55 protein-coding genes and 1 pseudogene (1 of these 56 running past the window's edge) are annotated in these 55,742 nt (G+C 67.7%); 26 read left to right on the top strand and 30 right to left on the bottom strand.

Annotated features, from left to right (window positions below; translation table 11 throughout):
• The 3 genes in view from RT97_RS15640 to RT97_RS15630 are tightly spaced (at most 13 nt apart) and all read right to left on the bottom strand, a layout consistent with a single transcriptional unit that may run on beyond the window.
• Nucleotides 1-562 carry the 5' portion of an amino acid ABC transporter permease gene (locus RT97_RS15640; RefSeq protein ID WP_042579806.1) on the bottom strand. Its footprint begins 182 nt before the window's first position, so 562 of the gene's 744 nt are visible here — the first part of the coding sequence; it begins with the start codon at nt 560-562; its stop codon lies beyond the left edge, outside the window.
• Nucleotides 559-1,272 (bottom strand): amino acid ABC transporter permease, encoded by a 714-nt coding sequence (locus tag RT97_RS15635; RefSeq protein ID WP_253278238.1) that lies wholly within the window; start codon nt 1,270-1,272, stop codon nt 559-561. The genes RT97_RS15640 and RT97_RS15635 overlap by 4 nt, the downstream gene beginning before the upstream one ends.
• Nucleotides 1,273-1,285: 13 nt before the next feature.
• Nucleotides 1,286-2,119, bottom strand: coding sequence for an ABC transporter substrate-binding protein (locus tag RT97_RS15630; protein ID WP_080898313.1), 834 nt, complete (start codon nt 2,117-2,119; stop codon nt 1,286-1,288).
• Between the two features lie 197 nt (nt 2,120-2,316).
• Here RT97_RS15630 and RT97_RS15625 point away from each other — a divergent pair, with 197 nt between their 5' ends.
• The 4 genes from RT97_RS15625 (at nt 2,317) to RT97_RS15610 (ending at nt 6,255) form a co-directional block, all read left to right on the top strand.
• Nucleotides 2,317-3,300 carry an aliphatic sulfonate ABC transporter substrate-binding protein gene (locus RT97_RS15625; RefSeq protein ID WP_042579803.1) on the top strand — a complete coding sequence of 328 codons (984 nt, stop codon included), beginning with the start codon at nt 2,317-2,319 and terminating at the stop codon, nt 3,298-3,300.
• Between the two features lie 13 nt (nt 3,301-3,313).
• Complete coding sequence (gene solA, locus RT97_RS15620; protein WP_042579707.1) at nt 3,314-4,534, top strand: N-methyl-L-tryptophan oxidase; 1,221 nt, start codon at nt 3,314-3,316, stop codon at nt 4,532-4,534.
• 63 nt (nt 4,535-4,597) lie between these two features.
• Complete coding sequence (gene panE, locus RT97_RS15615; protein ID WP_042579706.1) at nt 4,598-5,539, top strand: 2-dehydropantoate 2-reductase; 942 nt, start codon at nt 4,598-4,600, stop codon at nt 5,537-5,539.
• 5 nt (nt 5,540-5,544) lie between these two features.
• Nucleotides 5,545-6,255, top strand: coding sequence for a hypothetical protein (locus RT97_RS15610; protein WP_042579705.1), 711 nt, complete (start codon nt 5,545-5,547; stop codon nt 6,253-6,255).
• 7 nt (nt 6,256-6,262) lie between these two features.
• On the opposite strand, the gene RT97_RS15605 is transcribed toward RT97_RS15610, so the two are convergent.
• From RT97_RS15605 to RT97_RS15580, 6 genes are all read right to left on the bottom strand, one after another.
• Nucleotides 6,263-7,621, bottom strand: a complete 1,359-nt coding sequence (locus RT97_RS15605; RefSeq protein ID WP_042579704.1) for an NAD(P)/FAD-dependent oxidoreductase — start codon at nt 7,619-7,621, stop codon at nt 6,263-6,265.
• Between the two features lie 112 nt (nt 7,622-7,733).
• Nucleotides 7,734-9,632, bottom strand: a complete 1,899-nt coding sequence (locus RT97_RS15600) for a family 2A encapsulin nanocompartment cargo protein cysteine desulfurase (protein WP_253278241.1) — start codon at nt 9,630-9,632, stop codon at nt 7,734-7,736.
• Between the two features lie 63 nt (nt 9,633-9,695).
• Entirely contained in the window at nt 9,696-10,628 is a 933-nt protein-coding gene (locus RT97_RS15595) for a family 2A encapsulin nanocompartment shell protein (protein ID WP_042579703.1), read from the bottom strand.
• A gap of 100 nt (nt 10,629-10,728) precedes the next feature.
• Nucleotides 10,729-10,998, bottom strand: coding sequence for a helix-turn-helix domain-containing protein (locus RT97_RS15590; RefSeq protein ID WP_013541111.1), 270 nt, complete (start codon nt 10,996-10,998; stop codon nt 10,729-10,731).
• Complete coding sequence (gene epsC, locus RT97_RS15585) at nt 10,995-11,909, bottom strand: serine O-acetyltransferase EpsC (RefSeq protein WP_042579702.1); 915 nt, start codon at nt 11,907-11,909, stop codon at nt 10,995-10,997. Before epsC ends, RT97_RS15590 begins: the two co-directional genes overlap by 4 nt.
• A 51-nt stretch (nt 11,910-11,960) precedes the next feature.
• On the bottom strand, nt 11,961-12,440 hold the full coding sequence (locus tag RT97_RS15580; RefSeq protein WP_042579701.1) for a rhodanese-like domain-containing protein: 480 nt from the start codon (nt 12,438-12,440) through the stop codon (nt 11,961-11,963).
• Between the two features lie 191 nt (nt 12,441-12,631).
• Between RT97_RS15580 and RT97_RS15575 the strand changes: the two genes are divergently transcribed.
• Nucleotides 12,632-13,078, top strand: coding sequence for a hypothetical protein (locus RT97_RS15575; RefSeq protein WP_042579700.1), 447 nt, complete (start codon nt 12,632-12,634; stop codon nt 13,076-13,078).
• 58 nt (nt 13,079-13,136) lie between these two features.
• Here RT97_RS15575 and RT97_RS15570 read toward each other — a convergent pair whose 3' ends face one another.
• From RT97_RS15570 to RT97_RS15520, 11 genes are all read right to left on the bottom strand, one after another.
• The gene (locus tag RT97_RS15570) at nt 13,137-13,352 is read right to left on the bottom strand and encodes a TOBE domain-containing protein (protein WP_042579699.1); all 216 of its coding nucleotides are present in this window, start codon (nt 13,350-13,352) and stop codon (nt 13,137-13,139) included.
• Nucleotides 13,353-13,403: 51 nt separating this feature from the next.
• On the bottom strand, nt 13,404-14,000 hold the full coding sequence (locus RT97_RS15565; RefSeq protein WP_042579698.1) for a malonic semialdehyde reductase: 597 nt from the start codon (nt 13,998-14,000) through the stop codon (nt 13,404-13,406).
• A 115-nt stretch (nt 14,001-14,115) separates the two neighbouring features.
• Complete coding sequence (locus RT97_RS15560) at nt 14,116-15,402, bottom strand: O-acetylhomoserine aminocarboxypropyltransferase/cysteine synthase family protein (RefSeq protein ID WP_042579697.1); 1,287 nt, start codon at nt 15,400-15,402, stop codon at nt 14,116-14,118.
• Nucleotides 15,403-15,516: 114 nt separating this feature from the next.
• Nucleotides 15,517-16,335, bottom strand: coding sequence for an ATP-binding cassette domain-containing protein (locus RT97_RS15555; protein ID WP_042579696.1), 819 nt, complete (start codon nt 16,333-16,335; stop codon nt 15,517-15,519).
• Nucleotides 16,336-16,461: 126 nt separating this feature from the next.
• Nucleotides 16,462-17,427, bottom strand: a complete 966-nt coding sequence (locus tag RT97_RS15550) for an aliphatic sulfonate ABC transporter substrate-binding protein (RefSeq protein ID WP_042579695.1) — start codon at nt 17,425-17,427, stop codon at nt 16,462-16,464.
• 11 nt (nt 17,428-17,438) lie between these two features.
• Nucleotides 17,439-18,290 (bottom strand): aliphatic sulfonate ABC transporter permease SsuC, encoded by an 852-nt coding sequence (gene ssuC, locus RT97_RS15545; protein WP_042579694.1) that lies wholly within the window; start codon nt 18,288-18,290, stop codon nt 17,439-17,441.
• 13 nt (nt 18,291-18,303) lie between these two features.
• The gene (gene ssuD / locus RT97_RS15540; protein WP_042579693.1) at nt 18,304-19,473 is read right to left on the bottom strand and encodes an FMNH2-dependent alkanesulfonate monooxygenase; all 1,170 of its coding nucleotides are present in this window, start codon (nt 19,471-19,473) and stop codon (nt 18,304-18,306) included.
• On the bottom strand, nt 19,473-20,432 hold the full coding sequence (locus RT97_RS15535) for a sulfonate ABC transporter substrate-binding protein (RefSeq protein WP_042579801.1): 960 nt from the start codon (nt 20,430-20,432) through the stop codon (nt 19,473-19,475). Before RT97_RS15535 ends, ssuD begins: the two co-directional genes overlap by 1 nt.
• Before the next feature lie 21 nt (nt 20,433-20,453).
• Complete coding sequence (locus tag RT97_RS15530; RefSeq protein WP_080898312.1) at nt 20,454-21,488, bottom strand: sulfonate ABC transporter substrate-binding protein; 1,035 nt, start codon at nt 21,486-21,488, stop codon at nt 20,454-20,456.
• 120 nt (nt 21,489-21,608) lie between these two features.
• Nucleotides 21,609-22,193, bottom strand: coding sequence for an NADPH-dependent FMN reductase (gene ssuE, locus RT97_RS15525; RefSeq protein ID WP_042579692.1), 585 nt, complete (start codon nt 22,191-22,193; stop codon nt 21,609-21,611).
• Nucleotides 22,194-22,320: 127 nt separating this feature from the next.
• The gene (locus RT97_RS15520; RefSeq protein ID WP_042579691.1) at nt 22,321-23,370 is read right to left on the bottom strand and encodes a sulfate ABC transporter substrate-binding protein; all 1,050 of its coding nucleotides are present in this window, start codon (nt 23,368-23,370) and stop codon (nt 22,321-22,323) included.
• A gap of 139 nt (nt 23,371-23,509) precedes the next feature.
• Here RT97_RS15520 and RT97_RS15515 point away from each other — a divergent pair, with 139 nt between their 5' ends.
• From RT97_RS15515 to RT97_RS15500, 4 genes are all read left to right on the top strand, one after another.
• Nucleotides 23,510-23,785: an oxidative damage protection protein gene (locus RT97_RS15515; RefSeq protein ID WP_013541095.1), complete on the top strand. Its 276-nt coding sequence runs from the start codon at nt 23,510-23,512 to the stop codon at nt 23,783-23,785.
• Between the two features lie 15 nt (nt 23,786-23,800).
• A complete protein-coding gene (gene mnmC, locus RT97_RS15510; RefSeq protein WP_042579690.1) occupies nt 23,801-25,633 on the top strand; it encodes an FAD-dependent 5-carboxymethylaminomethyl-2-thiouridine(34) oxidoreductase MnmC in 1,833 nt (610 codons plus the stop codon).
• 195 nt (nt 25,634-25,828) lie between these two features.
• Complete coding sequence (locus RT97_RS15505) at nt 25,829-26,728, top strand: transglutaminase family protein (RefSeq protein ID WP_042579689.1); 900 nt, start codon at nt 25,829-25,831, stop codon at nt 26,726-26,728.
• Between the two features lie 197 nt (nt 26,729-26,925).
• On the top strand, nt 26,926-28,437 hold the full coding sequence (locus tag RT97_RS15500) for an alpha/beta hydrolase (RefSeq protein ID WP_155403823.1): 1,512 nt from the start codon (nt 26,926-26,928) through the stop codon (nt 28,435-28,437).
• A gap of 24 nt (nt 28,438-28,461) precedes the next feature.
• On the opposite strand, the gene RT97_RS15495 is transcribed toward RT97_RS15500, so the two are convergent.
• The 3 genes from RT97_RS15495 to RT97_RS15485 all read right to left on the bottom strand — a co-directional run bounded on the left by RT97_RS15495 (nt 28,462) and on the right by RT97_RS15485 (nt 31,726).
• Nucleotides 28,462-29,406: a crotonase/enoyl-CoA hydratase family protein gene (locus tag RT97_RS15495; protein WP_042579688.1), complete on the bottom strand. Its 945-nt coding sequence runs from the start codon at nt 29,404-29,406 to the stop codon at nt 28,462-28,464.
• Nucleotides 29,407-29,495: 89 nt separating this feature from the next.
• Entirely contained in the window at nt 29,496-30,959 is a 1,464-nt protein-coding gene (locus tag RT97_RS15490; RefSeq protein ID WP_042579798.1) for a sensor histidine kinase, read from the bottom strand.
• Nucleotides 30,960-30,991: 32 nt separating this feature from the next.
• A complete protein-coding gene (locus RT97_RS15485; protein ID WP_042579687.1) occupies nt 30,992-31,726 on the bottom strand; it encodes a response regulator transcription factor in 735 nt (244 codons plus the stop codon).
• A gap of 97 nt (nt 31,727-31,823) precedes the next feature.
• Between RT97_RS15485 and RT97_RS15480 the strand changes: the two are divergent.
• The 4 genes and pseudogenes from RT97_RS15480 to msrA form a co-directional block, all read left to right on the top strand.
• A pseudogene (locus tag RT97_RS15480) lies at nt 31,824-32,453 on the top strand (cytochrome b/b6 domain-containing protein); the annotation flags it as partial.
• 142 nt (nt 32,454-32,595) lie between these two features.
• Complete coding sequence (locus tag RT97_RS15475; RefSeq protein WP_042579686.1) at nt 32,596-33,387, top strand: molybdopterin-binding protein; 792 nt, start codon at nt 32,596-32,598, stop codon at nt 33,385-33,387.
• A gap of 76 nt (nt 33,388-33,463) precedes the next feature.
• On the top strand, nt 33,464-33,700 hold the full coding sequence (locus RT97_RS15470; protein WP_042579685.1) for a pentapeptide MXKDX repeat protein: 237 nt from the start codon (nt 33,464-33,466) through the stop codon (nt 33,698-33,700).
• Nucleotides 33,701-33,793: 93 nt separating this feature from the next.
• Nucleotides 33,794-34,495 carry a peptide-methionine (S)-S-oxide reductase MsrA gene (gene msrA / locus RT97_RS15465; RefSeq protein WP_042579684.1) on the top strand — a complete coding sequence of 234 codons (702 nt, stop codon included), beginning with the start codon at nt 33,794-33,796 and terminating at the stop codon, nt 34,493-34,495.
• Nucleotides 34,496-34,504: 9 nt separating this feature from the next.
• Here the strand turns inward: msrA and RT97_RS15460 are convergent, their stop codons facing one another.
• From RT97_RS15460 to RT97_RS15440, 5 genes are read right to left on the bottom strand one after another with little or no spacing between them, the layout of a single operon-like run.
• Complete coding sequence (locus tag RT97_RS15460) at nt 34,505-35,800, bottom strand: acetyl-CoA hydrolase/transferase family protein (RefSeq protein ID WP_042579683.1); 1,296 nt, start codon at nt 35,798-35,800, stop codon at nt 34,505-34,507.
• A gap of 9 nt (nt 35,801-35,809) precedes the next feature.
• Nucleotides 35,810-36,835, bottom strand: a complete 1,026-nt coding sequence (locus RT97_RS15455; protein ID WP_042579682.1) for a class I fructose-bisphosphate aldolase — start codon at nt 36,833-36,835, stop codon at nt 35,810-35,812.
• Between the two features lie 47 nt (nt 36,836-36,882).
• The gene (locus RT97_RS15450; protein ID WP_042579681.1) at nt 36,883-38,055 is read right to left on the bottom strand and encodes an NAD(P)/FAD-dependent oxidoreductase; all 1,173 of its coding nucleotides are present in this window, start codon (nt 38,053-38,055) and stop codon (nt 36,883-36,885) included.
• A gap of 19 nt (nt 38,056-38,074) precedes the next feature.
• The gene (locus RT97_RS15445) at nt 38,075-38,980 is read right to left on the bottom strand and encodes a delta(1)-pyrroline-2-carboxylate reductase family protein (protein WP_042579680.1); all 906 of its coding nucleotides are present in this window, start codon (nt 38,978-38,980) and stop codon (nt 38,075-38,077) included.
• Between the two features lie 11 nt (nt 38,981-38,991).
• Nucleotides 38,992-40,140: a branched-chain amino acid ABC transporter substrate-binding protein gene (locus RT97_RS15440; RefSeq protein ID WP_437184101.1), complete on the bottom strand. Its 1,149-nt coding sequence runs from the start codon at nt 40,138-40,140 to the stop codon at nt 38,992-38,994.
• Between the two features lie 185 nt (nt 40,141-40,325).
• Between RT97_RS15440 and RT97_RS15435 the strand changes: the two genes are divergently transcribed.
• A complete protein-coding gene (locus RT97_RS15435) occupies nt 40,326-41,219 on the top strand; it encodes a LysR substrate-binding domain-containing protein (RefSeq protein WP_042579678.1) in 894 nt (297 codons plus the stop codon).
• Nucleotides 41,220-41,225: 6 nt separating this feature from the next.
• Here the strand turns inward: RT97_RS15435 and RT97_RS15430 are convergent, their stop codons facing one another.
• A complete protein-coding gene (locus RT97_RS15430) occupies nt 41,226-42,254 on the bottom strand; it encodes an aldo/keto reductase (RefSeq protein ID WP_042579677.1) in 1,029 nt (342 codons plus the stop codon).
• 123 nt (nt 42,255-42,377) lie between these two features.
• Between RT97_RS15430 and RT97_RS15425 the strand changes: the two genes are divergently transcribed.
• The 4 genes from RT97_RS15425 to RT97_RS15410 all read left to right on the top strand — a co-directional run bounded on the left by RT97_RS15425 (nt 42,378) and on the right by RT97_RS15410 (nt 45,081).
• Entirely contained in the window at nt 42,378-42,830 is a 453-nt protein-coding gene (locus tag RT97_RS15425; RefSeq protein ID WP_042579676.1) for a GNAT family N-acetyltransferase, read from the top strand.
• Nucleotides 42,831-42,844: 14 nt separating this feature from the next.
• Complete coding sequence (locus tag RT97_RS15420; protein ID WP_042579796.1) at nt 42,845-43,270, top strand: PaaI family thioesterase; 426 nt, start codon at nt 42,845-42,847, stop codon at nt 43,268-43,270.
• 427 nt (nt 43,271-43,697) lie between these two features.
• The gene (locus RT97_RS32130; RefSeq protein WP_172672211.1) at nt 43,698-44,321 is read left to right on the top strand and encodes a HAMP domain-containing histidine kinase; all 624 of its coding nucleotides are present in this window, start codon (nt 43,698-43,700) and stop codon (nt 44,319-44,321) included.
• 25 nt (nt 44,322-44,346) lie between these two features.
• A complete protein-coding gene (locus RT97_RS15410; RefSeq protein WP_052810675.1) occupies nt 44,347-45,081 on the top strand; it encodes an extensin-like domain-containing protein in 735 nt (244 codons plus the stop codon).
• Between the two features lie 9 nt (nt 45,082-45,090).
• Here the strand turns inward: RT97_RS15410 and RT97_RS33825 are convergent, their stop codons facing one another.
• Nucleotides 45,091-45,441 carry a hypothetical protein gene (locus RT97_RS33825; protein WP_042579675.1) on the bottom strand — a complete coding sequence of 117 codons (351 nt, stop codon included), beginning with the start codon at nt 45,439-45,441 and terminating at the stop codon, nt 45,091-45,093.
• Between the two features lie 573 nt (nt 45,442-46,014).
• Here RT97_RS33825 and RT97_RS15400 point away from each other — a divergent pair.
• From RT97_RS15400 to RT97_RS15365, 8 genes are all read left to right on the top strand, one after another.
• The gene (locus tag RT97_RS15400; RefSeq protein WP_042579674.1) at nt 46,015-47,001 is read left to right on the top strand and encodes a MurR/RpiR family transcriptional regulator; all 987 of its coding nucleotides are present in this window, start codon (nt 46,015-46,017) and stop codon (nt 46,999-47,001) included.
• Complete coding sequence (locus tag RT97_RS15395; protein WP_042579673.1) at nt 46,998-47,954, top strand: isoaspartyl peptidase/L-asparaginase family protein; 957 nt, start codon at nt 46,998-47,000, stop codon at nt 47,952-47,954. Before RT97_RS15400 ends, RT97_RS15395 begins: the two co-directional genes overlap by 4 nt.
• A gap of 29 nt (nt 47,955-47,983) precedes the next feature.
• Complete coding sequence (locus RT97_RS15390; RefSeq protein ID WP_042579672.1) at nt 47,984-49,861, top strand: dipeptide ABC transporter ATP-binding protein; 1,878 nt, start codon at nt 47,984-47,986, stop codon at nt 49,859-49,861.
• 56 nt (nt 49,862-49,917) lie between these two features.
• On the top strand, nt 49,918-51,471 hold the full coding sequence (gene gsiB, locus RT97_RS15385; RefSeq protein WP_042579671.1) for a glutathione ABC transporter substrate-binding protein GsiB: 1,554 nt from the start codon (nt 49,918-49,920) through the stop codon (nt 51,469-51,471).
• Between the two features lie 80 nt (nt 51,472-51,551).
• Nucleotides 51,552-52,472: a glutathione ABC transporter permease GsiC gene (gsiC, locus tag RT97_RS15380; protein WP_042579670.1), complete on the top strand. Its 921-nt coding sequence runs from the start codon at nt 51,552-51,554 to the stop codon at nt 52,470-52,472.
• Between the two features lie 10 nt (nt 52,473-52,482).
• Nucleotides 52,483-53,409 carry a glutathione ABC transporter permease GsiD gene (gsiD, locus tag RT97_RS15375; RefSeq protein ID WP_042579669.1) on the top strand — a complete coding sequence of 309 codons (927 nt, stop codon included), beginning with the start codon at nt 52,483-52,485 and terminating at the stop codon, nt 53,407-53,409.
• A gap of 10 nt (nt 53,410-53,419) precedes the next feature.
• Nucleotides 53,420-54,502, top strand: coding sequence for a DmpA family aminopeptidase (locus RT97_RS15370; RefSeq protein WP_042579668.1), 1,083 nt, complete (start codon nt 53,420-53,422; stop codon nt 54,500-54,502).
• Complete coding sequence (locus tag RT97_RS15365) at nt 54,499-55,320, top strand: M55 family metallopeptidase (RefSeq protein ID WP_042579667.1); 822 nt, start codon at nt 54,499-54,501, stop codon at nt 55,318-55,320. Before RT97_RS15370 ends, RT97_RS15365 begins: the two co-directional genes overlap by 4 nt.
• Nucleotides 55,321-55,742: the final 422 nt, after the last annotated feature.

Genomic DNA, 55,742 nt, shown 5'->3' with positions numbered 1-55,742 from the left:
TCACCTGCGAGGCCACGAACGACAGCTCACCCACGCCGACGATGTAGGCGAGCGAGCTGTCCTTCACCAGCGTGACCCACTGGTTGACGAACGACGGCAGCATCATCCGCAGCGCCTGCGGCAGCACCACGTGCCGCAGCGTGCCCCAGCGCGTGAGGCCCAGCGACAGGCCCGCGGCCCACTGCCCCGCACCGATGCCGCGGATGCCCGCGTGCACCGCATGCGCAAGGTACGCGCCGCCCACGAGCGACAGCGCGCACATCACCGACAGCACGCCCGGCACGTTCACGCGGAGCGCGAACGGCAGCAGGAAGTAGGTCCAGAAGATCAGCATCAGCACCGGGATCGCGCGAAAGAACCCGAGGACCAGCGCGAGCGCCGTCTTGAACGCGCCCGTGGCCGTGGCAAGCCCTATGCCCCACGCCAGGCCGAGCACCGCCGAGGCGATGCCCGAGCCCGCGCTCAGCAGGAGCGTGAGCGCGGCGCCGCCGAGCGGGCCTTGCGGAAACGCGCCCCACAGCAGGTACGGAAGGCTCTCCCACAGCGTCTGGATCATCGTCATGTGGCGCGCGCCGGCGACAACGCCTGCCGCCGCGCCGCCCACGCGGCCAGCACCTCGATCGCGCCGATGGTCACGATGTAGAGCGCCGTCGCCAGGCCGAAGGCCTGGAAGGTCTTGAAGGTCTCGGCCTCCACCTGCCGCGAGGCGTACGAGAGCTCGACCAGACCCACCGCCATCGCGAGCGAGGTGTTCTTCACGATGTTCATGTATTGCCCGAGGAGCGGCGGCAACGCGATGCGCAGCGCCTGCGGCAGGACGACCTGCGCCAGCACCTGCACGCGCGTGAAGCCGAGCGCCGACGCGGCGAGCGTCTGGCCGACGGGCACGCCCCGGATGCCCGAGCGGATGTCCTCGCCCACATAGGCCGCGGCGTAGAGCGTGAGCCCGACCAGGGCCGACAGAAATTCGAACGAGAGCACGTGCCCCGCGTACAGCCACTCGCGCGCCGCCTCGGGCAGCACGCTGGGCGCACCGAAGTACCAGAAGAAAAGCTGCACCAGGAGCGGCGTGTTGCGAAACAGCGAGACATACGCGCTCGACAGGCGCAGCAGCGCGGGCCGGCTCGCCGAGCGGCCCGCGGCAATGACCAGGCCCAGCACGGTGGCGCCCGCCGCCACCAGCAGCGAGGCCCACAGGGTCGTGAGCCAGCCGTCGATCAGCCAGCCGATGTAGCGAGGCGCGAGCAACTGCGCCTGCAAGGTGTCGATCAAGGCGGCATCGACCTCAATTGGCCGCCACGCGCTGGTCGCCGATCTTCAGGAGGCGCGGCAGCGGCGCCTTGCTGTTCGGGCCGAACCATGCGTCGTAGATCGCGAGCGCGCGGCCGTTCTTCTCGCTCTCGGCCAGCCAGGTGTTGAGCGCCTCCAGCAGGCGAGTCTCGCCCTTGGGCACCGCGGCGCCCAGGTACTCTTTGGACACGGTGATCGCCGGGATCTCGTATTTTTCCTTGTCGGGAATCGCATTCCACTGGGCGGTGAGCTTCACGCCATCGTTGGTGATGGCCTGCACGTTGCCGCTGCGCAGCGCGGCCAGCGCGAAGGGCGAATCGTCATACAGCACGACCTTCGCGTCGGGGTAGTTCTTGCGAAGGTTGGCCTCCATCGTCGTGCCCTTCTCGGTGCCGATGCGGATGTCCTTGATCTGCGCGGCGTCCTTCAGCACGCCCTTCTTGGCCAGGAACTGCTGGCCGACCAGGAAGTAAGGCGTCGTGAAGTCCACCGCCTTGGCGCGCTCGTCGGTGATGGTGAAGCTCGCGAACACCACGTCCACCTTGCCCGAGGTCAGGAGCGGAATGCGGTTGGCCGGGTTGGTCGGCACCAGCTCGATCTTCACGCCCAGGCTCCTGGCGAAGTCGGTGGCCAGGTCGATGTCGTGGCCCACCTGTTTCTTGCTGGCCGGATCGATGTAGCCGAAAGGCGGATTGCCGTCGAAGGCGGCCACGCGCAACACGCCGGCCTTCTTGACGTCGTCCAGCTTGTCGGCCCAGGCCGAGCTGCCGAATGCGAAAAAGCCGGCGGCCAGCGCCAAGCTCGAAACGATGAATTTGCTGCGGGTCATGCCTGCTCTTCGGAAATGGAAAGGCGCGACTCTAGGCAGCACGCTCGCCCGCGCCAACGAAGCAGATTCCGCTTGCATATGCCCTCGTGACTTGGGCATGAACTAATGAAAAAAGCTTCGTGGCGCGGCATGCGGCCGGCCTCTACAGTCGCCGGCCTTCCGCCAACTTCTTTTGCCGCGCACCGCGCGCCAACGCCATGCATCCCAACCCACTGTCATCGTCCGCCGTGTCGCGGCGCCTCCTTCTTCGTGCCGGCGCCGGTGCCGCGGCCATCGCGACCTGCGCACCGCTGTTCGCCCAGTCGCGCGCCAAGCTCCTGCGCATCGGCTACCAGAAGTTCAACACGCTCAACATCCTCAAGGGCACCGGCCAACTGGAGAAGGCGCTCGCCCCCAGCGGCGTGAAGGTCGAGTGGGCCGAGTTCCTGGGCGGCAGCCAGTTGTCAGAAGCACTGGCTGCGGGCGCCATCGATTTCGGCCATGCCTCCGATGGCATCGGCGTGTTCCAGCAGGCCAGCGGCAAAGGCCTTGCCTACCTGGCGGCGGAAAGCCCCTACCCCCGCGGCGTCGGCTTCCTGGTGCCGCGCGAATCGCCGATCCGCAGCGTGCGCGACCTGCGCGGCAAGAAGGTGGTCACCGGCCGGGGCTACAACACGCAGTACGTGCTGATCCGTGCGCTGGAGGCCGCGGGGCTGCGCTACGAAGACATCGATCCGGTCTACATCGTCACCGCCTCCGACACGGTGGCCGCCTACCAGTCGGGCAGCGTCGCGGCCATCGGCCTGTGGGACCCGTTCCTTGCGGGCGCGCAGGTGGCGACCGACTCGCGCCTGCTGTTCGACGGCACGGGCCTCAGCGGCAACCGCACCTACCACTTCGCGCAGCCCGGCTTCGCACGCGCCAACCAGGAACTGCTGCGCACCGTGTTCACCGAACTGCGCAAGGCCAACGAGTGGGCGCAGGCGCATCCCGCCGACGTGGTCGCCACGCTGGCGCCGCAGCTGAAGGTGGAGCCCAAGGTACTGGCGCTCGCGACCGAACGACGCCAATATGGCGCGGTCGCGCTCACGCCGGCCATCGCCCAGGAGCAACAGGGGCTGGCCGACGTGTTCGCGCAGCTCAAGCTCATACCCAAACCGATCGAGGTGAAGGAAGCCTTCCTGGACCTGGACCTCGTCTGACGCACCCGCCACCGTGACCCAGAACTCTCACTACGACGTCATCGTCGTCGGCCTCGGCGCCCTCGGCGCGGCCACGCTCTACCAACTCTCGCAGCGCGGGGCCCGCGTGCTGGGCATCGACCAGTTCGCGCCGCCGCACGACCAGGGCTCCTCGCACGGCGACTCGCGCATCACGCGCCTGGCGGTCGGCGAAGGCGACGAGTACGTGCCCTTCGTGCAGCGCTCGCACGCGATCTGGCGCGAGCTCGAAGCCCGCACCGGCAAGGCGCTCATGACCACCACGGGCGGCCTCATCCTCGCGCCGCGCGACCGCGTGGCCGAGCACCACGGCAAATCCGACTTCGTGCGGCGGACCATCGCCTCCGCCGAGCGCTTCGGCATCGCGCACGAAGTGCTCGACGCAGCCGGCATCCGCGCGCGCTTTCCGCAGTTCAACCTGCAGGGCGACGAGATCGGCTACCACGAGCGCGATGCCGGCTTCGTGCGGCCCGAAGACGCCATCGGCGCGCAGCTCGCGGTGGCCCGCGCCTCGGGGGCGCAGACGCGCACCGGCGAACGCGTGCAGTCCGTCGAGCCGGTCGGCAACGGCGACACGGTCCGCGTGCGCACCGATGCTGCCAGCTTCACGGCCGACCGCGTCGTGATCGCCGCGGGCGCCTGGCTGCCGGAATTCCTCGGACGGCAGGCCCGCGCCGACTGGCAAGCGAACTTTTCAGTACACCGGCAGGTGATGCACTGGTTCGACACCGGCGGCGCCGCCGCCGACTTCTCGCCCGGCCGCTTCCCGATCTTCATCTGGATGTTCGGCGACGGGCAGGAAGACTACATGTACGGCTTTCCGTCTTCGGACACGGCGCAACCGGCGCTCAAGGTCGCAACGGAGCAATACGTGGCCGCCACCACGCCCGACACGATCGACCGCAGCGTGAGCCCCGAGGAAAGCGCCGCGATGTACCGCGAACGAGTCGCCGGCCGCTTCCCGCAGATCGACGGCCGCGCGCTCAAGGCCCGCGCCTGCATGTACACCGTGACGCCCGACCGCCGCTTCGTGATCGATGCGCTCGACGGCTTGCCGAACGTGCTGATCGCCTCGGCGTGCTCCGGCCACGGCTTCAAGCATTCGGCGGGCCTGGGCGAAGCCATTGCCGACCGGGTATTGGGCCGCGGTATTTCCCACGGCCTCGACCTGCGCCCCTTTGCCCGACAGCGCCTGCTGGAGAAGGAAACTGCCTAGAGCGAGCCGGCGCGAACGCGGGCATCATCGCTCCGATCTTCTTGATTTCCGGAGTGATGCGCGATGAGATTCCTGGTGGTGGGTGCCGGTGCACTCGGTGGTTATTTCGGCGGCCGTCTGCTGGAGGCGGGGCGCGATGTGACCTTTCTTCTTCGTCCGCGCCGCGCGGCGCAGCTCGCGAAAACCGGGCTGGTGGTTCAGAGCCCCTTCGGCAACCTCGAACTTCCCGCACCGAAGCACGTGCTGGCCGAGAACATCGACGGCCCCTATGACGTGGTCGTCGTCGGCAGCAAGGCCTACGACCTCGAATCGACGATGGATTCGTTCGCGCCCGCGGTCGGCCCGGACACCGTGATCCTCCCGCTCCTCAATGGCATGAAGCACATCGACCAGCTGGCCGAACGCTTCGGCAACGAGCGCGTGCTCGGCGGCCTCTGCATGATCTCGGCCACGCTGGACGACGACGGCCGCGTGCTGCACCTGAACGACATGCACGGCCTGAGCTACGGCGAGCGCGCCGGCGGGCGTTCGGCGCGCGTGGATGCGATCGCAGCCCAGTTCGCGGGCGCGAAGTTCGACGCCACCGCCAGCGAGACCATCGGGCAGGACATGTGGGAGAAGTGGGTCTTCATCGCCTCAGCGGCGGGCCTCACGAGCCTGATGCGCGCCTCCATCGGCGACATCGTCGCGGCCGGCGGGCAGGACGTGGCGCTCTCGATCTTCGACGAGTGCTGCGCCATCGCCGCGCACAACGGCTTCGCGCCGCGCCCCGCCGCCATCCAGCGCGGCCGTGCCGTGGTGACGACGGCCGGCTCGCCGATGACCGCATCGATGTACAAGGACATCGTGCGCGGCGCGGCGGTCGAGGCCGATCACATCGTCGGCGACCTCCTCGGCCGCGCGCCCAAAAGCAATTCAGGCGATTCGCCGGTGCCCTCGGTGCTGCGCACCGCCTACGTCCACCTCAAGGCCTACGAGGCCAAGCGCGCCCGCGAGGCCAGCTGAGATCCATGGCCGACGCGCTCGCCTTCCTCCACACGGCGCAGCCGCATGTGCAGACCTTCGGGCGGCTGGTGCGCGACGTTGCGCCCGATCTCGAGGTGCGCCACCTGGTGATGGAGGAATTACTGGACGACGCGCGCGTCGTGGGCATCGCCAACGCGGCGCTGGTCGGGCGCGTGCACGATGCCATGCGCGAGGCGGCAGCGGACGGCGCCGCGGTGGTCGTGTGCACCTGCTCCACCATCGGCGGCATCGCCGAGAAGACCCCCACCGGCGGCGCCTTCTCGGCCCTGCGCATCGACCGCGCCATGGCCGACCGCGCGGTGCGCACCGGCCCGCGCGTGCTGATCGTCGCGGCCGTCGAAAGCACGCTGGAGCCGACGACGGCATTGATTGTCTCGGCGGCGACGCAGGCCGGCGTCGGCACCCGGCCGAGCGCGCTGCTCGTGGACGAGGCATGGGCGCATTTCCAGGCCGGAGACACCGGGCGCTATGTGGAGACGCTGGCCGCGGCGATCCGCGGCGCGGTCGGCAAGGCCGATGTGGTGGTGCTCGCGCAGGCCTCGATGGCGCCGGTGACGCCGCTGCTTGCCGACCTCGGCGTCGATGTTCTCAGCAGCCCGGGGCTGGGCGTGGCGCATGCGGTGGCGACGCTGCGGGCATCGGGCAACGCATGGAATGCCAGCGGCATGGGCATGCTGTCGGGCCCGCAGGCCTGAGCCGTCGCTACTCCGACTTGAGGATCGTCTCGCCCTTCAGCGCGCCCATGTCACGCGTGTTGAAGCGGTGCCGCTTCCACCCGGCCCAGGTGCGGCGGAAGTTCGCGAGCGAGATGCCGTAGTACAGCACCTTGAACATGCGCAGCGCGCCCCACATCGGCGTGCCCTTGTAGATGTCGCCGGCCAGCAGCGACATCAGCGCCTCCTTCACCCGGAACGGATTGCCCGGGTGCATGAACATGTCGCGGATGGTCGGGTTGGTCACGCGGTAGATGAACCACGAGTATTCGCGCGGGCCCTTGCGCATCATGGCCTCGAAGCCCTGCCGGGCGGTGGCCAGTTCGGCCGGCCGGTCGAGCGCGGTGGCCACGAGCTCGGCGCCGTCGAAGGCGCTGTGCATTGCCAGGTAAACGCCCGAGGAGAACATCGGATCGATGAAGGTGAAGGCATCGCCCAGCAGCAGGTAGCGGTCGCCCGTCGCGTGCGTGCTCGAGTACGAGAAGTTGCCGGTGGCATGCACCGCGTCGTCGACCAGCGTGGCGTTCTTCAGGCGCTCCACCAGCACCGGGCAGGTGGCGATGGTGTCGTAGAAGAAATCCTTCAGCGGCTTGTCGCGCGTCTTGAGGTAATACGGCCAGCAGACCGCACCCACGCTGGTGGTGCCGTCGGCCAGCGGAATGAACCAGAACCAGCCATGCGGAAACCAGCAGATGCTGATGTTGCCTTCCTTCTTGCCCTCCAGCCGCTCGGCGTTGGTGAAGTGGCCGAAGACGGCGGTGCTGTTGTGGTCGGGGTTCTTTTCCTTGCAGCGGAATTTGTTGGCCAGGAGCGTGTCGCGGCCGGTCGCATCGACCACGAATCGGGCGCGCCAGTTGCGCCTGGCGCCGTCGTCCATCTCGGCCTGGACGGTCGCGCCGTCGGCATCGAACGCCACGTCGCGCACCTTGCAGCCTTCGATCGCCTGGGCGCCGCGCGTGGCGGCGTTGCGGAACAGCAGTTCGTCCAGCTCCGAGCGGCGCACCTGCCATGCGGAGTCGAGCGACTTGTCCCAGCCCTCGGCGAAGTCCACGTAGCTGCGGTGCTCATGGTCGGGCGAGACGAACTCGATGCCGAATTTCGGCATGCCGATCTTCTCGACCTGGTCGCGCACGCCGAGCCTGTCGAACAACTCGACGTTGGCAGGCAGCAGCGATTCGCCGATGTGAAAGCGTGGGTGGTGCGCCTTCTCCAGCAGCACCACATGGCGGCCCTGTTGCGCCAGCAGCGCCGCCACGGTCGACCCGGCGGGGCCGCCGCCGATCACGATCACGTCGCAGGATTCGTTCGTGGCCGGGCTGGGTTCGATGGCTTCAGTCGGGAGGGACATTCAGGCTGTACAACATTGTTTAACAATGTTGCGCAGCATAACGCCCTCGGCGGATGGCCGCCCTGCCGTTCGGCGGCAGGCGCCGACGCCGTGCCGCCGGACGTAGAAGGTCTCAGCCCGAGCGCCGCTGGCCGGCCAACCGACGCACCACCGTCACCAGGCGGTCCACCTCGTCGAAGGTGTTGTAGAACGCGAGCGACGGCCGCACCGTCGTCTCGACGCCGAAGCGCCGCAGGATCGGCTGCGCGCAGTGGTGCCCCGTGCGCACCGCGATGCCTTCGTCGTTCAGCGCATGGCCCACCTCTTCGGTGGTGTAGCCGTCGAGCACGAAGGACATCACGCTGGCCTTGTCGGCCGCCGTGCCGATCAGCCGCACGCCCGGAATGGCACCGAGTTGCGCCATGCCGTACACCAGGAGGTCGTGCTCGTAGCGCGCGATGTTCTCGATGCCGACCTTGTTGACGTAGTCGATCGCCGCGCCCAGGCCCACCGCGTCGGCGATGTTGCCGGTGCCGGCCTCGAACTTGTTGGGGATCGGCTGGAACACGGTCTTCTCGAAGGTCACGTCGGCAATCATGTTGCCGCCGCCCTGCCAGGGCGGCATGTCTTCCAGCACCTCGCGCTTGCCCCAGACCACGCCGATGCCGGTCGGGCCGAACACCTTGTGGCCGGAGAACACGAAGAAGTCGGCGCCCAGGTCCTGCACGTCCACGCGCATGTGCGAGACCGATTGCGCGCCGTCGACCAATGCCTTGGCGCCCGCACGATGCGCGAGCTCGACGATCTCCTTCACCGGCACCACGGTGCCGAGCGCGTTGGAGACCTGCGTGACCGCGACGATCTTCGTGCGGTCGTTCAGCAGCTTGCGGTATTCGTCGAGCAGCACCTGGCCCGAGTCGTCCACCGGAATCACGCGCAGCTTCGCGCCCTTGGCGGCGGCCAGCTGCTGCCACGGCACGATGTTGGCGTGATGCTCCAGGTTGGAGACGATGATCTCGTCGCCCTCGCCCACGTGCTGGCCGCCCCAGCTCTTGGCCACGAGGTTGATCGCCTCGGTGGTGCCGCGCACGAAGATCACCTCTTCGACTTCGGCTGCGTTGATGAACTTGCGCACGCGCTCACGTGCGCCTTCGTACGCATCTGTGGCGCGCGCTGCGAGCTCGTGCGCCGCGCGATGGATGTTCGAGTTCTCGTGCGCGTAGAAGTACGCGATGCGGTCGATGACCGATTGCGGCTTGTGCGTGGTGGCCGCGTTGTCGAACCACACGAGCTGCTTGCCGTTGACGCGCTCCTGCAGGATCGGGAAGTCGCGGCGCACGGCGTTGACGTCGAACGGCGGATGCTGGCCGCTGCCGGCGAGCGGCACCGCGTCGGGGCCGCGCGGGTCGGGCTTGGCCGGCGTGACGAAGCCGTTGGGCAGGCGCACCGCATCGACGAAGTAGAACTGCGCATCGCGGCCGGCCGGCGCCGAAGGCGGGCTCGGTGGCAACGCGGGTTGGGCGGTGGGCGCCGCCAGACCTGCGAAGGGATCGTGAATCGCGAAGCCATCGCTGGCACCGGCCGCCGGATGGCCGTAGCTGTTGTTCAGGAAGTAGAAAGGCGACGCGGCCGCTTGCGGCGCGGAAGGCGAACCAGGCGAAACAGGCGCACCGACCTGCTGCGGCACGCCCAGCACCGTGCCGCCCGAACGCGGTTCGAAGGCCGGGGCCACCGACAACACGTTGTCCGGCACGCCATTGCCCGCCACCGCATGCGGCAGCAAGGCCGGCGCGCGGTTGGCCAGCGAAGGCAGCTGCGTCGGCGATGCCGGCAGCACATTGGCGCCCGGAATCTGCCCCTGCGGAATCGGCGTGCCCGGAACGCTCGGCCCGAAGCCGGCGGGACTCACGAGCGGCGAGCCCGGCGGCGCGATGTTGGCGGGGAACTGCGCGCCCGGCACCAGCCCGCTCGCTGCACCGGGCAACGAGGTCGGCGGCGTGCCCGGCAGCGCGGAAAACATGGCGCTCGCCATGCGCGCGAGGATCGCCGGATCGAACGGCGCCTCGCCCGGAGTCGTGGGGGTGCTCACCGCGGCTTACTTGTAGGTGTCGGGATAGTCGTGGTACTTGCCGATCTCGACGTCGTCGAGCACCGCCAGCGCGTCGGTGGTCAGCACCGCGAGGGAGCAGTACAGCGAGATCAGGTAAGACGCGATCGCGTGGTTGTTGATGCCCATGAAGCGCACCGACAGCCCCGGGCTCTGCTCGCCCGAGAGACCCGGCTGGAACAGGCCCACCACGCCCTGGCGCTTGTCGCCCACGCGCAGCAGCAGGATCTTGCTCTTGCCGTCGGCGACCGGCACCTTGTTCGAAGGAATCAGCGGAATGCCGCGCCAGGTGATGAACTGCGAGCCGAAGAGGCTCACGGTCGGCGGCGGCGTGCCGCGGCGCGTGGCCTCGCGGCCGAAGGCGGCAATGGCCAGCGGGTGCGTGAGGAAGAACGCGGGCTCCTTCCACACCTTGGTGAGCAGCTCGTCCAGGTCGTCGGGCGTGGGCGCACCGGTCAGCGGGAAGATGCGCTGCTCTTCGCTCACCTGGGCCAGGAGGCCGTAGTCGGGGTTGTTGATGAGCTCGCTCTCCTGGTTCTCCTTGATCGTCTCGATCGTCAGGCGCAGCTGCTCCTTGATCTGGTCGTGCGGGCTGCTGTAGAGGTCGGAGATGCGGGTGTGCACGTCCAGCACGGTGCTCACGGCATTGAGGTAGTGCTCGCGCGGGTTCTCTTCGTAGTCGACGAAGGTGCGCGGCAGCTGGTTCTCTTCTTCGCGCGAGGTGCAGGTGACCTTGATCGACTCGGGGTTCTTGACCTTGTTGACGCGGTAGATGCCCGCCTCCACCGGCACCCATTGCAGGAGGTGCGTCAGCCAGCGCGGGCTGATGGTCTCCAGCTGGGGGACTGTCTTGGTGGCATTGGCTAGCTGGCGTGCGGCGTTGTCGCCAAGGGCGGTGGTACCACCGACTGTTGCGCTCATGGATCAAGGCTCCGGGGTTGGAAGGAAAACTGGGATATCGACACGGCGATGCAGCGACGTGCATCGGCGCACCGAGTGTCCGGTGACCCCGGGTTTTCCCTCAACAGGCTATAGCCGCCAAGTTGATCCGCCTTGCAAGGCGCGACTGCTCCAGTTGCTCGCAGCGCGCGAGCAGGTTCACGATGTTGATGCCCAGCGCCGTCGCGAGCTTCTGCGCGGTGACGATCGAGGGGATCACGCGGCCGCGTTCGACCTCGCCCACGTACGAGCGATTGAGGTCCGAGCGCTCGGCCAGCTGCTCCTGCGACCAGCCATTCGCCTCGCGCAACTGGCGCACGGTCACGCCGAAATCTTCGACAAAGGCTTTCATGGTGCGCTCGCTTTCGGTGCGTTCTGCAAACTGGCCTGGGTCACGCTCGCGCCCGGCTTCACGTCCTCGGTGATCCACACGTTGCCGCCGATCACCGCGCCCTTGCCCAGCGTCACGCGCCCCAGGATGGTCGCGCCCGCATAGATGACCACGTCGTCTTCGACCACCGGATGGCGCGGCAGGCCCTTCTGCAGGTTGCCCTCGGTGTCGGTGGGAAAGCGCTTGGCCCCGAGCGTCACGGCCTGGTACAGCCGCACGCGCTTGCCGATGACGGCGGTCTCGCCGATCACGACGCCCGTGCCGTGGTCGATGAAGAAACCCGCGTCGATCTGCGCACCGGGATGGATGTCGATGCCGGTCTGCCCGTGCGCGAGTTCGGCGACGATGCGCGCGAGCAGCGGCAGGTCGAGCCGGTAGAGCGTGTGCGCCAGGCGGTGATGGATCATCGCGAGCACGCCGGGGTAGCACAGCAGCACCTCGTCCACGCTGCGCGCGGCCGGGTCGCCCTGGTAGGCGGCAAGCACGTCGCTGTCGAGCAGCCGGCGCAGGCCCGGCAGTGCGTTCGCGAACTCGCGCACGGCCTCGGCGGCCGCATCGTCGATCTCGCTCGGGGGCCGCGGCGCGAGGCGCGCATTGAAATTGAGTTCCAGCCGGGCCTGCACCAGCAGCGCTTGCAAGGCCGCGTCGAGCGTGTGGCCGACGTAGAAGTCTTCGCTTTCATGGCGCAGGTCCGGCGGTCCGAGCCGCATCGGAAAGAGCGCGCCCTTGAGCGATTCGACGATCTGCGCGAGCGCATCGCGCGACGGAAACTCGCGCGCACCGGGCTCCCGGGAGCGCCGCTGCGAATCGCGCCACTCGTCGCGCACGCCATGCAGCGCGCGCACGATGTCGCTCACCTCGAAATGGGCCATGTGTTCTTCTCCCTTGTTGGACGTGGTGGGTGTGAGGCGTCAGCCAGCCGATCAGTCCTGCACCCAGGGCAGTTGGTGGAAGCGCCAGCCGTCCGCGCCGCCGCGGTGCTGCTGCGCATCGATCTCGCCCTCGAAGCCTTCGAGCACGTTGAAGACGTTCGTGAAGCCGGCCTTTGCAGCCGCTTCGGCTGCCAGTGCGGAGCGCTTGCCGCTGCGGCACAGGAGCAGCGCCACGGCGTCCTTGCCCCCGTCTTTCGCGAGCTTGGCCTCGAGTTCCCGAACGAAGCGTGGGTTGCGGGTGAGCGCTGTGCCCGTGGCCCAGGCCACATGGAGGCTCTCGGGCACGTGGCCGACGAACTTGCGTTCCTCGCCCGAGCGCACATCGACCAGCACGGCCTGGCCCTTCTGCACGAGTTCCCAGGCCACCGCCGGCGTGACGCCACCGGCATAGGGCCAGTTGTTTTCGGCGGCCTTGACGCGCGCCTGTTCAAGTGCTTCGGGCAAGACGAGGTCTTCAACTTCTACAGACATGCGATGCGGCTCCTGTTGTGCGTTGGTATGCGCCCTGTGATGGCGATAACCACCACTGTAGGAGCGCGGTCCTGAAGTCACAACGACTGAAAAGTCGATTTCTAACAACTTCACGTTGTATAGGCTTCGCCGGTCTGGATACGCCATGTTGGATATGGCCGAGCGCACCGGACCGGGGCACAGTCGCCCGCATGGATCACAAAGTCATCACCCTCATCAAGTGGCTCTTCCTGGCCGTCGGGCTGGCGCTCCTGGTCGGCGCCATCTTCGTGGAGCCCGAGGCCAAGCTGGCCTTGACGATCATGGGCGTGATCTTCGCGGGCGTCGGCGGCGGCATCATCGCCTTCGGCCGCTGGAGCGCGCAGAAGGAAGCCGACCTGCGCCAGAACGGCCAGCTCATCGAGGCCGAGTTCCAGGAGGTCGAGCAGAACGGCACCATCGAGGTCAACGGCGAGCACCCCTACCGCATCGTCGCCAGGTGGCACGACACCACGAACAACCGGCTGCACGTGTTCCGCAGCGCCAACCTCTGGTTCGACCCGACGGACTACGTGCAGGAATGGATCCCGGTCTACATCGACCGGAACAACCCCAAGCGCTACCACATGGAAACCTCGTTCCTGCCCAAGCTGCAGTGACGCAAAAAAACCCGGCACCACGAGGGCGCCGGGTTGTTCGCAATCGCCCGAGGGTCCGTCAGAGCTTCGCGATCGAAACTTCGGTCGACTTCACGAGCGCGACCACGTCGGAGCCGACCTTCAGTTGCAGCTCGTCGATCGAGCGCGTGGTGATGACCGAGGTCACGATGCCCCAGGCGGTTTCGACATCGACTTCGGAGACGACGTCGCCGCGGATGATTTCGCGGACCTTGCCCTTGAACTGGTTGCGCACGTTGATGGCTTGGATGGACATGATGGTTTCTCTTTCAGGTTGAAGAAATAGATAAGGGAGGGAATGGCGAGATCAGACGATCTGCGCCACGTCGTCGAACGCGAGTCGGGGCCCGCGCTCGAAAGTGCCGGCGTGATCGGCCACACCGAGATTCACGAGAAAGTTGGCGCGGTAGCGGCCGTCGGGAAAGAACGCCTTGTCGACCAGCTCCGCGTTGAAGCCCGATTGCGGTCCCACGTCCAGCCCCAGCGAGCGGGCCGCCAGGATCAGGTAGGCGCCCTGCAGGCTGCTGTTGCGAAAGGCCGTGGCCTGCGCGGCCTCGGCGCTCTTCTCGAAGAACGGCTTGGCGTCGTAGGCGGGAAACTGCGTGGGCAGGTGCTCGTAGAAGCGCGTGTCGTGCGCGACGATCACCGTCACGCCGGCCGCCAGCGTCTGCGCCGTGTTGCCCGACGAGACCGCGGGCTTGAGCCTCGCCTTGGCCTCTTCGCTGCGCACGAACACATAGCGCGCGGGCTGCGCGTTGTAGGCGGTCGGGCCCCACTTCACGAGGTCGTAGAGCTTGTGGATGACCTCGTCGGTCACCGGCACCGGCTTGAATGCATGCACGGTGCGCGCCTTGCGGAACAGCTGGTCGAGCGCCGCTTCGGGGATGGCTTGCAAGATCGTCATAGAGTTCTTTCTCTTTCAGGGAACACCGCGGATCCGGCTTTGCCGGGCCGCAGGTGTTGCCCCCGGAAGGGGGTTGGCGAAGCGACACGCAGTGCGCGTAGCCTGGGGGAGAGCTTCATGCTGCGGCCAGCGCCACGTCGAGGTCGGCGATCAAATCGTCGATGTGCTCGATGCCGACCGACAGGCGCACGGTGTCTTCCGTCACGCCGGCCTTAGCCAGTTCTTCGGGCGAGAGCTGCCGGTGCGTGGTCGAGGCCGGGTGCGTGGCCAGCGAGCGCACGTCGCCGATGTTCACCAGGCGCGTGAAGAGCTTGAGCGCATCGAGGAATTTCGCCCCACCCTCGCGGCCGCTGCCGATGCCGAAGGTCAGCACGCCGCTCGATTTGCCGCCGAAATACTTCTGCGCCAGCGCGTGGTCCGGATGGTCTTCCAGTGCCGCGTAGTTGACCCAGTTCACCGCCTTGTGCGTCTTCAGGTGCTGCGCCACCCGGAGCGCGTTGCTGCTGATGCGGTCCATGCGCAGCGCCAGCGTCTCGATGCCCTGCAGGATCAGGAAGGCGTTGAACGGCGAGATGGCCGCGCCGGTGTTGCGCAGCGGCACCACGCGCGCGCGGCCGATGTAGGCGGCCGGGCCCAGCGCCTCGGTGTAGACCACGCCGTGGTAGCTCACGTCGGGCTCGTTCAGGCGCTTGAAGCGCGCCTTGTGCTCGGCCCACGGGAACTTGCCCGAATCGACGATGGCGCCGCCGATGCTCGTGCCGTGGCCGCCCAGGTACTTGGTGAGCGAGTGCACCACGATGTCGGCGCCGTGCTCGATGGGCCGGCTCAGGTACGGCGAAGGCACGGTGTTGTCCACGATCAGCGGCACGCCGTGGCGGTGGGCGATCTCGGCGATGGCCGCGATGTCGGTCACGTTGCCGGCCGGATTGCCCAGCGACTCGACGAACACCGCCTTGGTCTTGTCGTCGAAGAGCTTCTCGAAACTCTTCGGATCGCGGTGGTCGGCAAAGCGTGTGGTGATGCCGAACTGCGGCAGCGTGTGCGCAAAGAGGTTGTAGGTGCCGCCGTAGAGCGCCGTGCTGCTCACGATGTTGTCGCCGGCTTCGGCAATCGTCTGGATCGCGTAGGTCACGGCCGCCTGGCCCGAGGCCAGCGCGAGTGCTGCGATGCCGCCTTCGAGCGCGGCCACGCGCTGCTCCAGAACGTCTTGCGTCGGGTTGTTGATGCGGGTGTAGATGTTGCCCGGCACCTTCAGGTCGAACAGGTCCGCGCCGTGCTGTGCGCTGTCGAAGGCGTAGGCCACCGTCTGGTAGATCGGCGGCGCGACGGCGCGCGTGGTCGGCTCGGGCGAGTACCCGGCGTGCACCGACAGGGTTTCGAATTTCCAGTTTTGCTGCGACATGCGAGAGCCTTTCAGGATGGAAAGAAGAGAAAGAACAACAGCAAGCCGTTCACGCTGAGCCTGTCGAAGCGCTGCGCAAGGCTTCGACGGGCTCAGCCCGAACGGCCGTGAGCATCAGATAGCCCAGCGCAACGCGTGCGCCGGCGTACCGAGCCAGCTGGCGTCGGCGCTGCTCTCAACCTCTTCGGGCTTTTGCAGCACCCTGTCGAGGATGCGTTTTTCGATCGCCGCGAAGGCCGGGTCGCCCTGCGAGCGCGGGCGTGCGAGTGCGATGTTCTCGTCCAGCGCGATGCGGCCGTCTTCGATGAGGATCACGCGGTCCGCCAGCGCCACGGCTTCCTGCACGTCGTGCGTCACCAGCAAGGCGGTGAAGCGGTGGCGCTGCCAGAGGTTCTCGATGAGCCGGTGCATCTCGATGCGGGTGAGCGCGTCGAGCGCGCCCAGCGGTTCGTCCAGCAGCAGCAGGCGCGGGTGATGCACCAGTGCGCGCGCGAGCGACACGCGCTGGCGCTGGCCGCCCGACAGGCGCGCCGGCCATTCGTTCTCGCGGTCGGCCAGGCCCACCTGCGCGAGCACCTCCTTGCCGCGCGCCTTGGCGTCGTTGGCCAGGCCCAGCGTCACGTTGTCGAGCACGCGGCGCCAGGGCAGGAGGCGCGCCTCCTGGAACATGATGCGGGTGTCGTCGTGCAGGCCGTTCACGGCCTTGCCATCGGTGTAGAGGCCACCGGAAGTCGCCTCTTCGAGCCCCGCGATCAGCCGCAGCAGCGTGCTCTTGCCGCAGCCGCTGCGGCCCACGATGGCGATGAACTGGCCCGGCTCGATGGTGAGCTGGGTGTTGCGCAGCACGTCGCGCGTGCCGTAGCGCTTGTGCAGGCCGCGCGCTTCGAGGCGCACACCACCGGCGATGACAGGACGATCCAGGACGGCGCTCATTGCAGGCCCCCTGTGATTGCTCGAGGAACACCGCGGGACCGGCTCTGCCGGACCGCTGGTGTTGCCCCCTGCAAGGGGGTTGGCGAAGCGACACGAAGTGCGCGCAGGCTGGGGGTGAACTTCATCCTAGGCTCCGGGTTTGAACAGCGCGACGTCGAGCGCGTTGAGTTTCTTGGGCAGCAGCTTCTCGCCGAAGAAGGCATCGGCGATGCGCTGCTGCTCGGTCAGGCCCTCCGCCACGACCGGGCGCACCGCATAGCTGCGGCGGCTGTTGGCCTGCTCGATGGTGGCGGCGTCCAGGCCCCACACGGGCGACAGCAGCGCGGCGGCTTCCCTGGGGTTCTGCTTGACCCACTTGCCGGTCTTTTCGAGCTCGGCGTAGATCACGCGCAGCACGTCGGGCCGCGCCTTCGCGAACTTGGTGCTCGCAAGGTAGTAGCGCTGGTACGACGCGATGCCCGCGCCGTCGGCAAGCACGCGCACCTTCGACTGGCGCTGCGCGGCGGCGAGGAACGGGTCCCACACCACCCACGCATCGATCGCGCCCTTCTCGAACGCGGCGCGGCCATCGGCCGGCGTGAGGTAGGCGGGCTCGATGTCCTTGAACGAGAGGCCGGCCTTCTCGAGCGCGGCGATCAGCAGGTAGTGCGCGCCGGCCGCTTTCGCGAAGCCGACCTTCTTGCCCTTCAGGTCGGCCACGGTCTTGAGCGGCGAGTCGTCTTTCACGACGATGGCCTGCGCCGCGGGCGACGGCGCTTCCTGCGCGATGAAGGTCAGCTCGGCACCGGCCGCCTGCGCGAACACGGGCACCGTGTCGGCGACGTCGGCGCTGATGTCCAGGTTGTCCAGGTTCAGCGCCTCGAGCAGCGGCAGGCCGCTGGTGAACTCGTGCCAGCTCAGCGTCGCGTTGAGCGGCGCGAGTTGCTTCTCGAGCGTGCCTTGCGCCTTGAGCAGGGCCGTGAGCGTCGACGACTTCTGGTAGCCGAAGCGCACGGTGACGGGCCGCGGTGCGACGCCCTGTGCCAGCACGGCACCGGCGCCGAGCGCACCCAGCGTGGCGATGGCGGTGCGGCGGGAAATGGATCTGTTCATGTGCCCTGTCCTCACTTCTGCTTCTTCTGATAGCCGGGGTGCCAGCGCAGCCACCATTGCTCCAGGCCGCGCGCGAACAGGTCGGCGAGCTTGCCGAGCAGCGCGTACAGCAGGATGCCCACGAGCACGATGTCGGTCTGCAGGAACTCGCGGGCGTTCATCGTGAGATACCCGATGCCGGCCTGCGCCGAGATGGTCTCGGCCACGATCAGGATCACCCACATGAGGCCCAGCGAAAAACGCAGGCCCACGAGGATCGACGACAGCGCGCCCGGCAGGATCACCTCGCGGTAGAGCTGCCAGCGCGTGAGGCCGTAGGTGCGGCCCATCTCGATGAGCTGCGGATCGACGTTGCGGATGCCGTGGAAGGTGTTCAGGTAGATCGGAAAGAACACCGACACCGAAATCAGGAACAGCTTGGCCGATTCGTCGATGCCGAACCACAGGATGACGAGTGGAATCAGCGCGAGCGCGGGGATGTTGCGCACCATCTGGATGGTCGAGTCGAGCAGCGTCTCGGCGAACTTCACCGAGCCGGTGAGCAGGCCGAGCGCGAGCCCCGCACCGCCCCCGATCGCCAGGCCCGCGAGCGCGCGGCCCGCGCTGACCTTCACGTGCGTCCAGAGTTCGCCGGACACCGTGAGCGACCACGCCGCCTTGACCACGTCGACCGGAGCTGGCAGCACCCGCGTGGAGAGCCAGCCGAGCGACGAGGCGATCTGCCAGAACACGATGAGCCCCACCGGCACCAGCCAGGGAACGAGGCGGCCCGCCACGTTGAGGCCGAAGGCCTTGAACGCCTTGCCGCTGCTGGCCGCCGAATCGGTCGAAGCCACCGGAAGCTCCTGCACTTGTTCAGTCATGGGGATTCCTTGTTCAGCTTTGCGACACGAGGCGCGAGGGCGCATCGAGATTGGCGACGACTTCCCCGAACGGCCCGCTCAGCGAACCGCCCGCCAGCTGCTTCTTCGCCGTGCGCGAGAGCAGCGGGAACACCAGCTCGGCGAAGCGGTACGCCTCTTCGAGGTGCGGGTAGCCCGAGAGAATGAATTTGTCCAGGCCGAGCGCCGCGTACTCCTCGATGCGCGCGGCAACGGTCGTCGCATCGCCCACGAGCGCCGTGCCCGCGCCACCGCGCACGAGACCCACGCCGGCCCACAGGTTCGGCGAAATCTCCAGCTCGGCGCGCGAGCGCTTCGCACCGCCCGCATGCAAAGCGGCCATGCGGCGCTGGCCTTCGGAATCCATGCGCGCGAACGCGGCCTGGGCGCGGATGACGGTGTCGTCGTCCACGCGGCTGATCAGTTCCTCGGCGGCCTTCCAGGCGGCGTCTTCGGTCTCGCGCACGATCACGTGCAGGCGGATGCCGAACTCGACGCGGCGGCCCTGCTTCTCGGCACGGGCGCGCACATCGGCGATCTTCCTGGCGACTTCGGCGGGCGGCTCGCCCCACGTGAGGTACGCATCGACCTGCTCGGCGGCGAGGTCGTGTGCGGCTGCCGAAGAGCCACCGAACCACACCGGCGGGTATGGCGTCTGCACCGGCGGATACAGCAGCTTGGCGCCCTTCACGCTCAGGTGCTTGCCTTCGAAGTCGTAGCCCTGGCCGTCGTGGCTGCGCGTGAGGATCTCGCGCCAGATGCGGATGAACTCGGCCGACTGCTCATAGCGCGAGGCGTGGTCCAGGTACACGCCATCGCCTTCGAGCTCGGCCTGGTCGCCGCCCGTCACGAGGTTCACGAGCAGCCGACCGCCCGAGAGCCGGTCGAAGGTCGCAGCCATGCGCGCGGCCAGGCTGGGCTGGTGCAGCCCCGGACGCACGGCCACCAGGAACTTGAGATTCCTGGTCGAGCCGATCAGGCTGGAGGCGATCACCCACGGGTCCTCGCACGAGCGGCCGGTGGGAATCAGCACGCCTTCGTAGCCGAGGTTGTCGGCCGCGCCCGCGATCTGCTGCAGGTAGGCCAGGTCGACGGGGCGCGCCCCCTCGCTGGTGCCGAGGTAGCGGCTGTCGCCGTGCGAGGGAAGGAACCAGAAGATCTGCATCACGCGACTCCCGCGCCGGCGGCTTCGAGCACGTTGATCTTCTTCGGGATCAGCTTCAGCTCGAAGAAGGTGTCGGCGATCTTCTGCTGCTCGGCCAGGATGGCCTTGGTGATCGGGGTGATGCCGTAGGCCGTGCGCGCCACGGTGACGTCGGCCACCGGTTTCGGCAGGCCCCACAGCGCGGCCAGCTCGGCGGCCAGGTCGCCCTTGTTCGCGGCGCCCCAGGCATCGACCTTGTTGAGCTCTTCAACGGCGATGGCCAGCACGTCGGCGTTCTTCGCCACGTAGTCGAGCGAAGAGAAATAGTAGGCGCGGTTGCCCACCACGCCGGTGGCGTCGGCCAGGATGCGCGCGTCGAGCGACTTCTCGGCCGCGGCGAGGAACGGGTCCCAGATCACCCAGGCATCTACAGAGCCTTTTTCGAACGCGGCGCGCGCATCGGCCGGCGGCAGGTAGGCCAGGTTCAGGTCCGCATACGAGAGGCCGTGCTTCTCGAACAGCTTGACGATGAAGTAGTGGACGTTCGAGCCCTTGTTGAGCGCAATCTTCTTGCCCTTGAGATCGGCCACGGTCTTGATGGCCGAGCCCTTGGGCACCAGCACGGCCTCGGTCTGCGGGCGATGCTGCGTGGCGGCCACGTAGGCCAGCGGCGCGCCGGCGGCCTGCGCGAAGATGGGCGGCGCTTCGCCGACGTCGCCGAAGTCGATGGAGCCGACGTTGAGCGCTTCCAGCTGCACCGGGCCGGCGGTGAACTCGGTCCATTTGACGGTGACGCCCAGCGGCGCGAGGCGCTTCTCCAGCGTGCCGCGGCCCTTGAGGATGTTGAGCGTGCCCTTCTGGTTGCCGATGCGGAACTGGCGCGCGGGCGCCTGGGCGAGTGAGGCGAACGAAGGCAGCGCGATGGCGGCTGCGGCTGCGCCCTGGATCAGGCGGCGGCGGGGAATGGAAATGCGGTTCATGGCGTAGTGCTTCAAAGAGATTCAGGGCTGCGCGGTGACGACCGCGTCGCTGACCTTGATGGGCTTGGGAATGAGCTTCAGCGCGAAGAAGGTGTCGGCGATCTGCTGCTGGCCGGCCGCGACGGCGGGCGTGATCGGCTTGACGTTGAACTCGTAGCGGCGCAACGCGAGCTCGACCACGTCGACCGGCAGCCCCTGCAGCGGCGCGATCTGCTCGGCCGCCTGGCGCAGGTTCTTCTTGAGCCAGATGCCCTGCTCCACCGAGTCGGCGAAGAGCGCATCGATGACCTTCGGGTTGTTCTTCACGAAGCCGCGTTCGCCCAGGTAGAACTGGTAGTTGTTGACCACGTCGGTGGTGCCACCTGTGCCGTCCGCCAGCACGCGGGCGCCGGTGGCCTTCTCGGCGGCGGCCTGGAACGGGTCCCAGATCACCCACGCATCGACGTTCTTGCTCTCGAAGGCGGCGCGGCCGTCGGCCGGTGCGAGGTACACGGGCTGGATGTCGGAGAACTTCAGGCCGTTCTTCTCGAGCTGCTTGACGAGCAGGTAATGCACGTTGCTGCCCTTGTTGAGCGCGACCTTCTTGCCCTTCAGGTCGGCGACGGACTTGATCGGCGAGTCTTTCGTGACCAGGATCGCCTCGGCGCGCGGCGCGGCCGGGTCGTAGCCGAAGTAGACGAACTTGGCGCCTGCGGCCTGCGCGAAGATGGGCGGCGCCTCGCCGACGTAGCCCACGTCGACCGCGCCGACATTCAGGCCTTCGAGCAGCTGCGGGCCGGCCGGAAACTCGACCCACTTCACGCCGAAGCCCAGCGGCGCGAGCTTCTTCTCGAGCGTGCCCTGTGCTTTCTGCAGCACGAAGAGGCTGGCGGATTTCTGATAGCCGATGCGCAGCTCGCCTTTGCCTTGGGCATGTGCGGATGCAGCGGAGATGAAGCTCACGATCAGTGCGACGGCGGCGACCACGATCGTGCTGATCGCGAGATCGCGCAGCGCCTGCCAGATCGAGCGTGGCGGTGCGTCGAGCGCGTGGTCTTCGGTGGCAACGGGGTTCATGCGGGGATTCCTTGGTGCAAAAACTTTGGGCAAAGCTGTCCCCCTGCCGCGCACAGGCGGCTTCAAAAACGGGGACGGGGATGGGTCTGGCGACGCCGGGCTCTATGAAGAACCCCGCGTTCAGACGCTACATCGCACGCGGGAGAACGGGACCGGCTCGAATCCGTGCGTTGCAGGCAGCTTCAGGCCCTCGGTCGCAAGCACCTCGACGGCCTCGTTCAGGCGCTCGGCCAGGTCGTTGTGCACCTGGTAGGCGTTCTCGGGCGTGAGCGCGATCTGCGAGTCGCTCGCGTAGACGCCCGGCAGGATGTGGCGCGCCGCCAGCGACTGCAGCACGGGGCGCAGGGCGTAGTCGAGCGCGAGCATGTGATGGGGGCTGCCGCCGGTGGCCAGCGGCAGCACGGTCTTGCCCTTGAGCGCGTTCTGCGCGAGCAGGTCCAGAAAGACCTTCAGCACGCCGCTGTAGGCCGCCTTGTAGACCGGCGTGGCCACCACGATCACGCGGGCCGCCGCCACTTGGGCGATGGCGCGCTCGATGGCCGGATGGGTCCACTCGGCCAGCAGCAGGGCCTGCGCCGGCAGGTCGCGGATATAGAGCCGCTCGATGCGGGCATTGCGTTTGGCCAGCCGATCGCCCACGGCCTCGAGCAAGGCGGTGGAACGGGACGGGGCCGAGGGGCTGCCGGCAATCAGGAGAACGGACACAGGAAACCTTGTTTCGATGAAAAAAGCGCGAATGCTGGGGGGCCGCCGCGCACGGCCGCCCGAAGCGGCCGGCCCGCCCCCCCGTGCAGGGGGTGAGGGTAGCGACACGAAGTGCGCAGCCTGGGGGTTACTTTTGCTTCGTCGTGTAGATCTGGTCGAACGAAGCACCGTCTGCGAAGTGCTCCTTGTCCGCCTTCGCCCAGCCGCCGAAGGCCTGGTCGATGGTCACCAGCGTGAGCTTGGGGAACTGCTTGTCGTACTTGGCCTTGGCCTTCTCGGAGGTCGGGCGGTAGAAGTTGCGACCCGCGATGTCCTGGCCTTCGTCGGAGTACAGGTACTTGAGGTATTCCTCGGCCACGGCGCGGGTTCCCTTCTTGTCCACGACCTTGTCGACCACCGACACGCTGGGCTCGGCCAGGATGGAGATGGACGGCACGACGATCTCGAACTTGTCCGGGCCGAATTCCTTCAGCGCCAGGAAGGCTTCGTTTTCCCAGGCAAGGAGCACGTCGCCCACGCCGCGCTGCACGAATGTGATGGTCGAGCCGCGCGCGCCGGTGTCCAGCACGGGCACGTTCTTGAAGAGGTTGCCGATGTATTCCTTGGCCTTGGCATCGCCGCCGTACTTGCGCTTGGCGAATTCCCATGCGGCCAGGTAGTTCCAGCGGGCGCCGCCCGAGGTCTTGGGGTTGGGGGTGATCACCTGCACGCCCGGCTTGACCAGGTCGTCCCAGTCCTTCAGGCCCTTGGGGTTGCCCTTCTTCACCAGGAACACGATGGTCGAGGTGTAGGGCGCCGAATTGAGCGGCAGGCGCTTTTGCCAGTCAGCCTTGACCAGGCCGCCGTGCGTGACCAGCGCATCGATGTCGCCGCCCAGCGCGAGCGTGGCCACGTCGGCGTCGATGCCGTCGATGATCGAGCGGGCCTGCTTGCCCGAGCCGCCGTGCGATTGCTTGACCGTCACGTCCTGGCCGGTCTTGCCCTTCCAGTACTTGGCGAACGCCTGGTTGTAGTCCACGTAGAGCTCGCGGGTCGGGTCGTACGACACGTTCAGGAGCGTCACGGGGCCCTTGGCGGCGGCCGCGCCCTGGGCAAACGCCGGCAACGCCGACAGGGCCAAGGCACCGGCCACGCCGGCACCCAGGGAAAGCTTGATAAAGTCGCGGCGAAGGCTCATGGTGTCTTGCTCTAAAAAGGCATATCAATGAAGCTGCGTATTCTCAATACGACATATAGAAACTGGAACGACCAAGTTTTCAGTTCTAAATAGCGAAATCAACTAAGCGACACGCTTACCCCACCCAAGAGGCAAAAAAATGGCACGCATGGTTCAGTGCATCAAGCTCGGCAAAGAGGCCGAAGGGCTCGACTTTCCGCCCTATCCCGGCGACCTGGGCAAGCGCCTGTGGGAAAACGTCAGCAAGGAAGCCTGGGCCGCCTGGCTCAAGCAGCAGACCATGCTGGTCAACGAAAACCGGCTGAACTTGGCCGATCTGCGTGCCCGCCAATACCTGGCGCGGCAGATGGAAAAGCATTTCTTCGGCGAAGGCGCCGACGTGGCCCAGGGCTACGTGCCCCCACCAGCGGCCTGAACGTCGCTGCCCGCCGTGACCGCTGAGCCAGTGGCCTGGCGCGCCGACGGCGTCCCGCGCAGCGAACGCTTCGACGACATCTATCACACCGAAACCGGGGCATTGGCGCAATCGCGCCATGTGTTCCTGGGCGGCTGCGGCCTGCCGCAAGCCTGGGCCGGGCAACCGCAATGGCGGATTCTCGAAACCGGCTTCGGCCTGGGCCTCAATTTCCTGACAACCTGGCAGGCGTGGCGCTCGGATGCGAGCAAGCCGCGGATGCTGCACTTCGTCTCGGTCGAAGCGCATCCAGTCGGTGCCGGCGATCTCCTGCGGGCGGCCGAGGCGTATCCGGAACTGGCGTCGCTGGCCCGGGAACTGGTCGCGCAGTGGCATGGGCTGCTGCCGGGCTTTCACCGGCTCGCCTTCGACGAAGGCCGCGTGCTGCTCACGCTGTGCATCGGCGACGTGCAGGCCATGCTGCGCGCCCAGCGCTTCGAGGCCGACAGCCTCTTTCTCGACGGCTTCAGCCCGCAGCAGAACCCGGCGATGTGGTCGCCCGATACCCTGAAGGCGGTGTCGCGATTCGCCCGGCAAGGCACCGGCCTTGCCACTTGGACCTACGCCCGCGCGGTGCGGGACGCCCTTTCGCAGAACGGTTTCCAGCTCGAGCGACGCGCCGGCCTGCCGCCCAAGCGCGATTGCCTCGGCGGCGTGTTCGCGCCGGCCTGGACGGTGCGGCGCCGCGGCCCCGCGCCCGCGCGGATCGAGTTGCCGGGCCGGTGCGCCGTGATCGGCGCCGGCCTCGCAGGTGCGGCCGTGGCGGCGAGCCTGGCGCGGCGCGGGTGGCAGGTCACGGTGCTCGATGCAGCCTCGCGACCTGCCTCGGGCGCCTCCGGCCTGCCGGTCGGCGTGCTGGCACCCCATGTGTCCCCCGACGACGCCCTGCTCTCGCGCCTCACGCGCGCGGGCATCCGTGCCACCTGGCTCGAACTGCAGCGCCTGCTCGAAGAAGGCCGCGACTGGCGCGCCAGCGGCGTGCTGGAGCGCCGGCCCGAGGGCGACACACGCGTGCCTGCCGGCTGGAGCGACAGCGGCCCGAACGAATCCTGGCCCGCCAATGCCGCGCAGCTGACGGCAACCGGCCTGCCGGCCGATGCGCCCGCGCTCTGGCACGCCCGGGCCGGCTGGGTGCGCCCGTCGCGGTTGATCGAGGCCTGGCTGCGGGAGCCGGACGTCGAATTCCGCGGCAATGCGTCCGTGGCACGAGCGACGCAAGGCGCCGACTGCTGGCAGCTGTTCGACGCGGCGGACCGGCTGTTGATCGCAGCAGACCGCGTGGTAGTCGCGGCGGGCTTCGAATCGGGCCGCTTCGCGCCGAAGCTGCCGCTGCAGCCGGTGCGCGGCCAGGTCGCGTGGGGCCGGATGGCGGGGCTCCCGGTCACCCCGCTCAACGGCGACGGCCATCTGATCGCGCAGGTGCCCGATGCCGACGGCGCCCCGCTCTGGCTCGCAGGCGCCACGTTCGATCGCGACAGCACGGACCTCGCCCCGAGCGCCGCCGACAGCGCCTCGAACCGCGACCGCCTCGCCCGCTTGCACCCCACCACCGCCGCGGCGTTGGCGCCGGCCTTCGAGCGCGGCGAAGTGAACACCTGGGTCGGCGTGCGCTGCGCCTCGGGCGACCGCCGGCCGCTGGTCGGCCCGCTGGACGAAGCGGCGAGCGGCCTCTGGGCCTGCACCGCATTGGGTTCACGCGGCCTCAGCTTCGCGGCCCTGTGCGCCGAACTGCTGGCCGCGCAGTGGCATGGCGAACCGCTGCCCTTGCCCGCCACGCTGGCCAAGGCGCTCGGCACGCAGCGGCTCTGAGCGATCCGCTGGTGGAGGCCACGCGCCGGCGTGGCGCGAGGGGGCCAGCAGGTGGTCGGTCCGGTTGTCCACACAGGTGCGCACCACTTCGGACATCACCACCTTTGTAGCCGCCGATCCAGCGAGCGCCGATTCCGCGGCATTCGCCCACAAGAACAGCTCACTGCGCGCCCCGCGAACGCACGAGAATGCCCCATGGCCATCCAGTACGACATCACGCACACCACCATCTACCGCTACAACAAGCCGGTCACCTTCGGCCTGCACCGGGTGATGTTCCGGCCCCGCGACAGCCACGACCTGCGCGTGCTCGCCACCGACCTGCAGGTGAGCCCGCAGGCCTTCACGCGGCTGATTCAAGACCCGCATTCCAACTCCGTCGCGCTGGTGCAGCCGATGGGCGAAGCGACCGAGCTGCGCATCGTGTGCTCCTTCACCATCGAGCACGTGCCAGCGCAACAGGACCAGCTCGCACTCGACCCGGCCGCCGAGTTCCTGCCCTTTGCCTACTCGGTGCAGGAGCGCCTGGACCTGGAGCACTACCTGCGCCCGCACCATGAAGACGACGCCAGCGGCACGCTGATCCGCTGGGCCCACCAGTTCCTGCACACCGACAAGCCCAACAACACGCGCGAGGTGCTCGCGCGCATGAACGCGCACATCGGGCAGAGCCTCGAATACAAGGCGCGCGACGAGGAAGGCACGCAGACCCCGCTGGCCACGCTCGCGCTGGGCAGCGGCAGCTGCCGCGACTACGCGCTGCTGATGATGGAGGCCGCGCGGCGCCTGGGCATCGCGACGCGCTTCGTCTCGGGCTACCTCTACGACGCCGCGCTCGACCGCGCGGCGCAAGTGCCCGGCGAATCGATGACCGGCGCGGGCACCACGCACGCCTGGCTCCAGGCGTACCTGCCGGGCATCGGCTGGCTGGCGTTCGACCCCACGAACAACCTCATGGGCAGCGGGCAGCTCATCCGCGTGGGCGTCACGCGCGACCCGGCGCAGGCGGCGCCGATCTCGGGCAGCTGGTATGGGGATGCCGAGGCTTATGAAGGCCTGGACGCCACGGTGGTGGTCACGCGCCGCAAGGGCTGATCTCTCCGCGAGGTTCTGCGCCGGTGTCGCGCAGGAGATAGCAGGTACGGGAAACCCCGGGCCGACGTGCCTGGCAACGCCCCTACGCTGCGCCGCCGGTCCAGCGAAATAGCACGGTCGTTCTCCATGGCCGCCGGACAGCGCTGCGCCGGTGATCTTCCCAACCAAGAACCCATAAGAACGGAGCGAGACATCCCATGCATTCCGCGCGCCTGACACTTCTTGCCCTTGCAGCCAGCCTCGCCGTCGCATCCTGCGGCGGTGGAGGCGGTGGCAACGGCTTTGCCTTCACGCCCCTGCCGCCGGCTCCCGCACCCGCGCCACCGGCCCCGCCGCCGCCCGCACCGCCGCCCGCGCCCGAAGAAACGCGTGTGCAGGACACCCGCAATTCCTTTGCGCCCGCCAACCCCGCGGCCACCACCTTCGCGGCACTCGCCAGCGACGCGAGCGACACGGTCGACAACACCACCACCAGCCGCTGGGCCGGCGTGCTGGGCGGCGCCCAGTACCACGTCGAAGTGCCGGCCAACTGGAACGGCAAGCTCGTGATGTATGCGCACGGCTATGCGGGCGAGACCAACGTGCTGTCGGTTACCGATCCGTCGATCCGCCGCTACCTGATCCAGAACGGCTACGCCTGGGCCGCATCGAGCTACAGCAAGAACTTCTACGACGTGCGCGTCGGTGTCGAAGACACCAACGCACTGGCGCTGGAGTTCAACAAGATCGCCAAGGCCAACGGCCGCGAACTCGCCGCGCCGACCAAGACCTACATCACCGGCCACTCGATGGGCGGCCACATCACCGCAGCGGCGATCGAGGACGAAGCCTTCGCGACTGCCAACCACAAGGTGAAGTACAACGGCGCGGTGCCGATGTGCGGCGTGGTCGGCGACACGGAGCTGTTCGACTACTTCGCCGGCGCGCAGGTCACGGCGCAGGCGCTGGCTGGCCTGCCCAAATACCCGACGCCGAACTGGTCGGACATCTCCGCGCAGGTCACCAGCACGCTGTTCACCACCTTCCCTTCCGCACCCACGGCCACAGGCCTGAAATTCGCCTCGGTGGTGAAGAACCTGACCGGTGGCGAGCGCCCGATGTTCGACCTCGGCCTCTCGGCCGGCGGTTCGTTCGCCGCGGTGTGGGGCGTTTTCGGCAGCGACGGCACGGTCAACGGCATCCTGAACAGGAACACGCTGGACACCAACCGCTTCACCTACACGATCGACGGCGACGTGCCGGGCTCGACGGCGCTGAACGGCTCGGTCATCAAGCTCACCGCGGCCGCCGACGCCAACCGCCTGCGCAGGGACGGGCTGCGCTGGATTCCCAAGGCCAACGGCGAGTTCAAGATCCCGGTAGTCACGCTGCACACGCTGGGCGACCTGTACGTGCCCTTCAGCATGGAACAGATCTACAACAAGCGCGTGGCGGCCAAGGGCAACAGCGACTGGCTGGTGCAGCGCGCGGTTCGCGGCATCTCGCATTGCGACTTCACCATCGCCGAGCAGGTCGAGGCCTTCGACGCAATGATCAAGTGGGAGCGCGACGGCGTGAAGCCGGCGGGCGACGACGTGGTCACGGCTGCGACGGTGGCGGCGCCCACCTACGGCTGCACGTTCACGCGCCCGCTGGGCACGCTGGATGAAGGCGGCACGAGCAAGCTGACGCGTCCGGGCGCCGCACTGGCACGCCCCTGCCCGCCCTGAGACGAGCGAGCGGCGAGCGCGTGATCAGCGCGCGGGCGGCACCGCCGCCCGCGCCGCTGCGAGCTTCGCTTCCAGTTCAACGACGAGCGCCCTCGCCTCGTCGCCCTCCGGAATGTCCCGGCCGCTATCGCGCCATGCGACAGCGCTCTTGAACCCTTCGGCCTCCGCCTGACGGCGAAACCACATCCCCTCGGGGTTGTGCCGCGTGATGCCGTCGAACACGGTTGCGAACATCTGCGTCTGCTCCAGCCCCATCGAATGCCACACCTGGTTCACGACCAGCTTGTGCATCATCAGGTGCGAGCGCGGCACGCCCGCGATGCGCAGCGCGAGCTTCAGCGTGGCGCCGTCGAGCTCGTCGGCAGGCACCGAGAAATTCGCAAGACCCCATTCGGCCGCCTGCGTGCCGGGGATGGTGTCGCCGGTGAACATGAGTTGCTTGGCGCGCATCGCGCCCAGCCGGTAGGTCCACATCGCCGTGGTCGGGCAGCCCCACACGCGCGTGGGCATGTAGCCGATGCGCGCGTCGTCGGCCATGGTCAGCAGGTCGCAGCACAGCGCGATGTCGCTGCCGCCGGCTACCGCGTAGCCGTGCACCTTGGCGATGGTGGGCTTGCGGCAGCGCCAAAGGGCCATGAAGTCGTCGGTGTTGCGCTTCATGGCGGCGTAGTCGAGCATCGGGTCCCAGGGCGTTTTCTCCTGCCGGCAGGGGTGGTCGCCCTGGCCCTCGCGCCCGTGGCCTTCGGCGTAGTCGCCCAGGTCGTAGCCGGCGCAGAAGGCACGCCCCGCGCCTTCGACAACGATGACGTGCACCTCGTCGTCCGCTTCGGCCCACTCGACCGCCTGGCGGATCTCCGAGGGTGTGGTGTCGCCGATGGCGTTGAGTTTCTCGGGGCGGTCGAGCACGAGGCGCGCGATGCGCGGATGCTGCGGGTCCTTGTCGATCCGCACGGTCTTGAAGGCGGGCATGGTCTTGTGTCTCCTGGGTGGATTGCGCCGCCCTTGTAGCACCGACCACCTTCCGCGGGCAAACACGTTGCCCCCGGCGCACGCAACGCTCAAGCGCTGGCCGCGCCGCCCAACTGGAAGCGGAACACCGCGCCCTTGCCCGCCTGCGGCACCAGCCGGATGTCGCTGCCGTGCAACTGCAGGATGCGCTGCACGATCACCAGCCCCAGCCCGCCGCTGCCCGAGCCGTCGCTGCGCGCGCCGCTCATGAACACCGGCCGCACGAAAAGCCCCTTCTGCAACTCGCCCGGAATGCCGGGGCCCGTGTCGCTCACCTGCACCGCCACGCCGCCCACACCGGCATGTGCGGGCCGCAATTGCACCTCGATTTCGCCGCCGTCCGGCGTGTGGCGGATGGCGTTGTCCAGCAGGTTGGTCAGCACGCGCTCGATCATCCCGAGGTCGGCCGACACCACCGGCAGGCCCGGCGCGATGTCGGGCTTGAGCTGCTGGTGCCGCGCTTCGGCCGCAAGCTCGAATTTCTGGAACACGTCCTGCACCAGGTCGGCAAGCGCGAAGTTCTCCTTCTCGGGCTTGACCACGCCGTATTCGAGCCGCGCAAGCTCGAAGAGCTCCTGCGCGAGACGGCCCACCTTGCGGCTCTGGCCGAGCGCAATTTCCAGATAGCGCCGGCGCTCTTCGTCGCTGAGGGTGCCGGCCTTGAGCAGCAGCGTTTCGAGGTAGCCGTGCAGCGATGTGAGCGGCGTGCGCAGGTCGTGCGAAATGTTGGCGAAGAGCTCGCGGCGCTGCTGGTCCTGCAGCGTGAGTTCGCGCCATTGCTCGGCGATGCGGCGCGTCATCTGCGTGAAGGCCTGGCCCAGCAGCGCGATCTCGTCGCTGCCGTGCGAGAGCCGCTCCAGCGTAGGCGTCTCACTCTGGAGCGAGGCGACGCCCTCGGTCTCGAAGCGCTTGACCGCCTTCGTCAATTCGCGCAGCGGCCGCGTGATGAGCCAGAACGCCGCCAGGCCCGCGATGAGTCCGAGCAGCGCCACCAGCGCCATCGACCACAGCGTGGTGCGCAGCACGTTGTCGGTCGCGACGTTGGCCGCGAGCGCGTCGTAGTCCTCGCCCTGCAGCACGACGTACACATATCCCGCATCGCGCCCGCCCATCTTCAGCGGTGCGGCGCTGAACACCTTGGCCGCATTGGCACTGCGCGGGTCGTCGCCCACGATGGGCAGCGGCGCGCCCGAGAGGAGCTTCCGGATCGGCTCCAGCGCCACGCGCTCGCGCTTCAGGTGCCCGGGCGGCGCGGCCTGCGCCTCGATGCGGCCGTCGAGAGCCAGCAGGTAGACCTCCACGCTCGGGTTGACGGCCATCAGCTTGTCGAACAGGTCCTTCACCGCGGCCTGGTTGAGGCCGCCGGGCTGCATCAGTTCGGAGTTCTCGGCGATGTGCGCGGCGAGCCCGCCCGAGAGGCGCTGCACCACCTCCTGCTCGTGCAGCCCGCTCGATCGCATCTGCAGCCAGGCCGAGGCGCCGCAGCAGGCCAGCAACAGCACCGCAAACACCATCGAGAGGCGGCGGGAGAGCGTGGCCCAGGCGATCACGCGGCGCCCTCGTCTCCAGTGCCCGTGCCGGTGGGCGAGAGCTTGTAGCCCCGCCCCCACACGGTGAGGATGCGCCGCGGCTCCGCCGGATCAGCCTCCACCTTCGTGCGCAACCGGTTGATGTGCGTGTTGACCGTGTGCTCGTAGCCGTCGTGCTGGTAGCCCCACACCTGGTTGAGCAGATCGAGCCGCGAGAACACCTTGCCGGGGTTGCGCGCAAAGAAGTACAGCAGGTCGAACTCGCGCGGCGTGAGCTCGATGAGCTTGCCGTCCACGCGCACCTCGCGCGCCAGCGGCTCGATGTCCAGGTTGCCCAGCGTGAGGCTGCCCGACTCCATGCGCGCATTGCGCGCGAGTGCATCGGTGCGGCGCATCAGCGCCTTCACGCGCGCCACCAGCTCCAGCACCGAGAAAGGCTTGGCCAGGTAGTCGTCGGCGCCCAGCTCAAGCCCCAGGATGCGGTGCACTTCGCTGGAGCGGGCGCTGATGATGATGATCGGCGTGTAGCGCGCCATGGCCCGCGCGCGGCGGCAGATCTCCAGGCCGTCGACGCCCGGCAGCATCAGGTCGAGCACCAGCGCGTCCCAGTTGCCGCGCTCCAATTCGCGCAGGCCCGCATGGCCGTCGGCGGCATGTTCGACGGCATAGCCCTCGTCGCGCAGGTGCATGCGCAGCAGCTCTGCGATGTGGGCGTCGTCCTCGACGATCAGCACGCGTTTGGGGGTGTCCATGGCCGCGATTGTCCCGCGATACGGATTCCCGAGTTATCACGATTAATTGAACTTTGCGTGATGAATCGGCCATGGGGTGCGCCCAAGAATCCACCCCATGAACAGCACCGCCCTTGCAACCGTTGCACCCGATGCCCGCCCCATCCACCCGTTGTGGATGCGCATCACGCACTGGCTCAACGCCTTGGCCGTGCTCGTGCTGGTGACCAGCGGCTGGCGCATCTACAACGCGGCGCCGTTCTTTCCGTTCAGCTTTCCGAACTCGATCGCGCTCGGCGGCTGGCTCGGTGGCGCCCTTCAGTGGCACTTCGCGGCGATGTGGCTGCTGGTGTTCAACGGCTTCTTGTACCTGGCCATCAACATCGCGAGCGGCCGCCTCGCTGCCAGGTTCTTCCCGGTCACGCCGGCCGGCATCTGGCACGACGCCATCGCTGCGCTCAAGGGCAAGCTCTCGCATGCCGACCCGCGCCGCTACAACAGCGTGCAGCGCCTGGCCTACCTGTTCGTGATGCTCGACATCGTGGTGATCGTGCTCTCAGGCCTGGTGCTGTGGAAGTCCGTGCAGTTCGCCGTGCTGCGCGACCTGCTGGGCGGCTACGAGTTCGCGCGCCGCATCCACTTCTTCGGCATGGCATCGCTCGTTGCTTTCGTCGCCCTGCACCTGGTGATGGTGGCGCTCGTGCCCCGCACCCTCCTCACCATGATCCGCGGCCGTGCGCCAGAAACGAAGCTCTCCCCCAGTCTCCGCGCACTTCGTGTCGCTCCGCCACCCCCCTTCCGGGGGCGACACCAGCGGCCCGGCGAAGCCGGTTCCGCGGTGTCCCACGAAGAGACCTCGCAACTTACGCAGCACAGCGCAGGAAAATGACGTGAAGATCTTCAAAGCCCCCGAGATGACCGGCGTCGATGGCGATGCCGTGGTGCGCGAGGCCCGCACGCTGATCGCGAAGAACCTCGACCAGCCCGCGCGCCGCGCCTTCCTGCAGCGCTCGCTCACGCTGGGCGGCCTCTCGCTGCTCACGGGCTGCAGCATCAGCGACGACAGCCATGTGGAAGCCGCGCTCTCGAAGATCTCGCGCTTCAACGACAAGGTGCAGGGCCTCATCTTCAGCCCCACGCAGCTGGCCGAGACCTTCCCCGAATCGATGATCACGCGGCCGTTTCCGTTCAACGCCTACTACGGCGAAGACGAGATCCGCGAGGTCGACGAAGCGAGCTACAAGCTCGAAGTGACCGGCATGGTCGCCGACAAGCGCAGCTGGACGCTGCCCGAATTGCGCGCCATGCCGCAGCACGACCAGGTAACGCGGCACATCTGCGTGGAGGGCTGGAGCGCCATCGGCAAATGGGGCGGCGTGCACTTTGCGGATTTCCTGCGCCACATCGGCGCGGACACGACCGCCAGGTACGTCGGCTTCAAGTGCGCGGACGACTACTACACCAGCATCGACATGCCCACCGCGCTGCACCCGCAGACGCTGCTCGCGCTCACCTACGACGGCCAGCCGCTGCCGCCGAAGTACGGCTTCCCGATGAAGCTGCGCATGCCCACCAAGCTTGGCTACAAGAACCCCAAGCACATCAAGGCGATGTTCGTCACCAACACCTACACAGGTGGCTACTGGGAAGACCAGGGCTACAACTGGTTCGGAGGGAGCTGAGGCGTCCTCTACGACGCCTGAACTGCCGATGAAAAGCGCGAAAGCGAAAGCAAAAACCTCAACTCAAGGACTTCCAATGAACAAGCTCACCGCAACCCTGCTCGCAACCTGCATGGCCTTCGCCGGCGCCTCGGCCTTTGCCGCGGACACCATGGCGAAGGACGGCATGGCCAAGGACGGCATGAAGAAAGACTCGATGGCCAAGGATTCCATGTCGAAAGACGGGATGAAGAAGGATTCGATGGCCAAGGACTCGATGTCCAAGGACGCCATGAAGAAGGACAGCATGGGCAAGGACGAGATGAAGAAGTAAGTCGCACGCCATTGACGGCCGGTGGATTCGGCGGCAATGTCGCCGCCATCGGCTTCGTGCATCCGCGCGCCAACCTCCCCTGAAGGACAAACCATGAAATCCCTCGCACTCACCGCCGGCGCACTGGCTGCCGCAGCCCTGGTCTGGTATGCCGTGCCCTCGTTCGCCGAACCGGCCCGCCGCGTGCCCGCCCCCACCGCCGAGCTCGTTGCCCCGGCCACCGCGAAAACCGAAACCGCCGTGTTCGCGGGCGGCTGCTTCTGGGGCGTGCAGGGCGTGTTCCAGCGCGTCAAGGGCGTGAGCAACGCGGTGTCGGGCTACGCCGGCGGCGACGCCAAGACCGCGCGCTACGACGAAGTGGGCTCGGGCCGCACCGGGCATGCCGAATCGGTGCGCATCACCTACGACCCGAAGCAGATCAGCTACGGCAAGCTGCTGCAGATCTATTTCTCGGTGGCCCACGACCCGACCGAGCTGAATCGCCAGGGCCCGGATACCGGCACGCAATACCGCTCCACCGTGTTCGCCGAGAACGCCGAGCAGGCCCGCATCGCCAAGGAGTACATCGCGCAGCTGAACCAGGCCAAGACCTTCGGCAAGCCGCTCGCGACCACCATCGAGACGGCCAAGCCCTTCTACGCGGCCGAGGACTACCACCAGGACTACCTCACGCTCAACCCGAGCCAGCCCTACATCGCGATCAACGACATGCCCAAGATCGACGACCTGAAGAAGCTGTTCCCCGAGAGCTACAAGGCCACGCCCTCGCTGGTGCGCGGCACCAAGGCCGGTTGACGAGCCGGGTCAGAGCAGCTTCGCGCGCCTGGCCTGGTCGGTGAGTTCCGCCCGGAAATCCGGGTGCGCGATTGCGATGAGCTCCTCTGCCCGCCGTTTCGCCGATTTGCCGCGCAGCTGCGCCACGCCGTACTCGGTGACCACGTAGTTGATGTCGTTCTTGCTCGTGCTCACATGCGTGCCGGGCGAGAGCGAAGGCACGATGCGCGAAATGGTGTCGCCCCTGGCCGTCGAAGGCAGCACGATGAACGCCTTGCCGCCGCGCGAGCGGTTGGCCGCCCGCACGAAGTCCGACTGCCCGCCCGTGCCCGAGTACGGCGCGTGCCCGAGGCTCTCGGAGCCGCACTGGCCCAGCAGGTCGATCTGCAAGGTGGCGTTGATGGCGACGAGGTTGTCGTTGAGCCCGGCCAGCGCCGGGTCGTTGGTGAAGTTCACCGGGTGCATCTCCAGCGACGGGTTGCGGTCCATGAAGCGGTAGAGCTTGCTGGACCCCAGCGCGAAGGTGGCGATGGTCTTGCCCGGCAGGTAGTTCTTTCGGCGGTTGGTGACGGCGCCGCTCTCGACCAGCGTCAGGATGCCGTCGCCGATCATCTCGGTGTGGATGCCCAGGTCGTGCTTGTGCGTGAGCTGCATCACCACCGCATCGGGGATGCCGCCGTAGCCGATCTGCAGCGTCGAGCCGTCGTCGATCAGGTCGGCCACGTGCTTGCCGATCGCCTCCTGCACGGGGCCGATCTTCGGGAGGCCCACTTCCATGACGGGCGCATCGCTTTCCACGAGCGCCGCCACCTGCGAGATATGCACATGGCAGTTGCCGTGCGCAAAGGGCACGTTCGGGTTCACTTCGAGCACCACGGCGCGCGCCTTGGCGATGGCGGCCATCGTGTAGTCGGCGCCCAGGCTCACGGCGAAGTAGCCGTGCGGGTCCATCGGCGAGGCCATGCTGAAGACCACCTCGGCGGGAATCTGGCCGCGCTCGATCTGCGCGGGAATCTCCGAGAAGTAGTTCGGAATGAAATCGATCCAGCCCTCCTGCCCGCCCGCGCGCGTGGCGCCGCCGAAGAACAGCGCGACGTGGCGCACGTGATCCACCGTCTCGGGGTCGATGTAGGCGTACTTGCGCATCGCGAGGATCTGCGCGACCTTGACGTCGCGGAAATCGCGGCGCTGTTCCGACAGCGCCGTGAGCAGCGACGGCGGCTCGCCGACGCCGGTCGGCACGATGATGAGATCGCCGTTGCGCACGAGCCGTACCGCATCGGCGGCGGAAACGCGCTTCTTCGCGTACAGGTCCTGGACAGTCATTCGTGCTTTCTATCGTGGCGCGTCGGCCTGCGCGTCGTAGGTGCCGCCGCGTGCGGCCTTGTTGCAGCCCGTGCGGAACACGAGCGCCTTCTGGGCCTCCGCGACATTGGCGGCCTGGCCTTTCCACAGATCGAGTGCCGGCTGCTGCACGGCGCGCGAGAACGAGAAGGTCAGCGCCCACGGCATGCGCGACTTGAACTTCGCATTCATCGTGTTGAGCCGCGCGGAAGCCAGCTGCGCCGATTGCCCGCCCGAGAGAAATGCAACGCTCGGCACCGCGGCAGGTACCGTGCGCAGCAGGCACGCGACCGTGGCGTCGGCCACCGCGTCCACGCTGTCCTGCGTCTTGCCGGCTTGCCCCGGCAGCACCATGTTCGGCTTGAGCAGCATGCCTTCGAGCAGCACGCCCTGCGCGTTCAGTTCGATGAACACTTCGCGCAAGACCTCTTCGGTCACCTCGGCGCAGCGCGCGAGCGAATGGCCGCCATCCATCAGCACTTCGGGCTCGACGATGGGCACCACGCCCGCCTCCTGGCACAGCGCCGCATAGCGCGCGAGCGCATGTGCATTAACCTCGATGCAGGCCCGCGTAGGCAAGCCGTCGCCGATGGCGATCACGCCGCGCCATTTGGCGAAACGGGCGCCCATGCCGACGTACTCCGCGAGCCGCTCGCGCAAGCCATCGAGGCCTTCCGTCACGGTCTCGCCCGGATGGCCGGGCAGCGCCTTCGCGCCCGTATCGACCTTGATGCCGGGGATGATTCCCGCATCGGCCAGCGCCTTGGCAAAGGGCTTTCCGGCGTTGGTGGTCTGGCGGATGGTCTCGTCGAACAGGATCGCGCCGCTGATGCTGTCGGCTAGGCCGGGCGCGGTGACGATCAACTCTCGCCAGTCGCGCCGCGCGCTCTCGGTCTGCGGGATGTTCAGCGCGGCGAAGCGCTTGTTGCAGGTGGCGTTGCTCTCGTCCATCGCGAGCAGGCCCTTGTCGCCGGCGACCAGCGCCTGTGCGGTATCGATCAATGTCTGTGCAGTCATTGGGGCACCTTTCTGCCGGGCATGGTACGCCCGCGCCCCGGCCGCAGCTAGATCACGTTCTTCTCGAGCAGGGGTTTGTTCTCGAGGATGCGCGCGAACGAGACCGGCGAAAGATCGAGGCTGCGGTATTGGCCGAAGCGGATCAGCTCCGCGATGCCGCGCCCCGCGGCGGGACATTGCTGCAGCCCGTGGCCCGAGAAGCCGTTGGCGAAGAACAGGTTCTCGCAGTCCGGGTGCAGGCCGAGGATCGCGTTGTGGTCGAACACGTTCATTTCGTAGTAGCCGGCCCACGCGCCGGTCATGCGGATGGCTTCGAAGGCGGGGATCCGCTCGGCGAGCGCGGGCCAGATGAGGTCGTCGAAAGCGCCGTATTCGACATCGAGCGGCGCATCGTCGTGGTCCTGGTCTTCGGGCGGCGCGAAGCCGCAGATGAACTGGCGGCCTTCAGGACGCAGCCAGATGCCGGAGGTGTCGATGACCAGCGGGCAGCCCGGCAGCGTCTCCGGGCACGAGAAGCTGAACACGCTGCGGCGGCGACCGCGCACCGGCAGGTCGATGCCGGCCCACCCGGCCACCTTCGCGGCCCAGGCGCCGGCGGCGTTGACGACGATGTCGGCTTCGAGCGTGTCGCCGGTGTCGAGCTGCACGCCGGTCACGGTGCGGCCATCGCGCCGCAGCCCGGTGGCATGCGCCTGCACGTAGCGCGCGCCCTGCGACGCGGCCTTCTTGCGAAAGGCCTGCAGCAGGCTGTAGCCGTCGTACCAGCCCTCGCCTGAAAGGCCCAGCGATGCGAGTTCGACGCCTTCGGTCGATATCCACGGAAAGCGCGCCTTGAGTTCATCGGGCGCCAGCAGCGCCACGTCAACAGCGTGCGCCTTCTGCATCGCATGGTTCTCGCGCAGCACATCGACGCCCGCGGGTGAAGCCAGGTACAGGTAGCCGGGCTCGACCAGGCCGATGTCCGGCACGTCGTCGCCGACGCGCAGGGTCTGGCCCAGATGCCGGAAGAAATCGATGCCGTAGAGCGACATCTCGATGTTGATGGCGGTGGAGAACTGCTGCCGGATCGAACTGGCCGACAGCGCCGACGACGCCTGCCTGTACGAGAAGTCGCGCTCGACCACCGTGACCTCGAAGCGCTCCGCCTCCGGGTCGTTGGTCAGGAAGTAGGCGATGGCCGAACCGATGGCCCCGCCGCCGATGATCACCACTCGACGCATGAATGCCCTCTTCCTTGCTTCATCGTTGCTCTCGATGCGTGTACGCCAGCTGCGCCGCCGCCAGGTCCCACAGCGCATGGCCCACGGTCTTGATCAGCACCGGCCGGTCTTGCGCTGCCGGCTCCGCGTTCGCGAAGGCCTGCACGCTGGACCAGTCGATGCCCGCCTGGATCAGGTCGCCCGCCTCGGCGCGCGCGCCCTCCAGCGTATCCACAAACACGGCGCAGCGGCGCACGAGTTCGGGCGACACTTCGGCCATGTCGGCGCGGTAGGCGCCGACGGCGATGAGGGTGGCGTCCGGCCGCACCTTCGGCGGGATCACCGGTGTCGAAGAACTGGTCGTGGCGACGATCACGTCCGCATCTTCCGAAACCTGCGCCGGATCGGCGATCTCGCTGGCGTCCACGCCGAGCGACCGCATGTGCTGCGCCAGTTGCTCGGCATGGGCTTGCGTGCGTGCATGAATCCACAGCTGACGCACGCCGGCGACTTGCGCAAACGCCTCGGCATGCGAGCGCGCCTGCACGCCCGCGCCGATCAGCAGCATGCGGCCACTGACGTCTCGCCCTGCCCTCGCCGCCCCGGCGAGCGACAGCGCCGCGGTGCGGCGCGCGGTCAGCACATTGCCGTCCATCGCGAGCAGCCGGGTGCCGGTGACGGCATCCATCAGCGTGACCTCGCCCTGCACCACGGGCAATCCGATGGCTGCGTTGCACGCATGCACGGTCACGGTCTTGAGCGCGGCAAAGCGGGCGTCCGCCGCAGGCATCAGCAGCAGCACGCCGCCATCTGCGAGCGGCACCGAGGTTCGGGTCGCGGCATGCGCCTCGCCCCGGTGCTCCCGGTCGAACATCTGCAGCAGCGCCTCCACCAGCGCGCCATAGGGCAGCGCAGCCGCCGTTTCCGCCGCGTCCAGCGTCCGCATGTGCTGCGTGTTCAGGAGCCGGCCACGCGGACGCGCTTGCCGTCCTTGTAGGTGAAGACGGTGAAATCCGGCTTCTGCAGGTTGCCCTTGGCATCGAAGCTGATGGCGCCGGTGACGCCATCGAATTTCACCTTGCGCATCGCCGGGAGGTACGCCTCGGGCTCGACCGAGTTGGCCGCGCGCATGCCGGCGGCCAGCGCCATCATCGCGTCGTAGAGGTACGGCGCGTAGGTCAGCACCTCCACGCCGAAGCGGGCCTTGTAGCGCTGCTCGAACTCGGCGCCCTTGCTGGTCTTTTCGATCTCCTTGCCGCCGCGCGTGCAGTAGAGCAGGTCGTCGACCGCGCCGGCGCTGATCTTGGCGACCTCGTTGGTGCACAGGCCGTCGGTGCCCAGCAGCTTGGCCGTGATGCCCAGCTGCTTCATCTGCCGCGCGATGAGCCCGCCCTGCGCGTCCATGCCACCGTAGAAGACCACGTCGGGCTGCTTGGCCTTGATGCTGGTGAGGATGGCCATGAAATCGGTCGCCTTGTCGCTGCCGAACTCCTGCGCGACGATGGTCCCGCCCAGCCCCTTGACGCCGCGCGTGAATACCTCGGCGGCGCCCTGGCCGTAGGCGGTGCGGTCGTCGATCACCGCGATCTTCTTCGCCTTCAAGTCTTTCACCGTGAAATCGGCGATGGCCATGCCCACGTCGTCGTCGCTCGCCAGGATGCGAAAGACGTTGTCGTAGCCCTGCCTGGTGAAGGTCGGGTTGGTGGCGGTCGACACGTCGGGCAGGCCCGCGCGGCTGTAGACGGCCGAGGCCGGAATCGCGGCGCCCGAGTTGAAGTGGCCCAGCATGCCCTTGACGCCCATGTCGGCCAGCTTGTTGGCCACCACCATGGCCTGCTTCGGGTCGGCCTGGTCGTCTTCGGACTGCAGCACGAACTTGATCTTCTTGCCGCCGATCACGAGGCCCTGCCTGTTCAGGTCTTCGACCGCGAGCCGCGCGCCGTTGTCGTTGTCCTTGCCCCAGTGGGCCGCGCCACCGGTGAGCGGGCCGGCATGGCCGATGGTGACGGTCTGCTCGGCCTGCGCGAGCGCGGCGGCGGGCAGGCCCAGGACGGAAGCCACTGCAATGCCCAGGGCAGAGGTTCGTGCAGTACAGCGGGTGCGCAGAACAATCATCGGAAGTCTCCTCATATCGTTGGCGGGGGTCGAGACGCAGAATAGGATCGCGGCGGCATGCGAAACAAACGCTAAATGCGCACAACGTTGTGCAGCGCCGGAAGGACAGGCGACAACGAAACGCCGGGCACGGCAGGTGCTTGCGGCAGCAGCACAGAAGAGACAACAGGCATTCGATGAGAAAAGACATTCCCAACCTGGGCGCGCTGCAGGCCTTCGAGGCCTCGGCGCGGCTGGGGAGCTTCACCCGCGCGGCGGCCGAGCTGGCGTTGACGCAGAGCGCGGTCGGGCGGCAGGTGGCGATGCTGGAGCAGCGGCTGGGCGTGCCGCTGTTCTCGCGCGTGCGCAGGCGCCTGACGCTCACCGACGTGGGGCGCGAATACGCGGCGCGCATCCGCCGGCACCTGGACCAGATCCGCCGCGACACGCTGGAGATCAGCGCCGGCCACGACATGGGCTTCGTGCTCGAACTGGCGGTGGTGCCGACCTTCGCGACGCAGTGGCTCATTCCGCGGCTGCCCGATTTCAGCCGGCTGCATCCGAACATCACGGTGAACCTGTCGGCGCGTTCGCAGCCCTTTTCGTTCCAGGAAAACGCCTACGACGCAGCCATCTATTTCGGCGACCAGTTCTGGCCCAACACGCGCGGCGGGCTGATCTTTTCAGAGGGCGAGATGGTGCCGATCTGCAGCCCCGCGTTCCGCGATGCCAACGGGCCGTGGGACGAGGCAGGCTTCGAGCGCTGCCGCCATGTGCACCTGAGCACGCGCGCGCATGCATGGCGCGACTGGTATGCGCAGCAGGGCTGGGACTACACGGTGCACGCCTCGCGCGGGCCGCGCTACGAGCTCTTCACGATGGTGGTGGCCGCCACGGCCGCGGGCATGGGCGTGGGCCTCGCGCCGCGCATCCTGATCGAACACGAGCTGCGCACCGGCGAACTCGTCATCCCCGTGGACCGGCACCTCGACGTGCCGCAGGGCTATTACTTCGCCTACCCCGAAGGCCGTCCGGCCTCCGGGGCGCTGGAGCACTTCAAGCAGTGGGTGCTTGGCCTCACACCGAGGTAGACCTGCCTAGACCGGGTTCGGGTTGCGCTCCAGAAATCCCTGCTGGTGCCAGTACGGATAGGCCCGCGTCACTGCGCTGGCCGCATCCAGCTCGGCGACCTGCGCGGGCGTGAGGTTCCAGCCCACCGCGCCGAGGTTCTGGCGCAGTTGCGTTTCGTCGCGCGCACCGACGACGACGCTCGACACCGTCGGCCGTTGCAGCAGCCAGTTGAGCGCGACCTGCGGCACGGTCTTGTCGATTTCCTTGGCGACCTTCTCCAGCGCATCGACCACGCGGTACAGCAGCTCGTCGGCCACCGGTGGCCCCATGTCGGCGGTCACGTGCAGGCGGCTGTTGGCGGGCAGCGGCTGGCCGCGGCGGATCTTGCCCGTGAGCCGGCCCCAGCCGAGCGGGCTCCAGACCACGGCGCCCACGCCCTGGTCTTGTGCGAGCGGCATCAGTTCCCACTCGTACTCGCGGCCTATGAGCGAGTAATACGCCTGGTGCGCCACGTAGCGCGCATAGCCGTAGCGCTCCGACACGGCCAGCGACTTCATCAGATGCCAGCCAGAGAAGTTCGACGCACCCACATAGCGCAGCTTGCCGGCGCGCACGAGGTCGTCGAGCGTGGACACGGTTTCTTCGACAGGCGTGCTCGCATCGAAGCCGTGCAGCTGGAAGAGGTCGATGTAGTCGGTGCCCAGGCGTTTGAGCGCGCTGTCGACCGCTTGCACGAGGTGATGGCGCGACGACCCCACTTCGTTCGCGCCCGGGCCGCTGCGGAACGTGGCCTTAGTCGAGAGGATGAGCTTGTCGCGCGGCCGCCCCTTGATGGCCTCGCCGAGCACCGATTCAGCGGCGCCGTCGGAGTAGATGTCGGCGCTGTCGAACATGTTGACGCCCGCGTCGATGCAGATGTCGATGAGGTTGCGCGCCTCGGCCACGTCGGTGCTGCCCCAGGCGCTGAAGAACTCGCCCTTGCCGCCGAACGTGCCGGTTCCAAAACTCAACACGGGAACCTTGAGGCCCGATTTGCCCAGATGACGGTATTCCAAAGTGCTACTCCTTCGAAGAATGAAGCGGCGGGCCGACCGGCGCGCCGTGGCGGCATTGTTCGCCGGGGCGCTGAACCCCGTCGCGAGTCGGGGTTTGCGGGGCCGCTGGGTAACATCGGCCGGATGCAGATCGCCATCGAGAAACCCGACCAACCCGACGTCATTGAGCTCATCGACGACCTCGATGCGTACCAGAAGCCCCTCTATCCGCCGGAGAGCCACTACGGCATCGACATTGCGGCGCTTTCTGCCCCGAACGTGCTGTTCGCGGTTGCGCGCGACGAGGCGGGCATGGCGATCGGCTGCGGGGCCATCGTCATGGAGCCCGGATACGGCGAACTCAAGCGGATGTACGTGCGGCCCGAGCGCCGCGGACAAGGCGTTGCGGACAAGGTGCTTGCATTCCTCGAACGCGAGGCGATGACCAAGGGCTGCGCGCTGTTCAGGCTGGAAACGGGTGTGAGCCAGCCCGAGGCGCTGTCGTTCTATGCGCGCTCGGGCTATGCGCGGCGTGAACGCTTCGGGCGGTATCCGGAAGATCCATTGAGTGTTTTCATGCAGAAGGACGCGGGCTGAGGCCGGCGATGCACATGAGCGATATCCAGCAAAGAATTTCGGCCAGCTTCGACGCGCAGGGCCTCATGAAGACCATCGGCGCGAAGCTCGCATCGGTGACCGACGGCGAGGTGCAGATCGAGATGCCGTTCTCCACCGCCCTCTCGCAGCAGCACGGCTATGTGCATGCCGGCGCGATCACGAGCCTGGTCGACAGCGCCTGCGGCTATGCGGGATTGACCAAGGCGCCACCGGGGTTCGAGGTGGTCACGGCTGAATTCAAGATCAACTTCGTGCGGCCCGCGCTCGGCGAGCGCTTCCTGGCCATCGGCCGGGTGCAGACTTCCGGAAAGCTCCTGGCCGTGTGCACGGGCGAGGTCCGCGCCTTCACCGGCGATGGGCCCGACTACAAGGTGGTCGCCCTGATGCAGGCCACCATCATCAACGCGCGCGGCGACTGATCCGGACGGGTGCACCTGCAGCGCGCGGCGTGCGCCTACAAGCGGTGTTGCAAAACCTGACATCGCGCCGGCCCCCGAGCACGCACCATGACTCGTCGATGCGCTGGCCCCCGCCGTCCGGGCCGTCGATATCACGGACCGCCGGCCACGGCGCTCCCTGAACACCCCACACGGCTTGCCGAGAAATTCCATGCCAGACACGCTGCTGTTCGAGGATTCACGCTTGCCGAAATGGACGCCCGCCTCATCCCCCGCCAAGGGCCCTGCCGCGCCTCGAACCTCGGGCGCGCACCGCGCGTCGGTCGGATGGGCCCTTTCTCACTGGTCCGCGGCGGCGCACGCCGTGCCGCCGCGACCGGATCTCTCGCCGCCGCCCCTCGCGCCTGCGCACGACTGCGAGAGGCTCATCCACGCCGCGGTGCACGACATGCGCAACTCGCTGTCCGCCATCCGCCTGGGCGTCGAGCTGCTCGCGCGCCGGGGCGACCGGCAGCAGCCCGACGCGGTGCTAGAGCACATCGACCATGCCGCGGACCGCGCGATCGAGCGGTCCGAAGATCTCGCGGACCTGTGCCGGCTTGCTACCGGCAAAAACCTCCACATCGCCGCCAAGCCTTTTTCGCTGCACGCAGCGATCCGGCAAGCGATCGATGAACTTGCCCCCGCAGCGCCGCACGCCACGCACACCGTCTTCGAGCACGACCGGCTGGGCGACGGCGACTGCTGCGGCGATGCGGCCCGCATCGCGCAATTCCTGGCCCTGGCCTTCGAGGAGCTCGCCAGTTCGGGGCCGCCGGCACGGGTGATCGTCGTGAGCGAAGTGGCCGGCGACCGGTTTCGCGTCGCCATCTGCGAAAGCGCCACGCCGGTAGAACGGCAAGGCGAGACGCGGCCCGACGCATTGCTCGCTCGCACGCGGCGGCGCGCGCTGTTGCAGGGCATTGCGAGTGCACACCAGGGCCACGTCGAGTTCGACAGCGCCCGCGGCGACCGCCCGTCGATCGAGGGCAGTTTCCGGAGCGTCCGGCGCGGACCGCCGGCTGGCCACTGAAGGCCGCGCCCTGTCCGCACCACCTGTGCCTCCTGCGCGTTCGTCACGCCGCGGCCTGTGGACCGGCCTCGCGCTGTGCGCGGCGCTCGCAGCAGGCGCCTGGGCGGCGCTGACGGGCGCCGTCGAAATCCCCGAGCGCATCAACCCGTGGGCGCCGCTCGACGTGAGGGCCGAGCCCGACTGGCTGACCGGCTTCAAGCTCGCACGCGCCCGCCGCGATCCCACGCGCTGCCTCGCGGCGCTCACACGAACCGGGATGCAATACGACCTGCTGCCCGACCGCGTGACCGGCGAAGGCTGCGGCTTCGAGAACGCGGTGCTGTTGCGCTCGGCCGGCGTGCGCCTGGGCTCGCCGCCTTCATTGAGCTGCCCGATGGCGCTTTCTTTCTACATGTGGGAGAAGCACGCGCTGCAGCCTGCCGCGAAGCAGCACTTCGGCGAGCCGGTCGTCGCCATTGCGCACCTGGGCAGCTATGCGTGCCGCAACGTGAACCGCGGCGAAGGCGCGGTGCCGGGCGCGGCGCGCAGCAGGCACGCGACCGCCGATGCATTCGATGTGGCCGGCCTGACGCTGGCCGGCGGGCAGCGCATCACGGTGCGGCGGGACTGGTCCGGCAACGGCAATCCGGCAGACCTGCTGCTGCGCGATGCGCATCGCGGGGCCTGCCGGTTCTTCGACGGGGTGCTGGGGCCCGACTACAACGCGGCGCACAGCGACCACTTTCACCTGGAGACGGGCGGCTATTCGATGTGCCGCTAGCGCTGCGCCCTAGGAGCCGGATGGGCTTGGTGCAAACACGCTCGGGACCATCGCCGCGCGCATGGCCTGCACGGCCTTGTCGACCGACTCGATGCGGCGACTAAGTTCCTCGTTGACGACGCGCATCAACGCACTGAGTTCGTTGCGCGTCGGATTCAGCTCTTCGGCATCGTCCGGATCAGCCGACACGATGAGCTTTTCGAGGCACGCGTAGGCGCTGTGCACCTCGCGAAGACTGTCGGTGTCGTCGCAGACTAGCAGCGTCAAGGACGCGGCGGTGTCTTGCTCGGGGTCGAAGGCGATGTGATCGCCCTCAGAACAAATGGAAGATTGCGCTGCAGCGCCAGGGGTCATGGCCATATGGCCTCCAAGGAGTGTGATTTGATAAATCGCCACTTCCAACGCCAATTGGAGGCGGCGACTCGAACGGGTTGGCGTACCGGACACCCCTTGCGAGAACCGGCGAGCCTCGCGGCTCCCCGCCCGAGCCGCCAAAAACTGGAGGCACGAACGACAAAGCCGCAGAGTCTCTACGGAGAAATCTGCGGCTTTCGTCGCAGGGTGTATTGGGACGCCAATCCCATGCGCGCCTTTTTTTGACGTGCGAGGCGCAGTGTATCTCCGGCCAGTCTCAAGGCCTACGCAACGCGGTCCTCGTGCCGCCGCGCGATCAGCTTCTGAAGTCGCGCACTTGCCGCGTTGTGGGCAAAGACTGAACGCCCCGGGGAAACCCCTAGAAGCCGAACCCGCGGCGAACCTCGAGCACGCGCTGCCAGAGGAGCAGTCGCGCAATCTTCGTCTTTCTCGAACCCCCTCACCGCTGGCCCGCTCCTTGCAACCTCGTCCGAAAATGACAGAAAATTTTCAGAATTGACTTATATTTGAAAACTGGTTTTCACAAAACGCACACTTTCAGGCGCCTCCGCACCATCCATGAGCACCCCCGTCGACACCCCAGGCACCACCGTGGCCCAGCGCATTGCGCAGGCGCTGCCGCGGCTGACGCGTTCGCATCGGCAGGTGGCCGACTACGTGCTGGAGCATCCGCTGCAGGTCGCGACGCTGCCGATCGATGAGCTCGCGGCCGCGGCGGGCGTCTCGGTCGCGACGGCCAACCGCTTCGCGCGTGCGCTGGACTTCGACGGCTACGCCACCTTCCGCGCCGAGCTCGTGCGCGGCTTCGAGTCGCTGGTCGCGCCGGTGGAGCGCCTGCGCGGCAACCTGGAGCACCCGACCACGGTGGCCGAGGTGTTCGCGACTGCGCTGGACGAGAGCCGCCGCAACATCGAGGCCACGCGCCAGTCGCTCGACTACGCCGCCTGCGAAGCCGCGGTGGAGCGCATCGGCAAGGCGCGCTCGGTCTACATCGCGGGCTTCGGCGCCAGCGGCTGGCTCGCGGGCCTGTTGCAGCACGGGCTGGACAGCAGCTGCAGCGACGTGCGCCTGCTGCCGGGCGTGAGCGGCGTGACGCATGCGGCCCGGTCGCTCATGCATGCGGGCCCGAAGGACGTGTTCATCGGCCTCACGTTTCCGCGCTACCTCACCGACACCGTGCTGCTCGCGCAGATCGCGCGCGAACAAGGCTGCGGCGTGATCGCGCTCACCGACCGGCCGACCTCCCCGATGGCGCCGCTCGCCGACATCGCGCTCTACTGCCAGACCGAAACCAACTACCGCCCGAACTGCGAGACCAGCGTGCTCGCGCTGGTCGAGGCGCTCACCAGCGCCGTCGCGCTGCGGGCACCCGACCCGGTGCAGTCCGCGCGCCGCACGCTGCAGGTGCTGCGGCCCTGGCTGCACGGCGCGAACGGGCTGCCGCGCATCGACGGCATTGCCGCCCGGACGGCCGGTGCCGCCGGTGCATCCGATGCCGCCGCCCTGAACGGCGCCGGCAAGAAGAAAAAGAAAGCTACCCGATGAAGAACACCACGCCCGTCATCGCCATCCACGGCGGCGCCGGCACCATCAGCGCCGCCACGACCAGCACCGCGCAGGCGCAGGCGTACCACGACGCGCTGCAGAACATCGTGCGCGCCGCGCAGGCCGCGCTGCTCAAGGGCGCATCCGCGCTCGACGCCACCTGCCTCGCGGTCGAAATGCTCGAGGAGTGCCCGCTCTTCAACGCAGGCCATGGCGCGGTCTTCACGCACGAGGAAACCCACGAACTCGATGCCGCCGTGATGGACGGCGCGACGCTCGCCGCCGGCGCGATCGCTGGCGTGAGCCACGTGCGCCGCCCGGTGCGCGCCGCGCGTGCCGTGCTCGAAGACGGCGCGCACGTGCTGCTGGCCGGCGCAGGCGCCGAGGCCTTCGCGCGCGACCACGGGCTCGAAATGGTCGAGCCCTTCTTCTTCTCGACCGAGGCGCGCCGCCAGCAGCTCTACCGCGTGCGCGACACCGGCCGCGTGGTCACCGACCATGAAGGCGCCGCGATGACGCCGCCGCTGGACGAAGACAAGAAATTCGGCACCGTCGGCGCGGTCGCGCTCGACATGCACGGCCACCTCGCCGCCGCCACTTCGACCGGCGGCATGACCAACAAGCGCGTCGGCCGCATCGGCGATTCGCCGCTGATCGGCTCGGGCACCTATGCCGACGACCGCACGGCGGCCATCTCGTGCACCGGCAGCGGCGAAATGTTCATCCGCGTTGCTGCCGCCCACGACATCTGCGCGCGCATGGCCTACGGCGGCGCGACGCTCGAAGCGGCCACGCATGCCGTGGTGCACCATTCGCTCCCCGCCATCGGCGGCACCGGCGGGCTGATCGCCGTCGACCGCCACGGCAACCTGAGCCTCGCCTTCAACACCGAAGGCATGTACCGCGGCCATGCGCGCGGCGACGAAGCGCCGATTACGGCCATCTTCGCCTGACGCGCGCCCCCTCTTTTCCTCGCACTCCCATGTCTACCCCTGCCCTCGCCCTGCCGGACGGCCGCGTTCTCGCCGTCGACGACCTCACCGTGCGCTTCTCGACCTCCGAGCGCACTGTCGATGCCGTCAAGCACCTGTCCTTTCACGTCGACCATGGCGAAACGCTCGCGGTGGTGGGCGAATCGGGTTCGGGCAAGTCGGTCACCTCGCTCGCGCTGATGCGGCTGGTGGAGCACGGCGGCGGGCGCATCCTGGGCGGCCGCATGGCGTTTCGCCGCCGCAACGGCGAAGTGCTCGACCTGGCGCAGGCGCGCGACGGCACGATGCGCGGCATCCGCGGTGCGGACATCGCGATGATCTTCCAGGAGCCGATGACGTCGCTGAACCCTGTGTTCACCGCCGGCGAGCAGATCGCCGAGGCCATCCGCATCCACCAGAACAAGGACAACACGGCCGCGCGCGCCGAGGCGCTGCGCATGCTCGAACTCGTGCGCATTCCCGAGGCGCGCAACGTGCTCGACCGCTTTCCGCACCAGCTCTCGGGCGGCATGCGCCAGCGCGTGATGATCGCGATGGCGCTCTCGTGCAAGCCGCAGCTCTTGATTGCCGACGAGCCCACCACCGCGCTGGACGTGACGATCCAGGCGCAGATCCTGCAGCTCATCCGCGAGCTGCAGAAAGAGATGCGCATGGGCGTGCTCTTCATCACGCACGACATGGGCGTGGTGGCCGAAATCGCCGACCGTGTGCTCGTGATGTACCGCGGCGACAAGGTGGAAGCGGGCTCGTCCGACACGGTGTTCGCGGCGCCGCAGCACCCCTACACGAAGGCGCTGCTCTCGGCAGTTCCCAAGCTCGGCGCGATGCAGGGCACGGACCTGCCGGCCAAGTTCGAACTGCTGCGCACCGAGGGCAGCCCCGACACCGTTCCTTGCACCAACACCACGCCGCAGACCACCGTGCGCGAAGAGGCCGGCCCGATCCTGCGGGTGCGCGACCTCGTCACGCGCTTCGACGTGCGCAGCGGCCTCTTCGGCCGCGTGAAGCGCCGCGTGCATGCGGTGGAAAAGATCAGCTTCGACCTGTACCCCGGCGAAACGCTGGCGCTGGTGGGCGAATCGGGCTGCGGCAAGTCGACCACCGGCCGCTCGCTGCTGCGCCTGGTCGAGAGCCAGAGCGGCGCGATCGAGTTCGGCGGCCAGAACATCCGCGAGCTGCCCACGCGCGAACTGCAGGCGCTGCGCCGGAACATCCAGTTCATCTTCCAGGACCCGTTCGCCTCGCTCGATCCGCGCGTGACGGTGGGCTTCTCGATCATGGAGCCGCTGCTCATCCACAACATCGCCAAGGGCGCCGAGGCGCAGAAGCGTGTCGACTGGCTGCTGCAGAAGGTGGGCCTGCCGCCCGAGGTGGCGCAGCGCTATCCGCACGAGTTCTCGGGCGGGCAGCGGCAGCGCATCGCGATTGCGCGTGCGCTCGCGCTCAACCCCAAGGTGGTCGTGGCCGACGAATCGGTGTCGGCGCTGGACGTGTCCATTCAGGCGCAGATCGTCAACCTGATGCTCGACCTGCAGCGCGAGTTGGGCGTGGCATTCCTCTTCATCTCGCACGACATGGCGGTGGTCGAGCGCATCAGCCACCGCGTGGCCGTGATGTACCTCGGCCAGATCGTGGAGATCGGCCCGCGCCGCGCGGTGTTCGAAGCGCCGCAACACGCCTACACCCGCAAGCTGATGGCCGCGGTGCCGGTGGCCGACCCATCGCGCCGCCACAAGCCGCGCGCGCTGCTCGAAGGCGAGATCCCGAGCCCCATTCGCGCAGTGGGCGACGAGCCCGACGTGCCGCCGCTGGTGCAGGTTGCGCCGGGGCATTTCGTTGCACGCCACGCCATTGGCGGGGCCTTCTGATTTTCTTAACCGCAGGCCCGTCCTGTTTTTTCTCACGAACCGACTGGAGTTCTTCCATGAAGCAATCTTCTTCCTCCCTGCGATGGGCATCCGCACTGCTGGGCCTGGCGGCACTGGCCGCATCGGGCGCGGCACTCGCCTCCAAAGACGTGGTGCTGTCCATCGGCTACCAGCCGGAAACGCTGGACCCGTACAACACCAACACGACCATCACCACGGCCGTGACCAAGACCTTCTATGAAGGCCTCTTCCAGTTCGACAAGGACCTGAAGGTGCAGAACGTGCTCGCCGAGAGCTACGACGTGTCGAAGGACGGCCTGGTCTACACCATCAAGCTGCGCACGGGCGTCAAGTTCCACGACGGTACCGACTTCAACGCCGAAGCCGTGAAGGTCACGCTCGACCGCGTGCTGAACCAGGACAACAAGCTCCTGCGCTACAACCAGTTCAACCGCGTGGGCAAGGTCGAAGCGCTGAACCCGACCACCGTGCGCATCACGCTGAAGGAACCCTTCGGCCCCTTCATCAACTCGCTGGCCCACGCATCGGCTGCGATGATTTCGCCCACGGCGCTCAAGAAGTGGGGCAACAAGGACATCGCCTTCCACCCCGTGGGCACCGGCCCCTTCGAGTTCGTGGAATGGAAGCAGACCGACGCGGTCAAGGCCAAGAAGTTCGACGGCTACTGGAAGAAGGGCTTCCCGAAGATCGACAACCTGCAATGGAAGCCGGTGCTCGAGAACAACACGCGCGCCGCGATGCTGCAGACCGGCGAAGCCGACTTCGCATTCCCCATTCCCTACGAGCAGGCCGAGCTGCTGAAGAAGAGCGACAAGCTCGAGGTGGTGGCCTCGCCTTCGATCATCACGCGCTTCCTGGCCTTCAACATGCTGGTGAAGCCGTACGACAACCCGAAGGTGCGCGAAGCCATCGGCTACGCCATCAACAAGGAAGCGCTGTCGAAGGTCGCGTTCGGCGGCTATGCCTTCCCCGCGCAGGGCGTGATGCCCCAGGGCGTGAAGTTCGCCGAGAAGATGGCGCCGATTCCCTACGACGTGAAGAAGGCCAAGGCCCTGCTGACCGAAGCCGGCTACCCGAACGGTTTCGAATCGGTGCTCTGGAGCGCCTACAACAACACGACCAGCCAGAAGACCATCCAGTTCGTGCAGCAGCAGCTCGCGCAGATGGGCATCAAGCTGCAGGTGCAGGCGCTCGAAGTGGGCCAGCGCACCGAGCAGGTGGATGCATGGCCCGATCCGAAGACGGCCAAGGTGCGCATGTACTACACGGGCTGGTCGTCGTCCACGGGTGAAGCCGACTGGGGCCTGCGTCCGCTGTTCGCTTCGGAGTCGTGGGCGCCGAAGCTGAACAACATGTCGTTCTACAAGAGCGACGTGGTGGACAACGCGCTCGCCAAGGCGCTGATCACGGTGGACGACAAGGAAAAGGCCGCGCTCTACAAGACCGCGCAGGACGAGATCCGCAAGGACCTGCCGCGCGTGCCGCTGGTGACCGAGCAGAACCTGTCGGCCCACGCCAAGCGCCTGTCGGGTGTGTACGTGATGCCTGACGCGAACATCAACATCGACGCCATCTCGGTGTCGAACTGATCGCGGCTTCTTCGTTTCCTGACTGACTGTCCGGTGGGCGGTGGCACGGTGCCATCGCCCGCACGCGACACCCGCACCCCATGCTGAATTACTTTCTCAAACGCCTGCTGGGCCTGATCCCGACGCTGCTCATCGTGGCCGTGCTGGTGTTCCTGTTCGTGCACATGCTGCCCGGCGACCCGGCGCGCCTTGCGGCCGGCCAGGAGGCCGACGAGCAGACCGTGTCCATGGTCCGCGCCGAGCTCGGGCTGGACAAGCCGCTGCCCCAGCAGTTCGTGAACTTCTTCACCCACATGCTGCAGGGCGACTTCGGCACCTCGATCCGCACGCGGCGGCCGGTGTCGACGGAGATCGGCGAGCGCTTCTTCCCGACGGTGATGCTGACCATCACCAGCATGGTGTGGGCGGTGATCTTCGGCATGGGCATCGGCATCGTTTCTGCCGTGTACCGCAACAAATGGCCCGACCGCCTCGGCATGACGCTGGCGGTGTCGGGCATCTCTTTCCCCGCATTTGCATTGGGCATGCTGCTGATGCAGATTTTTTCTGTGCAACTGGGCTGGCTGCCCACGGTGGGCGCCGCGACCTGGAAGCACTACATCCTGCCCTCGGTCACGCTGGGCGCGGCCGTGGCGGCCGTGATGGCGCGCTTCACGCGCGCCTCGTTCGTCGAGGTGATCCAGGAAGACTTCGTGCGCACCGCGCGTGCCAAGGGCGTGCACGAATCGCGGGTGGTCTTCAAGCACACCCTGCGCAACGCGCTGATCCCCGTGGTGACGATGATGGGCCTGCAGTTCGGCTTTCTGCTGGGCGGCTCCATTCTTGTGGAGGCTGTCTTCAACTGGCCGGGCCTCGGTCGCCTGCTGGTCGATGCGGTGCAGATGCGCGACTACCCGGTCATCCAGACGCTGGTGCTGTTGTTCTCGCTCGAGTTCATTCTGATCAACCTGGTGGTCGATGTGCTGTACGGCTACATCAACCCCACCATTCGCTACAAGTGAGCACGCCGACATGACGCAAGCTTCCGGCGTGCCTGCCGACACCCTTCTGCCGACCTCCCCGGTCGCCACCCTCCAGCACGCCGGCAAGGTCCGCACGCCCTGGGGCGAATGCTGGCGCCGCTTCAAGAAGCAGCCCGTGGGAATCGTGGCCGCCATCTTCGTGTTGCTGCTGGTGTTCGTCGCGGTGTTCGCACCGTGGATCGTGCCCTTCGATCCCGAGAACTTCTTCGACTACGACATGCTGAACAGCGGGCCCTCGGCCACGCACTGGTTCGGCGTCGATCCGCTGGGCCGCGACATCTTCAGCCGCATCCTGGCGGGCGCGCGCATCTCGCTGATGGCGGGCTTTCTCTCGGTGCTGGTGGGCGGCTTCATCGGCACGGCCTTCGGCCTGCTCGCGGGCTACTACGAAGGCTGGTGGGACCGCATCGTGATGCGCATCTCGGACGTGCTGTTCGCCTTTCCCGGCATCCTGCTGGCGCTTGGCGTTGTCGCCATTTTGGGCAGCAGCATGACCAACGTGGTGGTGGCGGTGTCGGTGTTCAGCGTGCCGGCGTTCGCGCGGCTCGTGCGCGGCAACACGCTGGTGCTCAAGCAACAGACCTACATAGAGGCCGAGCGCAGCATCGGCGCGTCGGACTGGACGATCATCGTGCGGCACATCCTGCCGGGCACCATCTCTTCCATCGTCGTGTACTTCTCGATGCGCGTGGGCACCTCGATCATCACGGCGGCCAGCCTCTCGTTCCTGGGCATGGGCGCGCAGCCGCCGACGCCCGAGTGGGGTGCGATGCTCAGCGAAGCGCGTGCCGACATGGTGACCTCGCCGCACGTGGCGCTGTTTCCGAGCCTGGCCATCTTCTTCACCGTGCTCGCCTTCAACCTCCTGGGCGATGCACTGCGCGATGCGCTCGATCCGAAGATCGACCGCGAGTAACCCGTTTTTCATGGCATCGACGAACACCCTGCCCTACATCGGCACCCTGCTGCAGGGCCCGCGCAACGCCATCACCGACGTCGAAGGCGTCACGGTCGGCCACCGGACGCTGGACGACGGCGGCGTGCAGACCGGCGTGACGGTGATCCGTCCGCATGCGGGCGACCCGTTCCGCGACAAGGTGCCGGCCGCGGCCGTGGTGCTCAACGGCTTCGGCAAGAGCGTGGGGCTGGTGCAGCTGGAAGAACTCGGCGTGCTGGAGACACCCATCGCGCTGACCAACACCTTCTCGGTCGGCACGGTGGCGACGGCGCAGATCCGGCATTGCCTCGCGGCCAACCCCGAGAGCGGCCGGTCGCTGCCCACGGTGAACCCGCTGGTCTTCGAGTGCAACGACGGATTTCTGAACGACATCCAGCGGCTCGCGATCGCCGAGGCTGATTACTTGCTAGCGCTCGATGCCGCCGGCCCCGACTTCGCGCAGGGCTCGGTCGGCGCGGGTCGCGGCATGTCGAGCTTCCAGCTCAAGGGCGGCATCGGCAGCGCCTCGCGGCGCGTGTCGTCTCCCTGCGGCGAGGTGCACACGGTGGGCGCGCTCGTGCTGGCGAACTACGGGCGCCAGCCGCAGCTGGTGCTGGCCGGCCACGCGATCGGCGAGCGGCTGGCCGCACAGCAAGGCACCGCCGAATGCAAGGAGCCCGAGAAGGGCTCGATCATCATCGTGGTCGCGACCGACGCACCGCTCGATGCGCGCCAGCTGCGGCGCCTCGCGCTGCGCGCGGGCGCGGGCCTTGCGCGCACCGGCTCGGTCTTCGGCCATGGCAGCGGCGACATCGTGCTGGCGTTCTCGACCGCCTACACCGTACCCGACCGCGTCGACCGCCCGATGCCGACGATCGCGATGGTGCACGACGGGCTGCTCGACGGCCTCTTCCAGGCCGCGGCCGACAGCACCGAGCAGGCCATCGTTCACGCGCTCTGGCGCGCGACGGCCGTGACAGGCCGCGACGGCAACCACCGGGCGGCGCTCTCCGAGGTGCTGCCGCCCTCTTCCCTTTTCTTCTCTTCCGCGGAGGCGCACGCCCACCCATGAAAGTCCTGATCTCCACCGACATCGAAGGCGTTGCGGGCGTCTACCACCAGGAGCAGGCACGCCAGGGCAACCCCGAGTACGAACGCGCGCGCCTCTTGATGGCGCAAGAGGCCAACGCAGCCATCGCCGGCGCCTTCGACGCGGGCGCGACCGAGGTGCTGGTGAACGACTCGCACGGCGGCTTTCGCAACATGCCGCCCGACGTGCTGGATGCGCGTGCCCGTGTCATTCAAGGCAAGCCGCGCTACCTGAGCATGGTGGCGGGCGTGGAAGAAGAAGGCGTGCAGGCGGTCTGCATGGTCGGCTATCACTCGCGCGCGCAGGGGCGCGGCATTCTGGCGCACACGATCAACAGCTTTGCCTTTGCCAGCATTTGCCTGGGCGAGCAGGAGCTGGGCGAAGCGGGCCTCTATGGTGCGCTGGCCGGCGAGTATGGCGTGCCCGTGGTGATGGGCAGCGGGGACGATGTGTTCATCGCCGAGAACCGGGCGCTGTTTCCGCATGCGACGTTTGTGGAGACCAAGAAGGCGACTGGGTTCAACAGTGGGGTGTCGCTTTCGCCGGAGCAGTCGCGATTGGCGATCCGCGCCGGGGTGGTTGAGGCGCTGGCTGCGCGGGGCAGTGCAAGGCCGCTGGTTTTCGAGGGGCCGCAGGTGGTTACCTTGCGTACACAGTCGCCGATGATGGCTGATCTGTTCTGCCAGTGGCCTACGTTCGAGCGGGTTGATGGCGTCACGTTGCGCTTCACTGCTGACACGGTGGAAGGGGCGGTGCGCATGCTGAACTGCTGTTCGGCTATGTCTTCTATGTTGCGTTGAGCTTTTCTTCTTGAGGTCGGAGGCCGGGTCTCGGCCCGGCGGCCGACCTACTTTTCTTTGCTTCGCCAAAGAAACGTAGGCAAAAGAAAGGCGACCCTGCTGTCTGCGTCCCTTCGCTTCGCTACGGGCAACCTGCGGTGCTCGCGTTTCGCGGGGTCTCGCCCAAACTCGCTTCGCTCAAACAAGGGCGAGCCCTGATCCGCGAAACGCTGCGCTCCTCGGCGCATACAGAAGGGCTTTCAGACGCGCCATTGCTGCGCTCGGCTTTCGAGACATTCGGGCCTTCGCTTCGCTCGGCTTGGATTGGCTCTAGCTACGACGATGGGTCCTTGTTCCACTCGGCCTGGATTGGCTCCCTCCCCTTCCGGGGGAGGGTTGGGGTGGGGGCACGCGACGTTCTTGTTAAGCGCTGCCGTGTAGCG

This window comes from Variovorax paradoxus, assembly GCF_000834655.1.
GTDB classification, from domain to species: domain Bacteria; phylum Pseudomonadota; class Gammaproteobacteria; order Burkholderiales; family Burkholderiaceae_C; genus Variovorax; species Variovorax paradoxus_F.
The sequence above is the reverse complement of the archived record's forward strand: the minus strand, read 5'-3'. Positions and strand labels throughout refer to the sequence as shown.

Coding starts and splice junctions, on each gene's coding strand:
- RT97_RS15630 (WP_080898313.1), bottom strand. CDS start 2,119: ATGACCCGCAGCAAATTCATCGTTTCGAGCTTGGCGCTGGCCGCCGGC.
- RT97_RS15625 (WP_042579803.1), top strand. CDS start 2,317: ATGCATCCCAACCCACTGTCATCGTCCGCCGTGTCGCGGCGCCTCCTT.
- panE (WP_042579706.1), top strand. CDS start 4,598: ATGAGATTCCTGGTGGTGGGTGCCGGTGCACTCGGTGGTTATTTCGGC.
- RT97_RS15610 (WP_042579705.1), top strand. CDS start 5,545: ATGGCCGACGCGCTCGCCTTCCTCCACACGGCGCAGCCGCATGTGCAG.
- RT97_RS15605 (WP_042579704.1), bottom strand. CDS start 7,621: ATGTCCCTCCCGACTGAAGCCATCGAACCCAGCCCGGCCACGAACGAA.
- RT97_RS15600 (WP_253278241.1), bottom strand. CDS start 9,632: ATGGCGAGCGCCATGTTTTCCGCGCTGCCGGGCACGCCGCCGACCTCG.
- RT97_RS15595 (WP_042579703.1), bottom strand. CDS start 10,628: ATGAGCGCAACAGTCGGTGGTACCACCGCCCTTGGCGACAACGCCGCA.
- RT97_RS15590 (WP_013541111.1), bottom strand. CDS start 10,998: ATGAAAGCCTTTGTCGAAGATTTCGGCGTGACCGTGCGCCAGTTGCGC.
- epsC (WP_042579702.1), bottom strand. CDS start 11,909: ATGGCCCATTTCGAGGTGAGCGACATCGTGCGCGCGCTGCATGGCGTG.
- RT97_RS15580 (WP_042579701.1), bottom strand. CDS start 12,440: ATGTCTGTAGAAGTTGAAGACCTCGTCTTGCCCGAAGCACTTGAACAG.
- RT97_RS15575 (WP_042579700.1), top strand. CDS start 12,632: ATGGATCACAAAGTCATCACCCTCATCAAGTGGCTCTTCCTGGCCGTC.
- RT97_RS15570 (WP_042579699.1), bottom strand. CDS start 13,352: ATGTCCATCCAAGCCATCAACGTGCGCAACCAGTTCAAGGGCAAGGTC.
- RT97_RS15565 (WP_042579698.1), bottom strand. CDS start 14,000: ATGACGATCTTGCAAGCCATCCCCGAAGCGGCGCTCGACCAGCTGTTC.
- RT97_RS15560 (WP_042579697.1), bottom strand. CDS start 15,402: ATGTCGCAGCAAAACTGGAAATTCGAAACCCTGTCGGTGCACGCCGGG.
- RT97_RS15555 (WP_042579696.1), bottom strand. CDS start 16,335: ATGAGCGCCGTCCTGGATCGTCCTGTCATCGCCGGTGGTGTGCGCCTC.
- RT97_RS15550 (WP_042579695.1), bottom strand. CDS start 17,427: ATGAACAGATCCATTTCCCGCCGCACCGCCATCGCCACGCTGGGTGCG.
- ssuC (WP_042579694.1), bottom strand. CDS start 18,290: ATGACTGAACAAGTGCAGGAGCTTCCGGTGGCTTCGACCGATTCGGCG.
- ssuD (WP_042579693.1), bottom strand. CDS start 19,473: ATGCAGATCTTCTGGTTCCTTCCCTCGCACGGCGACAGCCGCTACCTC.
- RT97_RS15535 (WP_042579801.1), bottom strand. CDS start 20,432: ATGAACCGCATTTCCATTCCCCGCCGCCGCCTGATCCAGGGCGCAGCC.
- RT97_RS15530 (WP_080898312.1), bottom strand. CDS start 21,488: ATGAACCCCGTTGCCACCGAAGACCACGCGCTCGACGCACCGCCACGC.
- RT97_RS15520 (WP_042579691.1), bottom strand. CDS start 23,370: ATGAGCCTTCGCCGCGACTTTATCAAGCTTTCCCTGGGTGCCGGCGTG.
- RT97_RS15515 (WP_013541095.1), top strand. CDS start 23,510: ATGGCACGCATGGTTCAGTGCATCAAGCTCGGCAAAGAGGCCGAAGGG.
- RT97_RS15505 (WP_042579689.1), top strand. CDS start 25,829: ATGGCCATCCAGTACGACATCACGCACACCACCATCTACCGCTACAAC.
- RT97_RS15500 (WP_155403823.1), top strand. CDS start 26,926: ATGCATTCCGCGCGCCTGACACTTCTTGCCCTTGCAGCCAGCCTCGCC.
- RT97_RS15495 (WP_042579688.1), bottom strand. CDS start 29,406: ATGCCCGCCTTCAAGACCGTGCGGATCGACAAGGACCCGCAGCATCCG.
- RT97_RS15490 (WP_042579798.1), bottom strand. CDS start 30,959: ATGGTGTTTGCGGTGCTGTTGCTGGCCTGCTGCGGCGCCTCGGCCTGG.
- RT97_RS15485 (WP_042579687.1), bottom strand. CDS start 31,726: ATGGACACCCCCAAACGCGTGCTGATCGTCGAGGACGACGCCCACATC.
- RT97_RS15470 (WP_042579685.1), top strand. CDS start 33,464: ATGAACAAGCTCACCGCAACCCTGCTCGCAACCTGCATGGCCTTCGCC.
- msrA (WP_042579684.1), top strand. CDS start 33,794: ATGAAATCCCTCGCACTCACCGCCGGCGCACTGGCTGCCGCAGCCCTG.
- RT97_RS15460 (WP_042579683.1), bottom strand. CDS start 35,800: ATGACTGTCCAGGACCTGTACGCGAAGAAGCGCGTTTCCGCCGCCGAT.
- RT97_RS15455 (WP_042579682.1), bottom strand. CDS start 36,835: ATGACTGCACAGACATTGATCGATACCGCACAGGCGCTGGTCGCCGGC.
- RT97_RS15450 (WP_042579681.1), bottom strand. CDS start 38,055: ATGCGTCGAGTGGTGATCATCGGCGGCGGGGCCATCGGTTCGGCCATC.
- RT97_RS15445 (WP_042579680.1), bottom strand. CDS start 38,980: ATGCGGACGCTGGACGCGGCGGAAACGGCGGCTGCGCTGCCCTATGGC.
- RT97_RS15435 (WP_042579678.1), top strand. CDS start 40,326: ATGAGAAAAGACATTCCCAACCTGGGCGCGCTGCAGGCCTTCGAGGCC.
- RT97_RS15425 (WP_042579676.1), top strand. CDS start 42,378: ATGCAGATCGCCATCGAGAAACCCGACCAACCCGACGTCATTGAGCTC.
- RT97_RS15420 (WP_042579796.1), top strand. CDS start 42,845: ATGAGCGATATCCAGCAAAGAATTTCGGCCAGCTTCGACGCGCAGGGC.
- RT97_RS32130 (WP_172672211.1), top strand. CDS start 43,698: ATGCGCAACTCGCTGTCCGCCATCCGCCTGGGCGTCGAGCTGCTCGCG.
- RT97_RS33825 (WP_042579675.1), bottom strand. CDS start 45,441: ATGGCCATGACCCCTGGCGCTGCAGCGCAATCTTCCATTTGTTCTGAG.
- RT97_RS15400 (WP_042579674.1), top strand. CDS start 46,015: ATGAGCACCCCCGTCGACACCCCAGGCACCACCGTGGCCCAGCGCATT.
- RT97_RS15395 (WP_042579673.1), top strand. CDS start 46,998: ATGAAGAACACCACGCCCGTCATCGCCATCCACGGCGGCGCCGGCACC.
- RT97_RS15390 (WP_042579672.1), top strand. CDS start 47,984: ATGTCTACCCCTGCCCTCGCCCTGCCGGACGGCCGCGTTCTCGCCGTC.
- gsiB (WP_042579671.1), top strand. CDS start 49,918: ATGAAGCAATCTTCTTCCTCCCTGCGATGGGCATCCGCACTGCTGGGC.
- gsiC (WP_042579670.1), top strand. CDS start 51,552: ATGCTGAATTACTTTCTCAAACGCCTGCTGGGCCTGATCCCGACGCTG.
- gsiD (WP_042579669.1), top strand. CDS start 52,483: ATGACGCAAGCTTCCGGCGTGCCTGCCGACACCCTTCTGCCGACCTCC.
- RT97_RS15370 (WP_042579668.1), top strand. CDS start 53,420: ATGGCATCGACGAACACCCTGCCCTACATCGGCACCCTGCTGCAGGGC.
- RT97_RS15365 (WP_042579667.1), top strand. CDS start 54,499: ATGAAAGTCCTGATCTCCACCGACATCGAAGGCGTTGCGGGCGTCTAC.